The organism is Phenylobacterium sp. Root700 (assembly GCF_001429025.1).
Taxonomy (GTDB): domain Bacteria; phylum Pseudomonadota; class Alphaproteobacteria; order Caulobacterales; family Caulobacteraceae; genus Phenylobacterium.
In genome coordinates this window covers 82,916-137,563 of the sequence record NZ_LMHT01000034.1, presented here as the reverse complement: position 1 = coordinate 137,563, position 54,648 = coordinate 82,916, and the positions used below count along the sequence as shown (strand labels likewise).

The window sequence follows — 54,648 nt, the reverse complement described above, 5'->3', positions numbered from 1 at the left end:
GTCGGCGATGCCGAAGGGCGTGGTTGGGTCGGTCGGGGCGATCAGCGGGTTCTGGTTCTCGATGATGACCCAGGTCAGGGTCTGCAGCGCGACGGAGTACTGGCCGATGGCCGTCCACTCGTTCGCCAGGCTGGTCAGGGCCCCGTTGGCGGCGACGTAGGGTTCAGCAGCGGGAACGCGTTGGGGAACAGCGCGGTGAGCTGCGTGTCGCGGAAATCACCAAAGGCCGTGAGGCCCTCCGTCACAGTGTAGAACGGGGCCACGCCGTCGTGGTCGAACAGCTCCGCGCAAAGCTGGAAGAGCGCGCCCTGGCCCGAAACGTCCCAGTAGGAGCCGCCATAGGATCCGATGCTGCTGGCGGTGTTCCCGAAGCGGTAGTGCACATCCGTCCCGAGGATCTGATTGGCCGTGATGTCCGACCCGAGGACGGTGGACGCGACGGCTGGCGACGAGGCGGCGGTCAGGACGACCGCGCATGCGATAGCGCTGAGCAGTTTCATGGTGATGCTCCCCACAGGGCAATTGTAAAATTGTGATGCGGTTCGGATGTACTATTCGCCAAATTGGCGAGTGTATGATCTCCGAAAATCTCAGGTTTACTGGGAACTGTTAGAGGGAACTAAGCCAATAGATCTGAGATTGGCTTGTATTTATGCTTAATCAATATCTAATGATGCGGAGTCAATTGGCTAAGACAATTGTTTACATTCAAAATATCGTCTAGTTTGCACGCCGCCGGTGCGCTGTGGGGAGCTGAAGATAGCCGCCTTCACATCATCGGCGGCCAGGCGATGACGGGCGGAGAACATTATGAGGTTCGCGCCGCGCCCGCGCTGTTTCGATGGCGTGCGCCTAGGCGAGGGCGAAAGTAGGAGGGGGCGGAGCGGCCGGCTCCACCGCGTTGTTCCTATTCGACTTTTGTTTTGATCGGAGGCGTCAAAAAACGTGTTCCGCGTAACGGTGTTGCGATTTGAACGCAGTTCGGATTCATTGTTGCAGAGCTGCAAAATTTACGTAGCGCCTCGTCTCCGAACGAGCGTTTGATCCTCTCACCCACGGGCGACCATCGCGTCAGATCGAACTCGGCGCCCGCGAGGGGGAGGAAAAAAATGTTGAAAAGCAGATATTTCTGCGGCGGCTCCGCTATGGCCGTCGCCCTGGCCCTCAGCGGCCAGGCCTTGGCCCAGTCGGCCAGCACCGTCGAAGAAGTAGTGGTCACCGGGTCGTTCATTCGCGGCACGCCCGAGGATGCGGCCCTACCGGTCGACGTGATCAGTTCGGAAGATCTTGAGAAGCAGGGGTCGCCCTCGACGGTCGAGCTCCTGAAGGCTCTGCCGGTCTCCAGCGGCGTGCTCGGCGACACCAACCAGTTCGACCCCCGCGCCCAAGGTTCGGAAGGCTCCGGTTCGGTCAACCTGCGCGGCCTGGGCGCTCAGCGCACCCTGGTGCTGATCAACGGCCGGCGTATGGCGCACAACCCCTTCGGCCAGGCCGGAGCTGGGATCGTCGACACCAACATCATCCCCTCGGCGGCTGTCGGCCGGGTCGAGGTGCTGAAGGACGGCGCCGCCGCCATCTACGGTTCGGACGCCATCGCCGGCGTGGTGAACTTCATCACCCGTACCGATTTCGACGGCCTGGAGCTCAACGCCGGCTACCAGTATGTCGATGGATCGGACGGCAACTATACCGGCAGCGCGCTGTGGGGGCACACCTGGGAGAACGGCAACGTCCTCTTGAGCGCGGGCTACCAGCACCGCTCGGAAATGCCGACCACGGAACGCGATTGGGCCACCCAGCCGTTCTTCAACAACCCGGAAGGCGGCTGGTCCGCGGGCAACGCCATCGCGCCCTTCCTGCCGGTCACCAACACCCCCACAGGGGCCTTCGTCCCGGCCGCCGGGTTCCAGCTTGACGCCGGTTGCGTGCCCTTGGGCGGCGTGGCGCAGCCCGGCGCCCTGCCGGCCTGTCTCTTCGCCTACATCCCTTACGACAACCTGATCGAGAAGGAAGACCGCTTCCAGCTCTACGGGGAGGCCAACGCCGACCTCGGCGACAAGGCCACGCTGCACATCGAGGCCTTCTATTCCGAGACCGATGTGCCGGAGTGGAAGACCTCGCCGTCCTACCTAGCGCTGCAAACCCCCACGGCGACCACCAATCCGGCGACGGGCCTGCCGGCCTCGGTCCTGGCGGGCTACTTCGTTCCGGCCTCGAACCCGGGCTTCATCGCCTATCGCAACGCCAATCCTAGCCAGATTCCGGCCTTCGCCACCGGCGCCCATATCCCCGGGGTCCGCTATCGGCCGCTGTCGGTGGGCGGCAATCCGGCCTTCGACTACGGGCCGTCCGAAGGCCGCCGTCACTACGACGCATTCCGAGTGTCCGGCGGCATTCGCGGCCAGTTCACCGACACCATCGGCTACGACTTCGCCCTGACCTATGGTCAGGAGACCGGGGTGCGGACGGGTTACGACACCATCGTCTCGCGCTTCCAACTGGCGCTGCGCGGCTTTGGCGCGCTCAACAACGACAAGGGCGGCGGCTGCACCGCGGCCGAGACCAATAATTTCACCACCAACGCCGGCAACGCTGCGGTCGGCTGCCACTACTTCAACCCGTTCTCGAACGGCGTGCAGTCGAACTCGATCACCGGCGCGACCAATCCGGGCTTCAACTCGGCGCTCGCCAACAATCCCGAGTTGGTGCGGTGGTTCTTCCAGGAGGTCTCCACCAAGCAGACCCAGAAACTGTTCGTGGCCGACGCCGTGTTCAATGGCGAGTTCAACTGGGAACTCCCCGGCGGCAAGATCGGCTGGGCGGCCGGCGGGCAGTTCCGGCGTAACTTCTTCACCTCGATCTACAACGACCTCAGCAATATCGACGCGAACCCCTGCATCGACACCCCGGTCACCGGTTCGACCAGTTGCGCGGTGCGCAACGGCCCGCTGATGTTCCTGGGCACCGGCGAGCAGGCCGACCTGGAATCAGACGTCTACGCCGGGTTCGCCGAGCTGGCGGTGCCATTGACCGACGACATCCAGATCCAGCTCGCCGCGCGCTATGAGGACTATGGCGGGGAGACTGGCTCGACCTTCAATCCGAAGGCCTCGGTCCGTTGGCAGGCCACCGACTGGCTGGCGTTCCGCGGCTCGGCCAGCTCGACCTTCCGCGGCCCGCCGCTGACCCAGTTGACGACCAGCAGCGTGACCGCGCTCTCCTTCATCGCGGGCTCGTTCCGGGCCATCGACATCTTCGGCAACCCGGGCCTCGAACCCGAAACCGCCAAGACCTACAGCGCCGGCGCCATCGTCGACATCGGCGACTTCAAGGCTACGGTCGACTACTGGCGGTTCGATTTCGAGAACCCGATCGTCGCCGAGCCGTCTGGCTCGATGGTCAACACCATGTTCCCGGGCAACTCGTCGGTGAACTGCGGCAACCCGGCCTTCGCTGGGCTGCAAGAGCGCTTCGCCTTCCAGGGCGCCTGCGGGGTCAGCACGATCGCGCGGGTCCGCACCAGCTACGTCAACGGCCCTGCGGTGAAGACCTCGGGGATCGACGTGCTCGCCAACTACGACTTCGGCGATGTGTGGGGCGGTGATCTGCGGGTCGGCGGCTCGGTCACCTACACCTTGGAATACAAGGTCGACCCGTTCACGGTCGGCGGGGTCAAGGTCGAAAAGGCCTTCGATGCGGCCGGCTTCCTGAACTACCAGCTCTCGGCCACCTCGCTGCCCCAGCTGAAGGGCCAAGTGTTCGCCGAATACACCCACGGCGCGCACAACTTCCGTTGGACGGTGAACTACGTCGACTCCTACATCGACCAGCGGGCCTCGCTCTTCGCTCCGAACGCCGTGAACGGCGCGATCCAGCCCAAGGGCGCCAAGATCGACGAGAGCTGGATGCACGAGGTCGATTACCGGGTGTTCCTGCCCTGGGACGTCACGGTCAACGTGTCGATCGACAACGTCTTCGACACCGAGCCGTCCTTCGCGCGGCTTGACCTGAACTACGACCCCTTCACCGGCAACGCGCTGGGCCGGACCTACAAGCTGGGGGTCAAGAAGAAGTTCTAGACCATCGCCTAGGCTCGAAAGGGCCGGGGTTTCGCCTTCGGGGCGTCGCAGGGTTTCCCTTGCGGCGCCCTTTTTCATGGGCGTGGCCTGGGCGCCACACCGGGTCGGCCGGCGCTGCATTAGGCGACATGGCGCGCGCGGCGACTTTTCGAATGTGGGGCACGATCCGAACCATGTTTGGTTGAGTGTATCGGCGCGAAATTGCATCAAAACCAATAGCTTAAAATTCGTTCTGACAGTCCGGGCGATTTATCCTTGTGGCGGTATGCGGACTCTTTGAATATTGTTCATGAGCGTCAAAATTGTCCCGCGCGTACCCATGTATTTCAAGAATGCAACTCATAAAACATCGCTCTAGCGCGTCCGGCGAACTCCACGGATGATCGCCATACTCGAACACAGACAAGCGCCACATTTCAATCGTGACGCGGGTTCGAGGGGGAAAGGAAACACCTATGTTGAAGAGCAGATATTTCTGCGGCGGGTCAATTTTGGCCGTCGCCCTGGCGCTGGGCGTGTCCAGCGTTGCGGCCGCCCAGGACAATACGGTCGAGGAGGTGGTTATCACCGGCTCGTTCATCGCCGGAACACCTGAAGACGCGGCCCTGCCCGTGGACGTGATCAGCTCCAAGGAACTGGAGGCCCGCGGGTCGCCGACCATGGTGCAGTTCATCAAGACCATCCCCTCGTCGGGCGCGGTCATCGGTGAAAACAACCGCTTCGGCTCCGGCTCCGGCGCGGCCACGATCAACCTGCGCAATCTGAACTCGCCCTCGACGGGCTCGCGGACCCTGGTCCTGTTCAACGGCCGGCGGGTGCCTGTGTCGCCCCAGAGCCTGAACTCGGTGGACATCAACCTGCTGCCGACCGGCGCGATCGGCCGGGTCGAGGTGCTGAAGGACGGCGCGGCGGCCACCTACGGGTCGGACGCCATCGGCGGGGTGGTCAACTTCATCACCCGCACCGACCTCGACGGCTTCGAGGTCAGCGGCCAGTACCAGGCGATTCCGGGCTCGGACGGCGACTACGAGACCAACCTGGCCTGGGGCAAGAAGTGGGACAACGCCGACGCCTTGGTGGCGATCGGCTATCGCCATCGCTCGAAGCTGCCGATCCAGGAACGTGACTGGGCGCTGCGCACCAGCGACGCCGGCTTCAAGGAAAACCCGCTCGGCGGCTGGGCCAGCACCGGCAACCCGGGGCAGTACAACTACTTCGTGCCCGGCTCCTTGGTGCCCAGCCCGAACGGGGGCTATAGCGCCGCGACCATCGGCGGCGGCCTGCCGGATATCGGCTGCGCGGCCAATGGCGGCGCGCCCTACAACATCAGCGCCGTCATCGGCCTGAGGACGATCAATCCCGATCCGAACTCCTGCCAGTTCCAATACACGGTCTTCGACAATCTCATCGAGGACGAGGAGCACTTCCAGGCCTACGGCAAGTTCAACTTCGACATTTCCGACAAGCTCTCGGCGAACATCGAAGTGCTGTACGCCATGCACGACACGCCGGCCCAGAGCTGGGCGGTCACTGGGCCCAACCAGTTCCCGACCCCGATGTCGGCGGGCGGCGTCTCGCCGCTGCCGGCCGTGGCGCCGTCCGACCAGAGCCGCTTCTACATCCCGGCCAGCAACCCGGGCCTGCAGGCGCTGATCAGCCAGATCAACAGCGCCAACTGCAACGGCACGATCCTGCCCTACGGCGTCGACGCGGCGTCCTGCGCCACGGGCCTGGCCCAGGCGCGCGCGGGCCTGGCCAGCGCGGCGGTCAACGGGGTGGCGACCAGCCAGACCTCGTGGCGGCCGATCGGCTTCGGCGGCAATCCCTATACGGACGATAAGCACGCCCACTACAGCTACAAGGTCGACACTTTCCGCGTCGCCGGCGGCTTCAAGGGCGAGTTCGAGAACGGGATCGGCTGGGACGCGTCCCTGACCTATCAGCAGCAGGACTACACCCGCGTTCAGGAAGACCTCTCGGTCAACCGCCTGCAGCTCGGGATGCGGGGCTTCGGCAGCCGCGCTGGGGTTTCCGACCAGTGCACCGCGGCCGAAACCGCCAACTTCACGACCAACGCCGGCAATGCGGCCCTGGGGTGCTTCTACTTCAACCCCTTCACCAACGGGTTCTCGCAGAGCCTGTCGAATGTCGGGGCCAACCCCTACTACGTCGCCAACAGCGCCATTCCGGGCTTCAACGACGCGGTCGCCAACCGCGCCGCCTTGGTCGACTGGATGGACGAGCGCCTGGTCAACAAGACCTCGACCCGTCTGTTCGTCGCCGACCTAGTGGTGAACGGGGAACTGCCCTTCGAGCTGGGCGGCGGCGCGATCCGCTGGGCGGCCGGCGGCCAGTACCGCTACGACCAAGTCCGGCAGAACCCGCAGATCCTGCACGACGTCAACGCGACGCCTTGCGTGGACTCCGCGCCGTTCGGCGACGGCCAGCCCTACTGCCTGGTTCCGACCGGGCCGTACCTGTTCAACGCCAACCTGGCTCAGTACGACGTCTCGCGTGAGATCGGCTCGCTGTTCGCCGAAACCCTGCTGCCGATCACCGACGATCTGGAGCTGACCCTGGCGGCTCGCTACGAGTACTCCAAGGACTCCGGCGAGACCTTTAATCCGAAGGCTTCGGTCCGCTGGCAGGCTTTGGATTGGCTGGCGCTCCGCGGCTCGGTGGGCACCACCTACCGCGCTCCCTCGCCGGTCATCACCACGGACAACTTCACCCGCGGCCTGACCAACGCGAACGGCACCTGGCGCGCCAACGACCAGTACGGCAACCCCGACCTGGAACCGGAAACCGCCTTCACCTACAGCGTCGGCGCGATGGCCAAGATGGGCCGCTTCCGCGCCACGGTCGATTATTGGAGCTTCGACTTCGAGGATCAGCTGATCCTGGAATCGGCGACCGAGATGCTGGCCGCCTTCTTCCCGGCCAACTCACCGACCGGTTTCTGCGCCAGCACCGATCCGAAGTACGTGGCGCTGCGTGACCGCTTCACCTTCAGCGGCGCTTGCGGCCGGGCGAATGTGCAGTCCTATAGGACCCAGTACATCAACGGCGGCAAGGTGAAGACCTCGGGCCTCGACTTCCAGGCTAACCTGGACGTCGGCGACCTGTTCGGCGGCGCCCTGACCACGGGCTTCGACGGCACCTACCTGCTGCAGTACGACGAAGATCCCTACATGATCGAGGGTGTCGCGGCTCCGGCGGCGGGAACCCAGAAGCGGGCCGGTACGTACCGCGCCTCGATCTTCACGGGCTACAACCGCCTGCGGGCCAACGTCTATCTGAACTGGTCCGGCGGTCCGCATAACATCCGCTGGCAGGTTCGCCACACCAGTTCGGTCAACCAGACTGAGAGCAACTCGATCGGTCTGGCCCTGGCCACCAAGGGCACGACCAAGATCCCCGAGTACTGGCAGCATGACCTGACCTACCGGGTCGAACTGCCGTGGGACACGGTGGTGACGGCGAGCGTGCAGAACATCTTCGACGCCGATCCGCCCTTCGCCATCGGCACCCAGTACAACTACGACCCTTCGAGCGCCAACCCGCTCGGCCGGGTCTATGCGCTGGCCGTGAAGAAGCGCTTCTAGCTTCCGAGCACCGGCCGGAGCGGCTTGCCGTTCCGGCCGGACGTCGATCGGGCGTCGTCCTTCGGGGCGACGCCCTTTTCGATTCTAGGGCTTGGTCTTGGGCTTGAGCGCGGCGACCTCTTCAGGCGTCAGCTTGGTCACCATCCGCACCGGGCAGCGCTGCGGACCGATGGGGCCCTTGGTTATGATGGTCGCGTCCAGGCCCGAGCAGATCGACGAACCGCCGCGCGAAACCAGGGCGATCGACTGGTTCCAGTCGATGTCGGGGCAGCGGCCCATCAGGTCCAGGCGATAGATGTCCTTCACGCCGACGCGGATGTTGACGGTCTCCTCGTCGACGGCGGTGAAGCTGTTGACGCTGTTGGTGAAGAAGCAGTGGCGCTTGGGCGAGGCGACCTTCGCGGTCGTCGCCTCCGGGCCGGCGGCGCTCGGTGGATTGGCGCAGGCCGTTGTCAGGAGGATCGCGGTGGCGGCTGCGGCCCAAAGCGAAATCCGGATCATGGAAAAACTCCTTTGACGAGCTACGCAGTATGGCTCTCGTCATGGACGAAATTGCGGCCACGGCGTTCGGCGCGCAAGCGGAACCGGTCGGGGTCGACCAGGCTGGCCAATGCGGCGGGCAAGGGCGAGGGCGCACTCAGCGCCAGGGCCGCGACGTGCTCGGCCAGCAGCGGCGCCTGCGAGAAGCCGCGCGATCCGAAGCCGGTCAGCAGGAACAGTCCAGGCGCCTCATGGGCGGCCCCCGCGATGGGCAGGCGGTCGGGCGTGGTGGCGCGCACCGAGGCGCGGCCGGCCAGGGGCGCGGTCTCCAATTCGCTCGCCAGGCGGGGGAGGACGGCGGCCAGGGTGGCGCGGTTGCGCAGGTGATCGGCCTCGCGCAGGTCGGTTCCGACATCGCCGCGATCATGGGTGGCGCCGAACAGGGTCCCGTCGCGGGTGGGGAGAATGTAGCCGCCCCAGGCGAGCGCCTGGACGGCCGGGGGGCCTTGGGTCCAGCTCGCCTGGCCGCGGACCGGCGTAAGCGGCAGGGCCGGCCACAGGGCGGCGCTGGCCTGCCCTGCGGCGAGGATGACGGCGTCGACGACAAGGATCGGCTCGCCGGTCGCGTCTGACAGTCTCCAGCCGCCCGGCTCGCGGGTGATCGCGGCGACGGCGGCGCGGGCGACCTCGCCGCTCCAGGCGGCCAGGACAGGCGCGGGTTCGATCACCAGGGCTGTGGCGAGGTCGAGGGCGACGGGCGCGGTTTCGCCGAGGCGGGCGGTGGCGCTGCGCGCATCCAGCACCTCCACGGCGCCTGGTTCGAAGATGTCGGCGGCGGCGATCTTGGCGAACCGTTCAGGGTCCCGCTCGCCGGCGGCGAGTTGCAGGACGCCCCGGCTGAGGATCGCGGCCGGCAGGGCCTCGTAGAGCTGGACGGCCCGGTTGAAGGCCTGGGCGGCGAACTGGGCGACAGGCCCCAGTCCTGCGTCGAGCCTGGGCGTGACCAGCGCCGCGGGGTTTCCGGAGGCGCCTGCCCCGGCGCCCTCGGCGTCCAGCACCACCGGCTCGCAGCCGAGCGCGCGCAGGGCGCGGGCGGCCGAGGCGCCGGCGATCCCGGCCCCGATCACCGCGACCTTGATCGGGGCGGCAGGGGCTGGACGCTCGCCGGGCAGCTTCGCCTCCAGCCGTTCGCGCTTGCGGCCAAAGCCCGGCTGCTTCTCGACCTCGAAACCGGCGGCGGCGAGCCCGCGCCGCACGGCCCCGGCGACGGTGAAGGTCGCGGCTCGCGCGCCGGGCGCGGAGCGGGCGGCGACCAGGGCCATGATCTCCTCGCGCCACATGTCGGGATTGAGCGCCGGCGAGAAGCCGTCGAGGAACCAGGCGTCGGCCTGGCCGCTCCAGGCCTCGAGCGCGCTCTGCACGTCCATCACCGCCAGGTCGAGGGTGGCGCGGGCTTCGGGCAGGTCGACCCGGTGGAATCCGCGCGCCTGGCCGGGCCAGCGTTCGGCCAGCAGGCCTGCGAGGTCGGCCAATTCAGGCCAATGAGCCAGGGCGCGTCCAGCCTCGGCCGCGGTGATCGGGTGGGCCTCGATGCTGAAGATGTGGAGGTGGGCGCCGGGCTGGGAGGTGCGGCGCCAGAGGTCCAGCAGGGCCAGGATGTTGAGGCCGGTGCCGAAGCCGAGTTCGCCGACGGTGAAGCGCGAGCGGCCGTTCCAGGCGTCTGGCAGGCCGCAGCCTTGCAGGAAGACGGCGCGGGTCTCGGCCAGGCCGTCCTGCGCCGAGAAATAGACATCGCCATAGAGGCGCGAACGGGGCTGGCCGTCGTCGGTCCAGGTGAGGGGCGATTCAGCGCTCATCGGGGCCTTATAGCGCGCAAACGAAAAGGGCCGCCCCGAGGGACGGCCCTTCGCTCACGAACGCAAGAATGCGTTCGAAAGACTTACTTCGTGGCCGGAGCAGCGGCGGCAGCGTCGGCGGCCGGAGCAGCAGCGGCGGCAGCGGCGTCGGCGGCAGCGGCCGGAGCAGCGGCAGCGGCGTCGCCAGCGGCCTTCGAGGCGTCGGCGGCGGCGTCAGCGGCGGTGGCCGCAGCGTCGGTCGCGGTGTCGGCCGCGGCGGCCGCGGTCGTGGCTTCGGTGGTGGCTTCGGCGGCGGCGGCGTCGGCCTTTTCAGCCGGCTTGCCGCAGGCGGCGACGGAGAGGGCGGCGACGGCGGCGCCGGCGACGAGCAGCTTGCGGAGGATTTCGGTGGTCATGTTTCTGGGTCCCCTGGAAACGGAGTTAGAAGCCACATACGAGGACGACCCTGATGGCCAACTTCGCGTGCGCAAGTCAGGAATATGCCTCGGTTTGCTCCGAGGGCAAGGCTTTAATTCACGCCCTCGTGATCACTTTTCGGCCCCGGGCCTGCATCACCTGAAAAACCAAGGCCTTCGTGGGGGTTGGCTAACTGTGGGTGAATGTGATTTCGAGGGTTCGGGCCGTCATTTTGGGCGGGTCGACGGAGGATTTTGCATGGACTCGGCGTTAACGAATGCGCCCCGGGCGCGGCTGATCGAGCTTGAAGGTCGGGGCGGCGCGATGGCGGCGCTCGAGTTCGGCGACGCCGCGCGGCCGATCGACGTCGTTTTCGTCCATGCGAACGGCTTCAACGCCCGCACCTATCGCTCGATCCTGGCGCCCTTGGCCGAGGATTTCCGCATCCTGGCGGTCGATCAGCGCGGTCACGGCCGTTCAACCCTGCCAGCTGACACGGCGGGGCGGACCTCGTGGGACGGCCTGCGCGATGACCTTCTGGCGCTGCTGACGACCCTGGATCTTAGGGACGTGGTGCTGTCGGGCCACTCGATGGGCGGGACCGCCTGCGTGCTGGCTCAAGCCGAGGCCCCGGAGCGGGTGCGCAGCCTGGTGCTGTTCGACCCGGTCGTGGTCCCCTCGCCGTCCGACCACGGGATCGACCCGGAGGCCTTCACCAATTCGCCGCTGGTGCAGGGCGCCTTGCGCCGCCGCGCGGTGTTCGACAGCGAGGCCGCCGTGATCGGCGCCTATACCGGCCGTGGAGCCTTCAAGACCTGGACGGCGGAGATGCTGGCCGACTACGTCGCCGACGGCTTCCGCGAGCGTCCCGACGGTCAGGTCGAGCTGTCCTGCGCCCCGGAGTGGGAGGCGTCAAACTTCAGCTCCCACGCCCACGACACCTGGGGCGCCTTCGAGCGGGCCCAGGTCCCGATCCGCATCCTGAAGGCCGAGATTGCGTCCACCTGCCGCGAGGATCCGCGGTTCGACGCCCTGGTCGCCGCCGGCCGCATCGAGGCCGAGACGATCCCCGGAACCAGCCACTTCCTGCCGATGGAGCGCCCGGACCTGGTTCAGGCCGAATTGCGCAAGGCGCTGGCGTAGAGACTCTTCTCCGCTCCGCCTCCTTTTCCTCCCCCGCTGCGCAGGGGAGGAAAGCGAGGCTGAGGGAGAGGGACCTACAGCGTCAGGCCGGGGGCGCTCTTGGCCATGTAGGCGGCCTGGGCCTCTGGCGAGATGTCGATCACCTTGCGCTTGTCGAGGTCGAAGGAGACGACCACCGCCTCGGCGCTGCCCCAGGCGGCGCCGGTCTGCGGGTCGAGCATCCAGTGGAAGACCCGGCGGGTGCGGGCGTCGCAGCCGCCGAAGCCGGAGCGAAGTTCGACGCTGTCGCCGGCCCGCGGCCACCCCAGGTGCAGCACCCGGTATTCCAGCACCGCGCCGCCGATGCGCGCCGGCGTCTCGCCCGCCGCGGGCTCGGGGCGGGTGTCGCCGAACAACCGGCCGACCCCGTCGGAAACCCGGCCGATGAAGATCTCCGGCGCCATCCGCCCGAACACGTCGCATTCCGCCGGGCCGATCACGCCCAGGCCGATGCGGGTCAGGCCCAGCTCCAGCGCGCGGGGCAGGCTGGCGGTCGGCGCGACGGGGCCAAGGTCGATGCTGCGGGCGGCGGCGAACGGCGGGACCTCGATGCGCAGGGCCTCGGCCTTTTCCTGGATCCGCTGCGGCCAGGGGAAGGGGCGCATGTCACCGGTCGTGGCGTGCTCGACCACAAGCTGGAAGGTGGCGGCCGGTTCGCCGTGCAGGTGGCGGATCACCAGCAGCAGGCGCGCGTCGCTCTCGCCCATCCAGACCACGCCGCCGGTCATGTAGAGCGCCGCGCCGGGCTTGGCCTCGCGCAGGAAGCGGATGTGCGTTTCGCGAACGATCAGGGTGGATTCGCCATCGGCGGCGAAGGCTCTGGGCATGCCCAGTTGCGCCGCCAGCCCGGCCAGCCCCTCGTGCGCCTTGGCCACCCAGAACCTGACGTTCATGTGGCCCATCTCGTCGCATTCCCAGGTGTTGACGCCGCCGCTCCAGACCTCGACGTCAACATCAGACACGGCAATGCTCTCCCGAATTGAGCGGGGGACCTTAAGGACCCCCGCCCTCGGGCGCTAGGGCTCGTCGCGCTTGCCCTCGGCCGGGTCGCCGGCCGGTCCCAGCCGGCCCTCGGGCGGCGCCGGTTCAGTCGAGGTCGCAGGCGCGAAACTGCGCGGCTCGCTGGCGCGTTCGCGCTGTCCCGGTGTCTGACGACGAACGGGCTTTGTCCTGGGTTCGGTTTGGTCTTGGTGATGGGCGCTCATCGCTTGTCTCCTTTCCGACCCCCGACAATGAAAATCACTGAGCGTCGTGGCCGTTCCGACATCCGTCGGGCGATGGCCGCCGTATCCTGTTCGTGGCAAGCTCGCGCCGCGCGGCAAGGAACCCAGATGCCCCAAGTCCCCTCGGCTAGTGTGCTCGTCCAACGGCACAGCCTGGTCACCCGGCTGACGCACTGGATCAATGTTCTGGCGCTGCTGGTGCTGCTGACCAGCGGGCTGCAGATCTTCAACGCCCACCCGGCGCTCTATTGGGGGAACACCTCGACCTTCGCCAAGCCCTGGGTGGCGATGGTCGCCATGGAGCGCGGCGGCCAGCCGGTAGGGATCACCAAGATCGGCCCGGCGATGTTCGAGACCACCGGCGTGCTCGGCTTTTCCGGCGACCAGGTTCGCGGCTTTCCCGCCTGGACCACCCTGCCAACCTATCGCAGCCTGGCCGACGGGCGGCGCTGGCACTTCTTCTTCGCCTGGCTCTTCGTCCTGAACGGGCTGGTCTATCTCAGCGCCAATATCGCCGGCGGCCACGTGCGGCGCGACTTGCTGCCGGGCCGCGACCAGCTCAAGCCCAGCCACCTGCTGGCCGAGATCGCCGACCATGCGCGGCTGAAATTCGCCAAGGGCGAGGCCGCGCGGCGCTACAACGCCCTGCAGAAGCTGACCTATCTGGCGGTGATCTTCGTGCTGCTGCCGATGATGGTGGCGACCGGCCTCTCGATGTCGCCGGGCATGAACGCGGCCTGGCCTTGGTTGCCGGAGCTGTTCGGCGGCCGGCAGTCGGCGCGGACCTTCCACTTCCTGTCGGCCAGTCTGATCGTGCTGTTTGTGGTGGTGCATGTGCTGATGGTGCTGGTCTCCAGCCCGCTGAACAGCCTGCGCTCGATGATCACCGGCCGCTTCGCCATTCGTCAGGGAGAGGTCTGATGCCCGCCACCCGCCGCCGCTGGCTCTCGGGCCTGGCCGCCGCCACGGCCGGCGCGATGCTCTCGGCCTGCGACAAGCTCACCATGAACTCGGGCGTGCAGATGACGCTGGCCCGCGCCGAGGGGCTGACGCGCCGCGCCCAGCGGCTGGTCGCCAACCGCACAGCCCTGGCGACCGAGTTCGCCGAGCATCAGATCTCGCCCGACTTCCGCGCCAACGGCTCGACGGCGCCGGGCGACCTGGAATATCGGGCCCTGGTGGAGAGCGGCTTCGCCGACTGGCGGCTGGTGATCGACGGGCTGGTGGACCGGCCGCTGTCGCTCAGCCTGGCGGAACTGCGCGCCCAGCCGGCCCGCACCCAGATCACTCGCCACGACTGCGTCGAGGGCTGGTCGGCGATCGGCAAGTGGACCGGCGCGCGCCTGGGGCCGTTGCTGGACAAGGCCGGGCTGAAGGACGAGGCGCGCTACCTGGTCTTCCACTGCGCCGACACCCTGGACCCCAACGCGCCGGAGGGGCTGGCCCGTTACTATGAGAGCATCGATCTGATCGACGCCTTCCACCCGCAGACCATCCTGGCCTACGACATGAACGGCGCGCCGCTGGCCGTGAAGCACGGCGCCCCGACGCGGCTGCGGGTCGAGCGCCAGCTGGGCTACAAGCACGCCAAGTATGTGATGCGCATCGAGGCGGTGGCCGACTTCGCCCATCTCGGCGGCGGCAAGGGCGGGTTCTGGGAAGACCGCGGCTATGAGTGGTACGCTGGAATCTAATCCAGCGCAGAGGGACGGCGGACATGACAGTCGAGAGCGGCGCCAACGCCGACCAGATCGCCTATTGGAACAACAGCGCCGGGGCGACCTGGGCGGAGCTGCAGGACCGCCTGGACCGCCAGATCGAGCCGCTGGGCCTGCGGGCCATGGACGCGGCCGCGCCCATGGCCGGCGAGCGGGTGCTGGATATCGGCTGCGGCTGCGGCCAGACCAGTCTCGAACTGGCCCAGCGGGTCGGTCCCGCCGGCCAGGTGTCGGGTGTCGACATCTCCGAGCCGATGCTGGAGGTCGCGCGTCGTCGCGGCGGCGCGGCGGCGGCGAATGTTAGTTTCCTGGCGGCTGACGCCCAGACCCATGCCTTTGCGCCGGGTGGTCTCGACCTCGCCTTCTCGCGCTTTGGGGTGATGTTCTTCGATGATCCGACCGCGGCCTTCCGCAACATCGCCGCGGCGCTGACGCCGGGTGGACGCCTGGCCTTCGTCTGCTGGCGGCCGATGCTGGAGAACCCGTGGATGGGCGTGCCGATGTTCGCCGCCCTGCCGTTGCTGCCGCCGATGCCGCCGCCGGCCGATCCGACCGCGCCCGGCCCCTTCGCCTTCGCCGATCCGCAGCGCCTGCGCGCCATCCTGGCGGCGGCGGGCTTTGCGGATATCGACATCCAGCCGCATGACCAGCTGATCGGCGGCAACGACCTGGAACAGACCGTCGCCATGTCCCTACGGGTCGGGCCGTTGGGCGCGGTGCTGCGCGAGAAGCCCGAGCTTAAGGACGGCGTCGTGGGCGCCATCCGCGAAGCGTTGGCGCAGTACGTGACGCCTCAAGGCGTGATGCTCGCCTCGGCCACCTGGATCGTCACCGCCAAGCGGCCCTGAGGCGCCGGCCTAGTCGTAGGGCGACTTGGCGATCAGCGCGGCCTCGGCCGCGCAGGCCTTGGCGTCCAACGGCTTGGCGGTCTTGCGCAGCGTGGCGATCTCTTGGCGGGCGGCGTCCATGTCGGCGCGGAAGTCCGCCGAGCCGTGCAGGCCCGCGACCAGGGCCGAGGCGTTGGTGCGCCCCGATTCCACGGCGCTCATATTGTGCACGCCGCAGACCAGCCGGCTTTCGCCGAACGAGCGCGCGCGCGTCAGGATCTGGGTGGAGCGGTCGGGGACCAGTTCGGCCAGGATCAGGCCGACGCTCCAGCCCCAGGTGGTGTGGCCCGAGGGGTAGTCGGGGCTGGCGGCCAGGCTGTCGGTCTTGGCCACGCAGATCTCGCCCTGGTCGATCAGATAGGGGCGCTGGCGCTTGTAGATGTCCTTGGGGCGGTTCACCGCCCGGCGCACGTCGAAGCGCATCTTCATCAGCACGCTGGTCAGCTTGGGCGCAGCCTGGGGCGTCAGCTCCATGCCGATGGCGCAGCTCATGTCCTTGACGATGGCGGCCTCGTTGGCGTCGGCGACGGCCAGCGTCCAGCGCGGGCCGTCCTTGGCCAAGCGGGTCGCCAGGAAGGTCGCGCGGTCCGCCTCATAGCGGATCGAGCCGGGGACCGGGGCCGGGGGCAGGATCTTGTAGGTGTCGGGTCCGGCGTCGCCGAGATAGCCGGTGATGGTTGGCGCGGCGGGCGGAACGGGTTCCTTGGCGATGGCGATCGCCACCACGCTGGCGGCGATCGCGCCGCCCAGGGTCAAACTCATCAGCGCGCGGTTCATGGTCGCCTCCCACCTGCTCGGCGCGATCATGCGTGGGAGCCGGCGCGCCTCCAACCCCGGAAACGAAAACGGCCGGGGCGAACCCCGGCCGTCTGAAGTGCTTTAAGCCTTCTTGTCGAAGAGCTTGGCCCAGCGGGGCTTGGTGCGGTTCTTCCACGACCCGCGATGCCAGGCGTCGGAAGCGATCAGCGGAACCACGGTGGTGGCTTCGGCGAAGACCATCTGTTCCCAGGTCACGTCGACCTTGCCCCAGGAGCAGGCTTCCTTGAGCGTTGAGGACGAGCAGGCGCCGTCGCGCACGTCGGCCACGGTGATCTGGACGGCGTACTTATGCATCTCGGCTTCGTGGCCGAGGATCTCGGCGCAGACCACGGTGTCCTGGGCGAAGTTCTTCGGAACGCCGCCGCCGACCATGAACAGGCCGGTGGTGCCCGCGGCCAGCTTGATGTCGGTCAGTTCGCGGAAGTCGGCGACCGCGTCGATGGTCAGGTAGGGCTTGCCCTCCTTCATCTTCTCGACCTGGTGCTTCACCAGGCCAAAGCCGGCCGACGAGTCCACGAAGGCCGGGCAGAAGATCGGCACGCCTTCGCGATAGGCGACCTCGATCAGCGAGTCGGGCTTCTTGGCGTTGCCGGCCGCCAGCCACTTGCCCATCTCATAGATGAATTCGCGCGACGAATAGGGGCGGGGCTCCAGCAGATTGCAGATCTCGTAGATCGTGCCGTCGCAGTTCTGGAGTTCTTCCTCGTCGATATAGGTGTCGTAGATGCGGTCGATATAGAGATCGCGCAGGTCGCGGTCGTCGACGTTCGACTGGGCTTGGTAGTGCTTGAAGCCAAGCGCTTCGAAGAAGTCCATGTCGACGATCGAGGCGCCGGTCGCGACGATCGTGTCGATCATCCCGTACTTCACCATGTCGCGGTAGATGTGCATGCAGCCGCCGGCGCTGGTCGAACCGGCCAGGGTCAGCCAGGTCGAGCAGTCCTTGTCTTCCAGGGACATCGACAGGATGTCGGCGGCGCGCGCGGTGTCGCGGCTGGTGAAGCTCATCTTGCGCATGGCGTCGATGATCGGACGGGCGTCGTACTGGTCGATCGCCACGTGTTCGACAGTGTTGGCCAACAGTTCGGCCTTGCGGTTCGTCTTTTGAACGTCAGCGTTCATTCTCTGAGACCCTTAGAGTTTGAGCGCCCGTCCAAATGGAAGAAGCGCGGCCGGGACGGAGCGACCGGCCGCGCTTTAATAGCAGAGCAGTCGGCTTATTTCCGCCGACGCTTCTTCCCGCGCGCACGCGACAGCTTCACGACATTCTGGTTCTCCTGCCGAGGCAGGGGAATGGAACGTCGGGCCAGGCCGAACATCGAGGCCATGGGCGGGTCGCTCGCCACCACGGTCTCGGCGTCGCCGAAACCGTTGAAGCGGGTGTTCATCGCCACGCCATAGGCGCCGAGCATGCCGATCTCGACATAGTCGCCTTCGCGCACATCTTCCGGCAGCCAGAACGGGCCGGGCATGTGGTCGAGCGAATCGCAGGTCGGCCCCCAGAAGCGGTAGGGCTTCAGCGGCCCTTCGACTTCAAAGGCCTCGCCGCCTTCGCTGCGCAGCAGCTTCACCGGGAACGGCCACTTGGTGTGGGCCGCGTCGAACAGCGAGCCGTAGGACCCGTCGTTCAGGTAAAGCGCGTCGTTCTTGCGAAGTTCGACCTTGGTGAGGATCGACGAGCCTTCGGCCACCAGCGCCCGGCCGGGTTCGCACCACAGCTCGGTCGTCTCGTGAACCATCATCTCGGCGAAGCCGCGGTCGATGGAGTCGATGTAGTCGGCCAGGTCGGGCGGGATCATGCCCGGATAGACCGAGGGGAAGCCGCCGCCCACATCGACCACGTCGGCGAACACGCCGGCGCGGACCAGGGCGCGCGAAGCCTGCGTCATCGCCGCCTGATAGGCGGTCGGACGCATGCACTGGCTGCCCACGTGGAAGGAGACGCCCATCAGGTCCTGGGTCGCACGGCGCGCGGCGAGCAGCAGGCCGGGGGCCTGGTGCTGGTCGACGCCGAACTTGCCCGACAGCGAATAGGCCGCGCCCTCCGCCTCGACGCCGAGGCGGACGATCAGGTTCAGGTCCTTGGCGTCGCCCGTGGCGGCCAGGATCTTGGCCAGCTCTTCGTGCGTATCCAGCGCGAAGGTGCGAACCCCATGATCGAAGTAAGCCGACGCGATCGCCACGCGGCTCTTGACCGGGTGCATGAAAGCCATGCGCGAGCCGGGCGCGAACTGCGAGACAAGCTCGATCTCGGGGATCGAGGCCACATCGAAGGACGTCACGCCATTGGCGGCCAAAGCCTCAATGACCCATGGCGAAGGATTGGCCTTCACCGCGTAGAAGACGTCGCCCTTAAAATTTTCCTGGAACCAGCGCGCCGCCGTGGCCACCGCGTCCGGTCGCGCTATTGCGACAGGACGTTCCGGAGGCCGCTGACGGACCAGGTCCAGGGGCTTATGGTACGTGTGCAATTCACGTAACCCCCATTGGCAGTTGAACCTAGCCGGCGTTAGCAGCGCTTTTGAGGACATCGGGTCCGCCGGAGCGCTGCGAAATAGGGTCGATGGACCGCGATGTAAAGAGGTTTGTAAAAACATCGCCAAACCCTGGGCCCGTCAGGGGTTGCGTGGGGGCAATTGTGACATGGTTTCGAAGAGGTTTCAGGGGGCTTTGACCCCTTGATTTGCAAGCGGTCGGACCGCCCGCGAAAACCGGTCTTCCTGTCGGCTTGACCGTTGGTCTTTCACACCGCAATTCTAGGGTCATGGTTCTCCAGCGCGCCTTGCCCGCCCGACGCCGACGCCTTCTGGCGTTCGCCGCGGCGTGCGTGGAGATCCGACGAGGCTGATCGCCGGAGCCCTTGGGCTCAAGTCGTCCCGCAAACCGCTCGAACGCCAGCCCGCCCTCATCGGCGGGCTCTTTTGTCTGCGCCCTGATCCAAGGACATCCTCGTGACCGTCACGCCGAAACTCATCTTCCTGCCCGGTGCAGGCGCCGATCCCGATTTCTGGCGGCCGGTGGGCGAGCGTCTGCCTGCGTCCTGGGGCAAGGTCTATCTGGGATGGCCGGGCCTGGGACATCAGCCGAGCCACCCCGACGTGAACGGCCTGGAGGATCTGCTCGGACTGGTCGAGGCGCAGATGGGCGAGGGGCCGGTGGATCTGCTGGCCCAGTCGATGGGCGGGCTGGTCGCCATGCTGACCGCCCTGCGCCACCCGCGGAAGGTCCGGCGGCTGGTGCTGTCGGTCACCAGCGCCGGCCTGGACATGAAGCAGCTGGGCGCCGCCGACTGGCAGGCGACCTATCACCGCAACCATCCGAACGCCGCGCGGTGGCTCAGCGACGTGCATGTCGATCTTTCCGCGCAGCTGCCGGGGATCGCCCTGCCGGTGCTGCTGCTCTGGGGCGACGCCGATCCGATCAGCCCCGTCACGGTCGGCGAGCGTTTGGCCGACCTGCTGCCGAACGCGCGGCTGCATGTGCTCCCAGGCGGTGACCACGATCTCGTGCATCAACGCGCCGATGAGGTCGCGCCGCTGATCGCCGCCCACCTGGGCCGGGCCGATGACTGACATCCATCTGCGGGCGGCGACCTTGGCCGACGCGCCCGCCATCGCCCGGCTGCATGTGGCCTCGTGGCGGCGGGCCTATCGCGACCTGGCGCCGCCGGACGTGTTCGACGCGATGGACGAACCGCTTCGTCTGGCGCGATGGAGCGCGATGCTCGCCGAGCCCCAGGCGGAGCAGGCGGTGGTGCTGGCGCAGGTGGGTGGCCAACTGGCCGGTCTGGGCATGGCCGCCTCGCCCTCGCAGGCGGCGTTTGGGGCGCGGGGCGAGGTCCGCTCGCTCTATCTGGACCCGCAGTTTAAGCGGATGGGGCTGGGCCGGCGGCTGATGGGCGCCCTGGCCGAACAGATCGGGGCCTGGGGTTATGACGGCGCGGCGCTAGGCGTCGTGGTGGGCAACGATCCGGCGCTCGCCTTCTATGACGCGCTCGGGGGGCGAGCCGCCGGGCGCTACACCGACCCTGGACCCATGTGGCGTTCGCAGAACGTGATCCTTATCTGGGATCGGCTTTCGGACCTGATCGAACCCCGGTCTTCCTGACTTTCTGAGCACATTCGACGGCTTGTCGGCGCGGGCGTCGTCATCCGACGCTAGACCGCACGCAGCGCGACATGTCATGAAGCCGTGGCAGGGGTGGTCGATTACAGGTTGTTTCGCCCCGTGCGCGCACTGATCCGAGGAAGCCTCGCCATCTATGTCTGACGCCGCCGTTCTGTCCGTGCGGAACGCCTCGAAGAGCTTCGGTTCTCGGCGCGCCCTCGATTCCGTTTCCTTGAATGTGAGCAAGGGCGAGATGATCGCCCTGATCGGGCCGTCCGGCTCGGGCAAATCGACGCTGCTGCGATCGATCAGCGGCCTGCAGACCATTGACAACGGCCCGGGCCGTATCGACGCGTTTGGCGGGGTCGTGCAGTCCGACGGCAAGATCAACAGCAAGGTGCGCGACGCGCGCATCCGCATCGGCTTCATCTTCCAGCAGTTCAATCTGGTCGGCCGCCTCAGCCTGTTCTCGAACGTGGCGCTGGGGTCGCTCGGCCGCATCAACAAGACGCGCGGGCTGTTTGGCCTGTGGCCGGCTGAGACCAAGGCCGCGGTCATGGCGGCCCTGGCCCGGGTGGGCGTGGCCGACTACGCCGCTCAGCGCGCCAATACCCTGTCCGGCGGCCAGCAGCAGCGCGGCGCGATCGCCCGCGCCCTGGTGCAGCGGGCCAAGATCATCCTGGCCGACGAACCGGTCGCCTCGCTCGATCCGGTCTCGGCGCGCCGGGTGATGGACATCCTGCGCGACCTGAACAAGGACGACGGCCTGACGGTCGTGGTCACCCTGCATCAGGTCGACTACGCTCTTCGCTACTGCGACCGGGTGGTGGCCTTGAAGGCCGGCAAGGTCGTCTACGACGGACCCGCGAGCGGGCTCGAACGCAAGCAGCTCATCGACATCTACGGCCCGGAATTCGAAGACGTGTTCTGGGAAGGAGCCCCGAAATGATCCGTCGACACCTGCTGAGCGCGCTGGGCCTCGCCCTGGCCATGACGCTGTCGGCCTGCGGCGGGGAGCCCGAACAGAAGGCCGCCGGGGCGCCGAAGGAGATCACCTTCTCGATCCTGTCGGCCGAGAGCCAGCAATCGATGGCGCCGCTCTGGCAGCCGCTGCTGGACGACATGTCGGAATATACCGGCGTGAAGGTGAAGCCCTATTTCGCCTCCAACTACACCTCGCTGATCGAGGCGATGCGCTTCAACCAGGTGCAGGTGGGCTGGTTCTCGGCCCTGCCGGCGCTGGAGGCGACGCGCCGCGCCCAGGGCCAGGTGCTGGGCCGCGTGGTCGATTCCGGGGGCATCGCCTCCTATGAGTCGGTGCTGATCGTCCGCAAGGGCAGCGGCATCACGCTCGATGACGTGATGAAGTGCGACAAGCGCTACTCCTTCGGCCTGGGCGACGCCAAGTCGACCTCGGGCACGCTGGCGCCGATGGCCTATCTGTTCACGCCCAAGGACATCGAACCGGCCAAGTGCTTCAAGGCCGTCCGCTCGGCCAGCCACCAGGCCAACGTCTTCTCCGTGGCCAACGGCGTGCTGGACGTCGCCACCAACAACACCGTCGGCCTGGTCTTCGCCGCTCGCGAGAACCCGTCGGTCGCCGGCAAGATCGAAGTGATCTGGCGCTCGCCACCGCTGCCGGAATCCTCGATCGTCGCGCGCAAGGATCTCGATCCCGCGGTCCGCGAAAAGATCCGCCAGTTCTTCCTGACCTACGGCGTCGGCGACACCCCGCGCGCCGCCAAGCAGCGTGAAGTGCTCAAGGGCCTGGCCTATGGCGGCTTCAGGGCCGCCGACGACAGCTATCTCGACCCGATCCGCGAGATGGAGGCCGCCGAGGTCCTGGCCGACGCCAAGCGCGCCGGCGACGCCACCAAGATCGCGGCCGCGCAGAAGGCCTTTGACGACATCCGCGCGCAGGCCGCTCAGCGCCGCGCCATGAACCCGGACGCCTGATGCTCTCCAAGGAAGCCTCGCTGGCGGCGGTTCCGCCCGCCCCGACCCGGACGCTGACCCAGCGCCTGCCCGACCTGCTGGTCTGGGGCGCGGTGATTGCGCTGCTGATGCTCAGTTTCGGGCCGGTTGAGATCAAGCGCCTGCCGCTGCTGTTCGCCAATTCGGAGAACATGCGCGCCTTCGGCAAGGAGTTCCTCAATCCGGACTTCGGGCACTGGAAACTCTATGTCGCCCAGATGTGGCTCACCGTGCAGATCGCGCTGTGGGGCACGGGGCTGGCGGTGATCCTGGCCGTTCCGTTCGGCCTGGCCTGCGCCCGCAACATCTCGCCGCCCTGGATCCAGCAGCCGATGCGGATGCTGATGAACCTGCTGCGCTCGGTGCCCGACCTGGTCATCGGCACGCTGTTCATCGTCGCCGTCGGCCTTGGTCCGTTCGCCGGCGTCATGGCGCTGGCGCTGAACACCGGCGGCGTGCTGGCCAAGCTGTTCTCCGAGGCCGTCGAGGCCATCGACAAGGGTCCGGTCGAGGGCGTTCGCGCCACCGGCGCCACGCCGCTGCAGGAAGTGGTCTGGGGGGTGATCCCGCAGGTCGCGCCGCTGTGGACCTCGTATGCGCTCTACCGCTTCGAATCTAACGCCCGCTCGGCCACGGTGCTTGGCCTGATCGGCGCGGGCGGCATCGGCCAGCTGCTGTTCGACGCTCTGAACGGTTTCAACTACGCCCAGGTCTCGGCCATCGCGGTGGTGATCGTCGTCGCCGTCTCGCTGATCGACTTCCTGTCGCAGGCGATGCGCGCCCGGCTGCTGTAGAGCGCGCAGGGCGACCGCCTTCGCTAGAATTCGTCATCCCCGGGCTCTTGTCCCGGGGATCCATACGCGCGGCCCGTCCAGGCAAGTCTCCGACCGCGGAGTCCATGGATGGCCGGCTCAAGCGGCCGGCCATGACGAGCGTCGGAAGGGCGGGCGCCCAGGCCCAGGATGAAGGCTAATTCATCCGTATACAGACCATCAGTCACAAATCTGAATCCGAGGCGTCACGAAACGGACGGCGCACTGTCGTGAAAGATTGGCTGAAGCGTCACGGGACCTCGTTAAGCCGCCCCTAGCCTGAGAGGGCCAAGGGGATAGCTCTACAAGGATCCAAATAATGAAGATCAGAACCTCGCTCTGCGCCGGGGCGGCGTTGAGCGTTTTCGTGCTCGCCGCGGGCGCCGCGCAAGCTCAAGACACCACCGCCGCCTGGAAGGGCGCGCCGCAGTGGACCAATGACGACGTCCAATTCAAGGTTCGCGGCCGGGTGCTGCTGGACGCGGTGTTCGAAGACGTCGACCGCGAAACCGGCGCCGACCAGAACTTCCGCGCCTTCCGCGGCCGCCAAGTGTTCATCGGCGTCGAAGGCAAGCTGAACAACTACCTCGCCTACAAGGTCGAAGGCGGCTGGGTGAACGGCGGCACGCCGTCGTGGGATGACGTGGTCATCGAGGTGAAGCCGAACGACAGCACGTCGATCATGTTCGGTAACATCAAGGCCGCCGGCCTGGAGAACCTAACCTCGACCCGCTTCACCACCTTCATGGACCGCGGGCCGTACGGCGACTTCGGCGTCGACAGCTACCTGGTCAGCGCCGTGGCCAAGATGAACGGCATGAACTGGACCGTGACCGGGGCCGTGCAGGGCGACTCGCTCAACAGCGCCGACGTCACCACCGGCGAAGAGCGTCTCGGCTTCACCGGCCGCGCCTCCTATGCGCCGATCCTGACCGACAGCACCAAGGTCCACCTGGCGGCCTCGGCCCGCTGGCGCGACCATGGCGATGAAACCGCCTTCAACTACCAGAGCCGCCCGAACACCAACTTCGGCTCGCGCTACATCAACTCCGGCGCCATCGCCGACAAGGACACCACCTTCGCTGTCGAAGGCGCGGTGGTGCACAACCAGTTCTCGGTGCAGGCCGAGTACGCCAACATCAAGGTCGACCGTCTGAACGCCGGCGCCTCGGCGGGCGGCGATCCGGACCTCAATGTCGGCTACGTCTTCGCCAGCTTCTGGCCCACCGGCGAGATGCGCAACTACGACGCCACCAAGGGTGAGTTCGGTCGTCCGAAGATCCTCAACCCGATCACCGCCGGCGGCTTCGGCGGTGTGGAATTGGCGGTTCGTTACGACTGGGCCGACCTGAGCGACGCCTACTCGACGGCCAGCACCGCGGCCGCGCGCACACTCTCGCAGGACGCCGGCGAGTACAAGGCCTGGACGGTGGGCGTGAACTACTACCCGACCGCCTATGTCCGGTTCCAAGCCAACTACACCAAGGGCGAGAACGACAATCCGGTTCTCGGCCGCGACGTCGACGTCGACGTCTTCCAGATGCGCGCCCAGCTCGACTTCTAGGAACAAAGCCGGCCCCGCCATCTGCGCGGGGCCGACAGGAGACATCACATGAAAAAGCTTCTGCTCTGCGCCGCGGCTGCGGCCACCACCCTGGCGGCCGCCGCGCCGGCCTACGCCGCCCGCGACTACGTCTGGGCCGCCGGTTCGTCGACCGTCTTCCCGTTCGCCACCCGCGTGGCTGAAAACTACGCCAAGAAGACCGGCAAGAAGGCTCCGAAGATCGAGAGCCTGGGCACCGGCGGCGGCATCAAGCTGTTCTGCGGCGGCGTCGGCGACGCCTTCCCGGACATCGCCAACGCCTCGCGCCCGATGAAGAAGTCGGAGTTCGACGCCTGCGCCGCCAAGGGCGTGAAGGACATCGTCGCGATCAAGATCGGCTTCGACGGCATCGTCGTCGCCACCGACAAGGACGGCGCCGACTACAACTTCAAGACCGAGCACCTCTATCTCGGCCTGGCCGCCAACGTGCTGCGCCAGGGCAAGTTCGTGGCCAACCCCTACACGACCTGGGACGAGATCGGCTCGGGCCTGCCGGGCAACCGCATCAACGTCTACGGCCCGCCGCCCACCTCGGGCACGCGCGACGCCTTCGTGGAACTGGCCATCGAGGCCGGCGCCCGGAAGTACCCGACCGCCGACGAACTGCGCTCCAACAACGAAGCCAAGTTCAAGCAGATCGTCGATCCGCTGCGTAAGGACGGCTGGGTCGACGCCGGCGAAAACGACAACGCCATCGTCGGCACCCTGACCAAGACCCCGGGCTCGCTCGGCGTCTTCGGCTGGTCCTACCTCGAAGAGAACATGGACAAGATCAAGGGCGCCTCGGTCAACGGCGTGAAGCCCTCGGCCGGCTCGATCGCCGACGGCTCCTACCCGCTGGCCCGCAGCCTCTACATCTATGTGAAGAAGGCCAATATCGGGGTGACCCAGGGCCTGCAGGATTACCTGAACGAGTTCGTCTCCGACGCGGCGACGGGTCGGGGCGGCTACCTGCAAGGTCGCGGCCTGATCCCGCTGCCGGCCGGCCAGCACGCCGGTCAGCAAGGCGCGGCGCAGAAGCTGGCGCCGATGGCGCGTCCGGCGGCCTAAAACCTACACGGACTGGAGAGCGTTGCGCCGCGGGCCGAAAGGTCCGCGGCGTTTTCGTGTCAGCTCACCGCGTTGGCGCGCAGGGCCTCCATCGGATTGGCCCGCCCCTGGGCCTTTCGCTCGCTGTAGCGGTCGACCAGGTAGTCGGCCCGGTCGCGGGTCAGCAGGGTGAACTTCACCAGTTCCTCCATCACATCGACCACGCGGTCGTAATAGGCCGAGGGCTTCATCCGGTCGTCTTCGCCGAACTCCTTCCAGGCCATGGCCACCGACGACTGGTTGGGGATGGTGATCATCCGCATCCAGCGGCCCAGCAGGCGCAGCGTGTTCACCGCGTTGAACGACTGCGATCCGCCGCTCACCTGCATCACCGCCAGGGTCCGGCCCTGGGTCGGCCGCACGCTGCCGATCTCCAGAGGGATCCAGTCGATCTGGCTCTTCATGACGCCGGTGATCGCCCCGTGCCGTTCGGGGCTGCACCAGACCTGGCCCTCCGACCACAGCGACAGCTCGCGCAGTTCCTGGACCTTCGGATGGTCCGCGCTCGCGCTGTCGGGCAGGGGCAGGTCGCGCGGATCGAAGATGCGGGTCTCGGCGCCCAGCTCACGCAGGATGCGCGCGGCCTCCTCGGTCAGCAGGCGCGAGAACGAGCGTTCCCGCAGCGAGCCGTAGAGCAGCAGGATGCGCGGCGGATGGGCGGCGCGCTCGCCTGGCTCCAGGCTTCCGGGCGCGGGCTGTCGAAGGAACTGGGGCTGTAGGGCGGGCAGGTCGGTCACGGCGTTCTCACGGGATGGGTGTCTTTCAAACGTCTCATATTTCGAATATACTGGAAATATGGAAGTAAAATCCGCCGTCACAAGTCTCGCCGCCCTGGCTCACGAAGGCCGCCTGGCCGCGTTCCGGTTGCTGGTCCAGGCCGGCGGCGAGGGATTGGCCGCCGGCGAACTCGCCCGTCGGCTGGAGATGCTGCCCAATACGCTGTCGGCGAACCTGAACATCCTGGCCAACGCCGGGCTGGTGGTCTCGCAGCGCGACGGCCGCTCCATCGTCTACCGCGCCCAATACGACGCCATGCGCGATCTGCTGGGCTTCCTGGTCGAGGACTGCTGCGGCGGCTCCCCGGAGATCTGCGCGCCGCTTTTCAAGACCGTCAACGACTGCTGCTAGGGAGCGCCTTCGTGCCCAAGACCTACAACCTGCTGTTTCTCTGCACCGGCAATTCCGCCCGCTCGATCATCGCCGAAGCCGTGCTGAACAAGGAGGGCGGCGGCCGGTTCAGGGCCTATTCCGCAGGCTCCATGCCCAAGGGCCAGGTTAATCCGCACGCGCTCTCGCTGGTCGAGGCGCTCGGCTTCAGCGCCGCCGATTTTCGCTCCAAGTCGTGGGACGAGTTCGCCCGCCCCGGCGCGCCGCCCTTGGATTTCGTGATCACCGTCTGCGACAACGCCGCCGGCGAGGTCTGCCCGATCTGGCCCGGCCAGCCAATGAGCGCGCACTGGGGAATCCCCGATCCGGCCGCCGCCGAAGGCTCGGAGGCGGAGATCGCCGCGGCCTTCGCCGAAGCCGCCCGACAGCTGGGAACCCGCATCCGCCTGTTCCTGAGCCTGCCGCTGGCGACCATCGACCAACTGTCGCTGCAGACCCGGCTGCGGGAAATCCACGAGACGGCCGACGCGCCGGAACGCGCCTCGTGAGCGACGCCGCCCACGAGCCGCCGCCCATGTCGCGGTTCGAGCGCTACCTGACGCTCTGGGTGGCGCTCTGCATCGTGGTCGGGGTCGGCCTTGGTCAGCTGTTTCCCGCCGCCTTCCAGGTCATCGGGGCGGCGGAGGTCGCCCAGGTCAACCTGCCGATGGCGGTGCTGATCTGGCTGATGATCATCCCCATGCTGCTCAAGGTTGACTTCAGCGCCCTGCGCGCGGTCGGCCGTCACTGGCGCGGCATCGGCGTCACCCTGTTCATCAACTGGGCGGTGAAGCCGTTCTCGATGGCCGCGCTGGGCGCGGTCTTCATCGGCTATCTGTTCCGGCCCTACCTGCCGGCCGGCGAGATCGACGGCTACATCGCCGGCTTGATCATCCTGGCCGCCGCGCCCTGCACGGCCATGGTCTTCGTCTGGAGCAACCTGACGCGCGGCGAGCCGAACTTCACCCTCAGCCAGGTGGCGCTCAACGACGCGATCATGGTGGTGGCCTTCGCCCCGATCGTCGGCCTGCTGCTGGGGCTCTCGGCGATCACCGTGCCCTGGGAGACGCTGCTGCTCTCGGTTGGGCTCTACATCCTGGTCCCTGTGATCGTGGCCCAGGGCTTGCGCGCCCTGATCATCCGGCGCGGCGGCGAGGCGGGGTTGCAGCGGGTGCTGGACGCGGTCTCGCCGCTGGCCCTGGCGGCGCTGCTGGCCACCCTGGTCTTGCTGTTCGGTTTCCAGGGCGAGCAGATCGTCGGCCAGCCGGCGATCATCGCCATGCTGGCGGTCCCGATCCTGATCCAGGTCTATTTCAACTCGGGCCTGGCCTATCTGTTGAACCGCATGACCGGCGAAGCCCACTGTGTGGCCGGACCCTCGGCGCTGATCGGGGCCAGCAATTTCTTCGAGCTGGCCGTGGCCGCCGCCATCAGCCTGTTCGGCCTCAAGTCCGGCGCGGCCCTGGCCACCGTGGTCGGGGTGCTGATCGAGGTGCCGGTGATGCTGTCGGTGGTGGCGATCGTGAACCGCAGCAAGGCCTGGTACGAGCAAGGTCCGGCGGTGCGAAGGGCGCGCGGCTAGGCCGGGTCGAACGACCGGACCTGCGTCTCGACCTTTGAGCGGGCTTCCAGCGTGCGGTGCACCGGGCACTTGCCGGCGATCTCGACAAGCTTGGCGCGCATCTCCTGCGGCATGTCCGCGTCCACCGAGATCACCCGGTTGAAGCAGTCGATTTTGCCGTCCTCGCCGCCCGCGGCGCCGTCCTGCACGTGCAGCTTCTTGTGCGAGACCTCGACCTGGATGCGGCCCAGGTCCAGCTGCTTGCGCTCGGCGTAGAGCCGCAGGGTCATCGAGGTGCAGGCCCCCAGCGCGATCGACAGGAAGTCGTAGGGCGAGGGGCCGGTGTCCGAGCCGCCGACGCTTTCGGGTTCGTCGGCGAACAGCCGGTGGCGGCCGGCCTGGACCATGTTCTGGAACCGGCCGACCCCGGTCTCCATCACCCGCACATGCTCGACCGGCTCTTCGCCCTGCGGCGCGTCGGCCGTCAGGTAGCGCGGCAGCCATCCGGCGATGACCTGGGCGGCGAAGGCGGCATCCTTGGGATCGCTCAGGAAGTGGTCGGCGTGGTCGAGCGAGACGAAGCTCTTCGGATGCTTGGCGGCCAGGAAGATCCGGGTGGCGTTGTCGACGCCCACTAGCTGGTCGAGCGGCGAATGCAGGATCAGCAGCGGCTTCTTCATGCTCGCCACCGCCTCGCGCAGCGAACGGCGGCGGACATCCTCGACGAACTGGCGCCGGATCGTGAAGGTCTTGAGCCCGAGCACGACCTGGGCCTGTCCCTTCTCCTCGATCTCCTGCAGGCTGGAGCCGAGGTTGTGCAGGACGTGGCTGGGGTCGAACGGCGCGCCGATGGTCACCACCGCGCGGACCTCGGCGATGTCCTTGGCGACGGCCAGCACCGCCGCGCCGCCCAGCGAATGGCCGATCAGCACGCTGGGCGCCTGATAGTGGCCCCGCAGATAGTCGGCGGCGGCGATCAGGTCGGCGACATTGGAGGTGAAGTTCGTCGAGGCGAACTCCCCCTCGCTCGATCCCAGGCCGGTGAAGTCGAAGCGCAGGACGGCGACCCCCTCGCGCGCCAGGTCGGCGGCGATGCGCCGCGCCGCCATCAGGTCCTTGGAACAGGTGAAACAGTGGGCGAACAGGGCGAAGGCCCGCACCGGCCCGTTTGGCAGATCTAGCCGCGCGGCCAGGGTCGCGCCGGAGTGGCCGGGAAATTCAACGCGTAGAGCGCCTGCGGACATCATCGTCCTCCGCCGTGTCCAGGCGCCGAAGCGCCGTTGGTCAGGCCGCCTCCGGCCTGCGTCGCCGCACCCGGGCCAGCCGGCGCAGCTTACGCCAGAAGCGGGTCTTCTCCGGCTCCGGATAGGGCTGGAGGTTTTTCACGAAGTCCTCGGCGCAGGCGCGCCAGGAGAAACCCTCGGCGAAGGCGCGCACGACCTTGCGGTCCAGCTTCAGGCACTCCAGGCAGGCCTCGCGCAGGCCCTCGGTGGCGCTGTGGGCCAGGACCCCGGCGCCGGAGCCCGGCAGGATGTCGATAGGGCCGGGGGCGGGATAGGCGGCCACCGGGATCCCCGCGGCCATAGCCTCCAGGATCACCAGGCCGAAGGTGTCGGTGAGCGAGGGGAAGACGAAGACGTCGGCGCAGGAGAAGTGCGCGGCCAGGTCGTCGCCGAACTTAGCGCCGGTGAAGACCACATTCGGATAGCGCTCCTTCAGCTCGTCTCGCTGCGGACCGTCCCCGACCACGACCTTGGTGCCGGGCAGGTCGAGGCCCAGGAACGCCTCGATGTTCTTCTCCACCGCCACCCGGCCGACCGACAGGAAGATCGGCCGGGCCAGGCCCTCGAAGATGTCCGGTTCGTCGTCGCGCTTGGGGTGGAACATCACGGTGTCGACGCCGCGCGACCAGACCGAGATGTTGCCAAAGCCGTGGTGTTCCAGCTCGGTGCGCATGGTCGGCGTGGTGACCATCATTCGGCCCGACGGCTTGTGGAACCACTTCATGTAGGCGTAGCCGGCGGCTAGCGGCAAAGGCAGTCGGGCCGAGACGTATTCCGGGAAGCGCGTGTGATAGCTGGTGGTGAAGGGCAGCTTCCACTCCACGCAGATGCGCCGGGCCGCCAGACCCAGCGGTCCCTCGGTGGCGATGTGGATGGCTTCGGGCTCGAAGGCCTTGAAGCGTTCCTGCACCGGTTCGTGGGCGGCGAGCGCCACTTTGATTTCCGGGTATGTCGGTAGGGGGAAGGTCTTGAACTGATCGGGGCTGATCACCTCGACCGAATGACCCAGTTCCCGCAGCTCGGCGACCACGCGGGTCAGGGTGCGGACCACGCCGTTGACCTGCGGCTCCCAGGCGTCGGTGACCAGCAGGATGCGCATCGGCCGATGGCCGTTCTCGCGCGGGGCGGTGATGGCGTCGCGGATGCGGCTGGCCGGGCGGGCGGGGCTGAGGGCCTGGGCCTGCAGCCAGGCCCAGAAGGCGCCCAGCAAGGCTTCCTTGGTTGGGAAGTGGCGATAGACGGTGCGCTCGCCGACCTCGGCCTCGGCGGCGATCTCGGCGAAGCTGAGATCCTCCAGCGGTCCGGATTCCAGCTTGCGGGCCACCGCATGCATGATCTGGTCCTGGGTCGCCTGCTTCTGGCGGTCCCGCAGGCTCGAGGTGTAGCGTGTCGGTGGGATCATGACAGTGGAGCTGTCAGCAAATCAGTTCGACTGTCAATGAGATCGATCCGGAGGCGCTCAGGCCGCGACCGGCCGGGCCACCACGTCGATCGGCAGCTCCAGCAGCGGTTCGGGCGCGCCGATCGTCCGGTCGATGGCCGACCAGGACCGCAGCTTGGCCCACTCCAGGATCTCCAGCCGGCCGTCGTCGTGCTCGACCAGGGCCGAGCAGCTCTCCACCCAGTCACCATCGTTGATATAGGCGATGCCGTCGATGTCGCGCATCTCAGCCTTGTGGATATGTCCGCAGATCACCCCGTCCACGCCGCGCCGGCGGGCCTCGTCGGCGACCGCGGCCTCGAAGTTCTCGACGAACTGCAGGGCGTTCTTCACCCGGGTCTTCATGAAGGCCGAGAGGCTCCAGTAGCCGAAGCCCATCCGCCGGCGAACGCGATTGAACAAGGTGTTGGCGGCGATCAGCGCCCGGTAGGCGTAGTCGCCGACGAAGGCCAGCCACTTGGCGTGCTGCACCACCCCGTCGAACTCGTCGCCGTGCAGGACCAGGAAGCGGCGGCCGTCGGCGGTCTCGTGGATGGCGTCGCGCGCCACCACCACGCCGCCGAAGTGGACGCCGATGAAGTCGCGGATCCGGTCGTCGTGATTGCCGGGCACATAGACGACCCGCACGCCCTTGCGGGCCATGCGCAGGATCTTCTGCACCACGTCGTTGTGGGCCTGAGGCCAATGCCAGCCCGAGCGCAGCTTCCACCCGTCGACGATGTCGCCGACCAAATACAGCGTATCGCACTCAATATGCCGGATGAAATCCAGCAGCAGCTCCGCCTGACATCCCTTCGTGCCCAGATGCACGTCGGAGATGAACACCGTCCGGTACTTGCGAACGTTCAGATCAGTCATTCCGTGCCCCCTCGGCTGCGGAGAACTGCTCATCGGTTAGGCTGTTTGCATGTCATTCTCATGAAAGCGCATGCAGCCCTTTTGTCGCCCCACCTTTTGACTTAAGGGTTTGGACAGGCCGACCCTCCCCAGGTCTCCTGAAAACAAGGTCCAATGGACGCCCGAACCTATCCCGCCAAGGAGACGCCGAAGTCTCGGCGCACCCGTGCGCGAATTCTCGACGCCGCCATGCGGCTGTTCGCCGAGGTCGGCTATCACGCCGCCACCAACGCCATGATCGCGGACGCCGCGAACCTGACGCGCGGCGCCATGCTCTATCACTTCTCCAGCCGCGAGGAGTTGGTTGAGGCCGCCGTGACCCATATCGAGGTCGAGCGCGCACGCCTGTTCGAGCAGGCCGCCTCCGGTCCGGTGGCGCCTGGCGTCGACGCGTCCGAGCAGGCGATCGACGCCTATTGGGCTCTGCTGCACGAAATCCCGTTCATCGCCTTCGCCGAGCTGGAGGCCGCCGCCCGCACCGACGCCATGCTGCGCAACCGGCTGGCCAACGCCCAGAGCGCCTTTGACCGCAATCAGGTTGGCGACCGCTTCCTAGCGCTCGCCCAGGCCGGCGAGGACCCCCGCTTCCAGACCAGCCGCGATCTCGGCCGTTTCCTGCTTGAGGGGCTGGCGCGCGGCGCCATGACCTTCGAGGAGCAGGCCCGCAAGGAGCGTCTGCTGACCGTGGTCAAGCGCGCCGTCCGGGTGTTGAACCGCAAGGGCGACGTCCAGGAACTCTGGCCGGACTAGGCCCTTTAGATCCTCCCCCGCTGGGGGAGGTGGCGCGCGGAGCGCGACGGAGGGGGCTTGCGGCGGCAGTTAAAGTCCCCCTCAGTCAGCTTTGCTGACAGCTCCCCCAGAGGGGGGCATCTACCTTTCAGGTGCGGGCCTTCTCCGCGGCGATCCAGGCGTCGATGCGGCGCTCCAGCATGTCCAGCGGCATCGGGCCCTCTAGCAGCATGGCGTCGTGGAAGCGGCGGATGTCGAACCGCTCGCCCAACTCGGTCTTGGCCTTCTCCCGCAGCGCCACGATCCGCATCTCGCCGGTCTTGTAGGCCAGGGCCTGGCCCGGCCATGAGACGTAGCGGGCCAGTTCGATCTCGATGTTCAGCGGCGACAGCGCGGTGTTTTGCGTGAAGCAGGCGCGGGCCTGGTCCAGGCTCCAGCCCTTCCAGTGCAGGCCGGTGTCGGCGACCAGGCGGCAGGCGCGCCACATCTCGTAGCTCAACCGCCCGAACCGCTCATAGGCGTTGCGATAGATGCCCATCTCGCCGCCGAGCTTCTCGGCGTAGAGGCCCCAGCCTTCGATGAAGGCGGTGACGTCGGCGTCGCGGCGGAACTGCGGCACGCCGTCGGCCTCCTGGCTGAGCGCGATCTGCAGGTGATGGCCCGGGACCGCCTCGTGCAGGGTCAAGGCCGGCAGTTCGTAAAGCCCGCGCTGGTCGAGCTTGTAGGTGTTGACCATGTAGCCGCCGGCGATCCCCAGCTTGGGGTTGCCGCTGAAATAGCGCCCGGTGGTGTAGTTGGCCTCGATGTCGGCTGGCACCGGCCGCACGCCGTAGGTCAGGCGCGGCAGGGTGGCGAACCAGGCCGGCAGCTGGTCGTCGATCCGCTTGGCGATCTCCGAGGCCTTCTCCAGCAGGTCCTCGCGCGAGGTCGCGTAGAACTGCGGATCGGTGCGCAGGAAGGTCTGGAAGGCGGCGAAGTCGCCCTTGAACCCGGTCTCGCCCATCACCGCGTCCATCTCGCGGCGGATGCGAGCGACCTCGCTGAGGCCGTTCTGATGGATCTGGTCGGGCGTCAGCTTGGTGGTCGTGTGGTCCTGAACCAGCCAGGCGTAGTAGCGCTCGCCGCCCGGCAGGCTCCGCGCGCCCAGGCTCTTGCGGCTGGCGGGCAGGTATTCGCGCTCCAGGAAGGTCACGAACTGCGCCTGGACCGGCCGGACCTGGCCGGCCAGCGCGGCGAGGGCCTGGCCTCGCAGCGCGTCGCGCTCGGCCGCTGGGATCGCGGCGGGCAGTCTACCGAGCGGCGCCAGCAGCGGATCGGTGTCGAGCGGCGCGGCGGCCTGGACCCTGGCGCGGGCCAGCACCTGCTCGGTGGTGGAGCGCGGCTGGGTGAAGCCGTTCCTGGCCCCGCGCCGGGCGTTGGCGATCTCGGCGCGGTAATAGGCCGGCATGGCGTTCAGGCGATCGATCCAGGCCTGCGCTTCGGCCGTTGTCCGCATGGGGATCGAGGCGGCGAGATAGCTCATCGTCCAGTCAAAGCCGCCGTCCGAACTGAACGGCATGCGCGCCTCGTCGAAGGCCAGACTCTGGAGCTGGCGATCGATGGTCCAGGCCAGGAATTCGCGGTTCAGCCGCGCCTCGTCGGACAGCTCGGCGGCGCTGATCGCGGCCAGCCGACCTTGGAAGGCTGTCAGCGACTTGGCGCGGGCGGCGTCGGCCTGGGGGCTCGGATCGGGCAGCCGCGACAGGGCCGCGCGATCGCCCTGGTTTCCGGCCTCGATCGGGTCCTGGGCGAGGCGATAGTCCTGGTACTCGGCCACCAGCCGGTTCACCGCCGCGTCGTCGGCCAGCGCGGGCGTGGCGCCCAGGGCGAGGATGAGGGCGAGGGGCGCCAGCCGCATGATCGGTCCGTCTTTCTGAGGTCGCGGCCAAGCTGGCGCCCCATCACTTGGGCGCCAAGGGCATTTTCAGCTCCTCACCTGGGCGTCTGCGAAGAATTACTCCACTTCCAGTCCAGCGCGGGACGCGCCATGGTTCCGCAAAATCATCCGGGGGGTCCCATGAGCTTCATGACGCGCCGCAAGCCGGTCGAGCCGCCGCCCAGCCACGGCGATCACCAGCTGATCCGAACCCTCGGATGGCCGCATCTGATGGCGCTGGGCGTCGGCGCGATCATCGGCACGGGCATCTACACCCTGACCGGCGTGGCCGCGGGCCTGGCCGGACCCGGCGTGATCCTGTCCTTCGCCCTGGCCGGCGCGGTCTGCGCCTTCGCCGCGCTCTGCTACGCCGAGATGTCGACGATGATGCCGCAGGCCGGCAGCGCCTACGCCTATTCCTATGTCGGCATGGGCGAGATGATCGCCTGGGTGGTCGGTTGGAGCCTGATCCTGGAATACACCGTGGTCTGCTCCACCGTCGCGGTCGGCTGGTCGGGCTACGCCGGCGGGCTGATGCAGCAGGCGGGCTGGCATATTCCGCCGCAGTTGCTGGCTGGGCCGCACGCCGAGGGGATCATCAACCTGCCGGCCGTCTTCATCACCCTGGTGGTCACCGGCATGCTGCTGGTCGGCACCCGCGAGAGCGCGACGGTCAACTTCATCCTGGTGCTGGTGAAACTGGTCGCCCTGACCGCCTTCGTCGCCTTGACCTTGCCGAGCTTTGATCCTGCGCACTTCCATCCGTTCGCGCCCTTCGGGTTCGGGGCCCAGATCAGCCCGGACGGGGTCAAGCGTGGGGTCGCCGCCGCGGCGGGCATCATCTTCTTCGCCTTCTACGGTTTCGACGCCATCTCCACGGCGGCGGAAGAGGCCAAGGACCCCGGCAAGGACCTGACCATCGGCATCATCGGGTCGATGTTCGTCTGCACGGCCATCTACATGATCGTCGCCACCGCCGCGCTCGGCGCCTCGCCCTTCAAGGTGTTCTCGGCCAGCCCCGAGCCGCTGGCCTTTATCCTGCGCAGCCTGGGCCATCCGCAGGTGGCGGCCGTCGTCGCCGGCGCCGCGGTCGTGGCCCTGCCGACCGTGATCATGGTCTTCATGTTCGGCCAGAGCCGGATCTTCTTCGCCATGGCGCGCGACGGCCTGCTGCCGCGCCGGCTGTCGGCGGTCGGCGCGCGCGGGGTCCCGGCTCCGGTCGTCATCCTCACCGGCGTCGTCGCCTCGGTGATCGCGGGCCTGCTGCCGCTGGACGAGATCGCGGCCCTGGCCAACGCCGGGACCCTGCTGGCCTTCATCGCCACGGCTGTCGCCATGATGGTGATGCGCCGCCGCTCGCCCAACCTCGCGCGCCCGTTCCGCACGCCGCTCTGGTGGTTCGTCGGGCCGATGGCGGTGCTGGGCTGCCTCTACCTGTTCTCGACCCTGCCGGTTTCGACCATCGTCAACTTCCTGATCTGGAACACGATCGGGGTCGTGGTCTACCTGCTCTACGGCCGGGTGAAGAGCCGGCTGGCGAGCGCCTAGGCGCCGGTTCCCGAGAGGACGGATGACAGCCATCGGCGCCGCGCCTAGAGTCGGCCTCGCCTACTCCCCTGGCGATCCTGCCAAGTAAGAGCCTCGCCCGTATTCAAGGGCGACGCCGGGCGTGGGGCGGCGCGCATTCATCGCGCTTGGGGAGCGATTGTGAGTTTGAAGGCGAAAGCGGCTGCGGGCGGCCCCTCGGGTATGCAGGACCTGACGACCGGCCCGATCGCCAAGACCCTGATCCTGTTCGCCCTGCCGGTGATGGGCTCGAACATCCTGCAGTCGCTGAACGGCTCGGCCAACGCCATCTGGGTCAGCCATGTGCTGGGCGAGGCGGCCCTGACCGCCACCGTCAACGCCAACAACATCTTCTTCCTGATGTTGGGCACGGTGTTCGGCATCAGCATGGCGGCGAACCTGCTGATCTCCCAGTCGGTGGGCGGCGGCGACCTGGCGATGGTCAAGCGGGTGGTCGGCTCGGCGACCAGCTTCTTCCTGGTGCTGTCGCTGGCGGTCGGCGTCGCGGGCTATCTGCTGACGCCCTCGATCCTGCGGATCATGCAGACCCCGCCTGACGCCACGCGCGATGCGATCATCTATCTGCGGGTGATCTTCGTCGCCATGCCGTTCATGTACTTCTTCTCGTTCGTCATGATGGCGCAGCGCGGGGCCGGCGATTCCAAGACTCCGTTCTGGTTCTCGGTCTTCGCCGTCGGCCTGGACGTGATCCTCAATCCGCTGCTGATCATCGGGGTGGGACCGTTCCCCAAGCTGGGGATCGCGGGGTCGGCGACCGCCACCCTGATCAGCCAGACGCTCACCCTGGCGGCGATGGTCGTCTATCTCTACCGCACCGACAGCGTCCTGATCCTCAAGCGCCAGGAGTGGCGGCTGCTGCTGCCCGAACTGACGATCATCAAGACCCTGGTGATGAAGGGGTTTCCGATGGCCCTTCAGATGCTGGTCATCTCCGGCGCGGCGGTGGTGATGATCCGCTTCGTCAACGCCTATGGCTCGGCGACGGCGGCCGGCTACGGCGCGGCGATCCAGCTTTGGACCTATATCCAGATGCCGGCCATGGCGCTGGGGGCGGCGGTGTCGTCGATGGCGGCCCAGAACGTCGGCGCGGGCAAGATGGACCGGGTGGGCGCGGTGGCCAGGCAAGGCGTGCTGATCGCCGCGGTGATGACCGCCACGCCGGTGCTGCTGATCTACCTGGTCGAGCCGTGGGTGCTGTTGCTGTTCCTGCCGGCTTCCAGCCCGTCCACCGCCATCGCCATGCACATCAACAGCTTCGTGCTGTGGGGCTTCATTCCGTTCGGCATGGCCTTCGTGCTGAACGGCATCATCCGGGCGACCGGGGCGGTCTGGCCGCCGTTGCTGGGCCTGCTGGTCTCCATGTGGATCGTGCGGATCCCGTTCGCCCAGTTCATGGAGCCCTATCTGGGCCAGGACGCCATCTGGTGGAGCTTCCCGCTGGGGTCGATGATCTCACTGGTGCTGGCGGCGGCCTATTACCGCTGGGGCGGCTGGCGCAAGGCGCGGCTGATGGAAGGCTTGCCGCGCGGTTCGGCTCCCGACACCGGCCTTGGCACGCCGATGCTGGCCGAGGAGACCGAGGCCGTCGAGGAAGCCGCGCGCGCCCAGGACCGGGCGAGCCCCGCCAAGGCGCCCGCCGAGTAGAGCGGGCCGTAGAAAAAGCGCCGGCGCCCCTCAGGGCGACGTTGCGTCGCGCGAACAAGCGTTTGATAATGGCCGGGAGACCGGAGGCCTAAGCGGCTGTCTGGACGCCATATTTTCTTCAGGCGGCGCTATCCGCCATACCGTTTTTTGGAAAAAGTACCCGCGCGCGGCGGGGTTGTGGGAGATGCTAGATGGCTTGGGATTTCGAAACCGATCCGGAATTTCAGAAGAAGCTCGACTGGATCGAGGACTTCATGCGCGAGGAGGTCGAGCCGCTTTCGCACCTCGGCATGGCGGTCCACGGCTCGCTCGGCCGCGAGAAGTTCATCAAGCCGCTGCAGCAGAAGGTGAAGGACCAGGGCCTCTGGGCCTGCCACCTTGGTCCGGAGCTCGGCGGCCAGGGGTTCGGCCAGCTCAAGCTCGGCCTGATGAACGAGAAGCTGGGCCGCAACGGCCTGGCCCCGACGGTCTTCGGCTGCCAGGCGCCTGACACCGGCAACGCCGAGATCATCGCCCACTACGGCACCGACAAGCAGAAGGAGCAGTACCTCTGGCCGCTGCTGAACGGCGACATCCGCTCGGCCTTCTCGATGTCCGAGCCGACCGGGGGCTCCGACCCGCTGACCTTCAAGACCCGCGCCGTGCTGGACGGGAACGAGTGGGTGATCAACGGCGAGAAGTGGTTCTCGACCAACGCCCGCTATTCCAAGGTGCTGGTGCTCTATGCGGTCACCGATCCGGACGCCAAGGACCAGTACCGCCGCACCTCGATCTTCCTGGTGCCCACCGACACCCCCGGCGTCGAGATCGTCCGCAATGTCGGCGTCGGCAGCGGTGAGATCGGCGCGGGCAGCGAAGGCTATGTCCGCTACACCAATGTCCGCGTCCCCTATGACGCCCTGCTGGGCGAGCGCGGCGCGGCCTTCGTCATCGCCCAGGTCCGCCTGGGCGGCGGCCGGGTCCACCACGCCATGCGCACGGTCGGCGCCTGCAAGCACGCGCTCGACCTGATGTGCCGCCGCGCGGTCTCGCGCACCACCCGCGACGGCAAGCTGGCCGACCTGCAGATGGTGCAGGAGCAGATCGCCGATAGCTGGATCGCGTTGGAACAGTTCCGCCTGCTGGTGCTGCGCACCGCCTGGCTGATCGACAAGCACAAGGACTACAACCTGGTGCGCAAGGACATCGCGGCCATCAAGGTCGCCATGCCCAAGGTCTATAACGACATCGCCACCAAGGCCGCCCACCTGCACGGCGCGCTCGGCGTCTCCAACGAGATGCCGTTCATGCACATGGTGACCTCGTCGCTGGTCATGGGCATCGCCGACGGTCCGACCGAGGTCCACAAGGTGACGGTCGCCAAGCAGGTGCTGAAGGACTACCGGCCCGACAACGACCTCTTCCCCAGCTACCACATCCCGCGCCTGCGCGAGGCTTCGGAGGAGAAGTACGCCAAGGAGCTGGGTGAACTGAAGGAAGCCTACAAGGCCGCCGGCCGGGGCAAGGCGCCGGCCTAGCCAGCTGGTCCCGAGGCGCGTCTCAGGGCGCGCCTCGGACGGCCAGATCATCCAGCCTTCCTTGCAGGAACCGGCGCTCGGCCGGCTGGCGCGCCAGATCCAGGGCGCGTCTGTAGGAGGCCTGCGCCGCTTCGGTCAGGCCCAGCCTGCGCTGCATGTCGGCGCGGGCGGCGTGCGCCAGGTGGTAGCCGCCCAGCCCGCCCTCTCCGATCACCGCCTCGATGGCGACGAGCCCGGCCTGCGGTCCGTCGCGCATGCCCAGCGCGACGGCGCGGTTCAGGCCGATCACCGGCGAGGGCGCGATGCGCAGCAGCACGTCATAGAGCCCGGTGATCTGGGCCCAATCGGTTTCATCGGTGCTCGGCGCCTGGGCGTGGACCGCGGCGATGGCGGCTTGCAGGCCGTAGGGTCCGATGCGCCGCGATCCCATGGACTGTCCGATCAGGGCGCGGGCCTCGGCGATCCGCGCGCGATCCCATAGCAATCGGTCCTGGTTCTCCAGCAGGACCAGATCACCCGCCGCGTCGACGCGGGTGGCGCGCCGCGCCTCGTGCAGCAGCATCAGGGCCAGCAGGCCAAGCGCCTCGGGTTCGTCCAGCAGATCGACCAGCAACCGGCCCAGCCGGACCGCCTCGGCGCAGAGGTCGCCGCGCGTCAGGCTCGGCCCCTGCGTCGCGGCGTAGCCCTCGTTGAAGATCAGATAGACTACGCGCAGCGCGCTATCGATCCGGTCCGGCAGGTCGGCGCGGCCGGGGATTTCGTAGGGGATCGCCTCGTCGCGGATCTTCGCCTTGGCCCGCACGATGCGCTGGGCGATGGTCGGGGCGGGCGACAGATAGGCGCGGGCGATCTCCTCGGTGGTCAATCCGCCCACCTCGCGCAGGGTCAGGGCGATGCGGGCGTCCGGCGCCAGGGCCGGGTGGCAGCAGGTGAAGATCAGTCGCAGTTCGTCGTCCTGGACAGCCTCGGGCATGGCGGGTTCCGGCGCCGGCTCGGCCAGGACCGCCAGCTGCGGCAAGGCGCCGGCCAGCCGGGCCTGACGACGCCAGCGATCGATGGTTCTGAAGCGCCCGGCGGAGACCAGCCAGGCATAGGGATTGGTGGGGACGCCCTCGCGCGGCCACTGCTCGGCCGCGGCGGCGAAGGCCTCGTGAAGGGCCTCCTCCGCCGCGTCGAAACCGCCTAGCAGCCGGATCAGCGTCGCCAGCACGCGCCGCGCCTCGGTGCGGTAGACCGCCTCCAGGCTGACGCGTGCGCCGGCCTGGCTCACAGTTCCGGGCGAGGCTGGCTGAAGTCCACGATGGGCCGGACCTCGATCGTGCCGATCCTGGCCTGCGGGATCCCGGCGGCGACCTGAACGGCTTCATTGAGGTCGCGCGCCTCGATGATGATGAAGCCGCCCAGCATCTCCTTGGTCTCCATGAACGGGCCGTCGACGGCCGACATCTTCCCGTCGCGCATCCGCACGGTCATGGCCTCGTCGGGCATGGTCAGCGCTTCGCCGGCGACGAAGTGGCCGCTGGCCTTGAGGACCTCGTCATGCGTCTCGCACTGGGCGAGGACGCCGTTGGCCTCCGGGCTTCCACCGAACAGGACGCTGGGGTCGTAATAGATGATGCAGGCGTAGCGCATATCGACTCCTTGCTTCAGGCGTCGAGGATGGGGGCGAAACCGCCGTGGACCCAGCGTTGGGCGTCATAGGGGGTGTCGGAATGCATGCGCGGGTCGGCGAACACCTTGCCCCAGGCCTGGTCGCGGACCGCCTTCGAGGGCCATTCGATCCAGCTGAACACGACGGTCTCGTCGCTCGTGGCCTTCACGGCGCCCTTGAAGTCGGTGACCTTGCCGTCGGGGACGTCATCGCCCCAGCCGTCGACGACGCGGGTCGCGCCGTATTCCATCAGGATCGCGGCCTGCCGGATGGTGAGGTCGCGATAGGCGTCCTTGTTGGCCTCCGGGACCGCGAGCAGCGAGCCGTCGAGATAGCCCATCGCTCCAACCGCGCCCGCCTCGATGATCGGGACGAAGCCGCCATAGATCATGCGCTGGGCGTCGAAGGGCATGTTCGTCCCCATGTCCTCCATGCGCGGGTCGCTCATCATTTTCTCAAAGGCCGCCAGCGCCGCCGCCTTGCTGGCGTATTCGTGCCAGGCGAAGACGATGACCTCTCCGGGCTGGGCTTTCACCGCGCCCTTAAAGTCGGTGACCTTGCCGTCGGGCACGTCGTCGCCCCAGGCCTCGACCATCCGGATCACGCCGAACTCTCTGAACAGCGCCGTGGCGCCGGCGGCGTGCTGGCGATAGGCTTCCTTATTCGCGGCGGGAACCGCGGCGACGAACCCCTGCACATAGGCCATGGCTTCTTCCTTTCGGTCTGAGCTGTCTCGGCGAGTGTTTCGCCGTGAATGCGCCTAGTCGTTCGGCGTCGCCGGAATTCGACATCGCCCCGAAACTTTTTCTAATCCTCGAAACGGCGCGCCAGTTGCTCCAGCGACAGTCGCGATCCGATCTCGTTGTCCTGCGGCCGGGCCCCTGGGCGCCTCACGATGTAACCGGCGCAATCTGAATCCAAGGGTGTACCGCCCGCGAAGCCTGGCGCTAGTGTGCGGGGGCTCCGTTTTTGGATGCCCCCTCTCTGCATTTTTAGCCGTTTCATTCTCGAGGACATTGCGTGACCGACGTGCAGACCCAGACTCCATCCCCCTCGGCGCCCACCTGGCCGGTCATGACGCTGGCCGAAGCTCACGCGCGGCTGACCGCGCCGGGCCAGCGTTTCGAGATCGAGGAAATGGACATCCGCGGGGTCACGACCCGGACCTGGAAGAACGCCCCGCCGACCCTGCGCGACATCTTCCTGAACGGCCGCACCTTCAAGGACCGCGAGTTCCTGGTCTACGAGAACGACCGCGCCACCTTCGAGGCCTTCGCCCGCGCGACCATCACCCTGGCGCGTCAGCTGCAGGCCGATGGCGTGAAGAAGGGCGACCGTGTCGCCGTCGTCATGCGCAACATCCCCGAATGGCCGGTGGCGTTCTGGGCCGGCATCCTGGCCGGGGCCATCGTCACCCCGCTGAACGCCTGGTGGACCGGGCCGGAGCTGGAATACGGCCTGGCCGATTCTGGAACCAAGATCGCCATCGTCGACGATGAACGGCTGGAGCGCATCGCCGCCTCGTTCGGCGCTCTACCGAACCTGGAGAAGGTCTATGCGCCGCGCTTGGCGACCGATCCGACCGATCCGAAGGTGCGACGCCTGGAGGACGTGATCGGCAAGGTGGCTGATTGGGGCCTGCTGGCCGACCAACCCTTGCCGGACGTGCCGCTCGGCCCCGAGGACGACGCCACCATTCTCTATACGTCGGGAACCACCGGTAAGCCGAAGGGCGCGCTGGGCACCCACCGCAACATGACCTCGAACATCATGGCCAGCGGCATCTCGGCGACGCGTAATTTCCTGCGCGCCGGCCAGCCGCTGCCGGAGTCCGATCCGCATAAGCTGCCCCAGCGGGTCAATCTGCTGGTGGTGCCGATGTTCCACGCCACCGGGCTCAGCGCCAACCTGGCGCCGGCCATGAACGCGGGCGGCAAGATCGTGCTGATGCGCCGTTGGGAGACCGAGCCGGCCATGGCCTTGATCGAGCGCGAGAAGGTCAACTCCACCGGCGGGGTGCCGACCATCGCCTGGCAGCTGATCGAGCATCCGGCCCGCGACAAGTACGACCTCTCCAGCCTGATGTCGGTGGCCTATGGCGGCGCGCCCTCGGCGCCGGAACTGGTGCGCAAGATCATCGAGGTGTTCCCGGCCTCCCAGCCCGGCAACGGCTGGGGCATGACCGAGACTACGGCCACCTTCACCTCGCACCTGGGCAAGGATTACGAGAACCGTCCCGACAGCGCCGGCCCGGCCGCGCCGGTCGGCGAGATGCAGATCCGCGACCCGGCCGACGGCAAGACGCTGCTGGGGGCGAACGTGGTCGGCGAGCTGTGGGTCAAGGGACCGCAGGTCGTGAAGGGCTATTGGAACAAGCCGGAGGCCACGGCCGAAACCTTCGTCGACGGCTGGCTGCGGACGGGCGATCTGGCGCGGCTGGACGACGAGGGTTTCCTGTTCATCGTCGATCGGGCCAAGGACATGCTGATCCGCGGCGGTGAAAACATCTACTGCGTTGAGGTGGAGAATGTGCTGTACGACCACCCCGACGTGATGGACGCCGCCCTGGTGGGCGTCCCGCACAAGACGCTGGGCGAGGAACCGGCCGCCGTGGTTCACCTGAAACCAGGCGGCAAGGCCGACGAGGCGGAGCTGAAGGCCTTCGTTCGCGAGCGGCTGGCGGCGTTCAAGGTTCCGGTGAAGGTCGTGTTCTGGCCCGAAACCCTGCCGCGCAACGCCAACGGCAAGATCGTGAAGACGGAGCTGAAGAAGGTGTTCGAGGGTGAGGCATGAGTTCGCGTAAGCCGCTGATCGTCGGCATCGGCGGCACGACCCGGCCGGGGTCCTCCAGCGAATGCGCGTTGCAATGTGCCTTGCGAGCCGTGGAAGCCGCGGGCGGGGAGACCCGCCTGCTGGGCGGCGAGTTCCTGTCGCACCTGCCGATCTTCAATCCGGCCAACGCCGACCAGACCGACGAGCAGAAGCTGCTGGCCGACACCGTGCGGCAGGCCGACGGCGTGATCGTCGCCAGCCCGGGCTATCACGGCTCGATCTCCGGGGTGATCAAGAACGCGCTCGACACGCTGGAGGTGCTGCGCACCGACGCGCGGCCCTATCTGACCGACCGCGCGGTCGGCTGCATCATCACCGCAGACGGCTGGCAGGCCGCCGGCACCACTTTGACAACGCTGCGCTCGATCATACATGCGCTGCGAGGCTGGCCGACTCCGTTCGGCGCAGCCCTCAACTCGACGTCCCCCCTGTTCGACGCCGCCGGCGCCTGCAACGAGGCCAAGGACGCCTGGCAACTTACCACCGTCGGCGAGCAGGTCCTGGACTTCGCCAAGATGAAGGCCCGCACATGACCGCCCACACTGTTTCCGATGCGCCGCATGAATCGGCGATCTCGCCGATCGAGGACATCATCGAGGACGCCCGCAACGGGCGGCCCTACATCCTGGTCGACGCCGAGGACCGCGAGAACGAGGGCGATGTCATCATCCCCGCCCAGTTCGCCACCCCCGACCAGATCAACTTCATGGCCAAGCACGCGCGCGGCCTGATCTGCCTGTCGATCACCGCCGAGCGCGCCCGGGCCCTGCGCCTGCCGCCGATGGCGATCGACAACCAGTCGGGCCACGGCACCGCCTTCACGGTTTCGGTCGAGGCCCGCGAGGGCGTGACCACCGGCATCTCGGCCCATGACCGCGCCCACACCATCGCTGTGGCCGTCGACCCCACCAAGGGCGCCGACGAGATCGTCTCGCCCGGCCACGTCTTCCCGCTGGTCGCCAAGGACGGCGGCGTGCTGGTCCGCGCCGGCCACACCGAGGCCGCCGTCGACATCAGCCGCATGGCCGGCCTCAACCCGGCCGGGGTGATCTGCGAGATCATGAAGGACGACGGGTCGATGGCCCGTCTGCCGGACCTGATTTCCTTCGCCCAGCTGCACGGCCTCAAGATCGGCACCATCGCCGACCTGATCGCCTATCGCCGCCGCACCGAGCGGCAGGTGGAGCGGGTGCTGGAGACGCCGTTCGACAGCACCTATGGCGGCCGCTTCCGGATGGTCATCTACCGCAACATCCTCGACAAGACCGAGCATGTGGTCCTGACCAAGGGCAAGATCGACGCCGACAAGCCGACCCTGGTGCGCATGCACCGCGTCGACTTCGCCGCCGACATGCTGGGCCACAAGGAGAGCCGCCGGGACTATGTGCCCAAGGCGCTGCAGGCCATCGCCGACTACGACGGCGCGGGCGTGGCGGTGTTCATCCGCGACTCCAACCCGGCCTGGCTGTCGGAGCGTTACGGCGCGGATCCGGGAACCGATCACGGCGCCAACGTGCTGCGCGACTACGGCGTCGGCGCCCAGATTCTGCTGGATCTCGGGGTGCGTGACATGGAGCTGCTCTCCAACAGCGCCACGGTGCTGCCGGGGTCGGGCGGTTACGGCCTGCGGATCGTCGGCCGCCGTCCGCTGGACGCGTAGGGGCCGCTTCCCCCTCCGTCGCGCTACGCGCGCCACCTCCCCCAGCGGGGGAGGATTTGGTTGTCTGAGATGCTCCCCCTCTGGGGGAGCTGTCGCCGCAGGCGACTGAGGGGGCCTAAAGCCCCGCCCGGAACACCCAGTGCGGCCAGACCTGCTCTGAGTGCAGCCGGCGTTCCATGACCAGTTGCTCGACCGCCTCGGTGGCGCCAATGCAGGAGGGGGCGTCGGCGTCGTCATAGACCACGTAGCCGCCGCTCGCCATGAACGGCCAGACCTCGTCCTGGGCGTACTTCACCCCGGAATAGATATCGCAGTCGATGTGGGCCAAGCCGAACTTCGGCTTCTTGCGGGCGATGGCGGGGAAGGTGTCCTGGAACAGGCCCTTCACGATCTCCAGGTTCTTCAGCTTGAGCTTGTCGCGTCGCTTGACCAGCGCCTCATAGGACGCCTCGGCGAAGTCGCCGGCCCCGTGCAGGTCGCGCGAGGCGTCGGTGACCGGCATGCCGGCATAGGTGTCGCAGGCGTAGACCTTGGCCTTGGGCCGCAGCGCCTTCATCACATGGGCCATGAACAGCGCATTGCCGCCCCGGAACGAGCCGAACTCGATGACGTCACGGCCGTCGAGTTGGTCGGAGAAGAGGGTCAGGATGAGGAACAGGTTCATCCGCTTGGCCTCGACCATCAGCGACCAGCCGCCACTCGCCTCGACCGCGGCCTGATAGAGCGGGTCGGCGGCGACCTTTTCCGCCAGGCCGGCATGCATCAGCCCCCAGCCGCGCTGGTAGCCGTCGCGGGCCGAGCGGCCGCCGATGATGGTGTCGGGTGTGCCGATCGCCGGCAGTTCGATGCGCGCCATGGATGAGTTGCTATGGCCGCTCGCGCCATCTGACAACCCCGTTCGGAGAGCTTGGTTACGCTGTGGCGGTCCGAAGGATGACGCTGGTGCAGCGTTTGGCCCGCGAGGCGCGCCGCAGGTCGTCCAGGCGGGCCAGCAGTTTGGTGCTGGCGGCCGGAGGCGCGGCGCCCAGCGAGGCCGGGAAGAGGAAGGCCTGGGCGGTCTGTCCCGTTTGCGGCTGGCGTTCGCGTTTGCTGGCGGACGCATAGGCCCGCTGGGTCAGGGCCAGTTCGGCGGCCAGTTGACGGCAGGACAGGTTGCTGTAGTCGACCTGCTGCGTCTGGATCGAGGTCAGCGGCCTGGGTGTTGTCGCACACGCCGTCAGCATCGCGGCGGCGGCGATCGGAAGGATCACGCCCTTCATTCCTGGAGCCCTCCCAAGGGGTCGTTGTTGGGAATGAGTTTGGCACGTCCGCGGCGATTGTCTTGCGCGAACACGCGGCGCATGGACTTTGCCGCGGAGGTCGCCCGAGGATTGTCGTTTTCTTGGGCGCTGAACCCGCCTATATGACAGGCTGCTTCATTGCACCGCCCGGCCGAAAGGCCGGGCGCCGTCATTTTGGGGAAGACCGTCATGACCGACATCCTGATGCCGAAGGCGACCGCAGTCTGGTTGGTCGACAACACTTCGCTGACCTTCGATCAGGTCGCTGACTTCTGCGGGCTGCATCCGTTGGAAGTGAAGGGCATCGCCGACGGCGAAGTGGCGCGCGACATCCGCGGCGCCGATCCGATCGCCAACGGCCAGCTCTCGCGTGAAGAACTGGATCGGGCGCAAGCCAATGCGAAGTACCGGATGACGGCTCAGAAGAGCCGCCACGCCGAACTGCTGAAGCCGGTGAAGAAGGCTCCGCGCTACACCCCGGTGTCGCGCCGCCAGGACCGTCCGGACGCCATCGCCTGGTTCATCCGCAACCACCCGGAAGTGGCCGACAGCCAGATCGCCCGCCTGTTGGGCACCACCAAGGCCACCATCGACCAGGTGCGCACCCGCAGCCACTGGAACTCGGCTCAGATCAAGCCGGTCGACCCGGTGACGCTGGGTCTCTCGACCCAGATGGAGCTGGACGCGGTGGTGAAGAAGGCGGCCGAGAAGAAGGCCAAGGACGACGCCAAGCGCGGCATCGTCGACGGCCCGACGCTGGAGCCGGCCTCCGAAACTGGCGTGGCCAAGGCCGCACCGGAAGTTCACGAAGCCGAGCAGCCGCATTACGACGACGAGGACGGCGACGAAGACTAGGCGGGTCGCCTGGGGAAGGGCGCGGCCCTTCCCTGACGCACACGCTCAGACGACCCTGCCGACCGTCTCCGGGGACCGGGGAGGCGGTCAATCAGAGTCGTCTGGCGTCCGGCCCCTCCCGCGGACAAGGAAGACGCCTTGGCTCTAGTGCGCTTGCGCGCCGAGGGCCTCGATCTCTTCCTTGAGCTTGAGCTTCTGTAACTTCAGCTCCTTCAACTTGATGGCGTCTGAGGCCGGCCTCTTCGTCTCCTCCTGGATCGCCGTGTCCAGCTTTTGATGGCGGGACCCAAGTTCGCGAATACGGGCTTCAACGGCCATGACGTGTCATCTCCTTGTTGAACCTAACATCGAGAGTGAACACCCGCTGGTCTGGCCTGTCAGATCACATATGTTTGCAGTTGGGCGTCGGGCGTCGACGCCTTGAAACCTGCGGTGGAGACCCAAAGGCATGACCAAACCTGAGCGGCCACGCCTGGTTGTCGGCGTCTCCGGCGCGAGCGGCGTAGCCTATGGCCTGCGGGTGTTGGACGCTTGCCGCGAGCTCTCCGTCGAGAGCCACCTGATCTTCTCCAAGGCCGCGGCCCTGACGCTGGCCCAGGAGACCGATCTGTCGATCGCGCAGGCGCAGGCTCGCGCCGATGTGATCCACAAGGTCGGCGATGTCGGCGCCTCGGTGGCCTCGGGATCGTTTCCCACGCTTGGCATGATCATCGCGCCGTGCTCGGTCCGCACCATGAGCGAGATCGCCACCGGCGTGACCTCGTCCCTGCTGACCCGCGCCGCCGACGTCACCTTGAAGGAGCGCCGGCCGCTGGTGCTGATGGTGCGCGAGACGCCGCTGCACCTGGGCCATCTGCGCACCATGGTCCGGCTGGCCGAGATGGGCGCGATCATCGCCCCGCCGCTGCCGGCCTTCTACGCCAAGCCCGCGACCCTTGAGGAGATGGTCGACCAGTCGGTCGGCCGCGCCCTCGATCTGTTCGGTCTTTCCTGGCGGCCGGTGAAGCGCTGGGGCCAGGACGTCGGCCCGCTGACGGGAGACGCCTGAGATGTCGCTATGGGATTGGACGCTGGAGGCCTATTCGCGGCCCGGCGTGCCGGAGGCCTGCCTGACGCTGCAGGACGACCACGGCCTGAACACCTCGTTCCTGCTCTGGGCGGTGTGGGCCGAGGGGCCGGACGCCGCCGTGCTGGCCGCCGCGGCCAATGCGGGCAAGGTCTGGGACGCCCGGGTCCTGGCGCCGGTCCGCGAGATCCGCCGTACCCTGAAGCCGCCGTTCGCGGCGATCGACGACGGGGCCCGCGAAAGCTTGCGCGAGGATGTGAAAGCCGTCGAGCTGCGCGCCGAACGGGTGCTGATGGAAACCTTCGAGGCGCTCACCGAGCAGCGTCGCGGTGGGACCCCGGCGCTCGCCGCGCTACAAGCGGCTTCGCGCGCCTGGGGAGTTCGCGCGCCGGACGACGCCCTGGCTCGCCTGGCGAGCGCACTGAGCTAGACCATGGCCCGGGCCATGGCATCATCGCAGTTGGAGCTTGAGCTCGTCAGCCGAAAGTGGAATCCGGTTTCGGCGGTCGGCAAGCTTGGTTTCTTTGGGTTTGAGCCCTCTTCGCGGGCTCCGGGGCGGTAAGCGTATGAACGACGACGAGAGGGACGATCCCGAGGCGACGCTTGGCGCGCGCCTGCGGGTCCTGGTGCAGGAACACTCCGATCTGGACGTCGCGGTCCAGGCCATCGCCGTGGCCCCGGTCCCCGACATGATGGTCATCGCGCGGCTGAAGCGGAAGAAGCTCGCCCTGAAGGACGAGATCGAGCGCCTGAAAGATCAGCAGACCCCCGACATCATCGCCTGAAGCGCCTGATCCCCAGATGCTCCCCCGCTGGGGGAGCCGTCAGCCGAAGGCTGACTGAGGGGGACTTACGACTATTCCCCCCGTCGCGCGTGCCGCGCGCCACCTCCCCCAGCGGGGGAGGATCTAGGTTCATCGCGCCAGCTTAGCGGGGATCGAAGCCGCGCTGCTCGCGCTTGCGGATGAACATCGCCGCGTCGGCCTCGGCGACCAGGGCCTCGGGATCGATCTCCGAGGAGATCTCCCGCACCCCGAACGAGATGTGCAGCGGGGCGCTCCATTCGCCGAAGCGGATCGGCGTGCGCTCGATGGCCTCGGCCAGCACCTGGGCCTTGGCCTCGGCGGTCGGGCGGTCGGCCTGGACCAGGATCACCGCGAACTCGTCGCCGCCCATGCGCCCGACGATATCGCTCTCGCGGATGTTGGAGACCAAGCGCTCGGCCACCGCGCAGAGGCAGGCGTCGCCGGCGGCGTGGCCATAGCGGTCGTTGACGCTCTTGAAGCCGTCGACGTCGAAATAGACCAGGCTGGCGGGCGAGCCGTAGCGCTGGGAGAAGGTGCGGATGCGTCCCAGCTCACGGACGAAGGCGCGGCGGTTGAGCAGCGGGGTGAGCGGATCGCGGTCGGCCAGGCTCTCGACCTCGGTCAGCTTGGCCTTCAGGCGCGACACCTCGCCGCGCAGTTCATCGATCTCGGTCAGCAGGGTCTTCACCGCGCCTTGAACGGCCGGGGTCAGATCGGTCTCGTCGAGGCCTAGAAAGGCGGTCTTGTCGACCGAGGTCGCGATATGGGCGGTGGCTTGAGCGCCCGCCTGGACCAGCGCGCGCTTGCGGATCGCCGAGAAGGCTTCGGAGCGGGCGCTGGTGATTTTCATGGAGCCATTCTTCCGTTGGGAATCACAGATTTCCAAGTCAGTTAAGAATCCTGAACGTCCTTGGTTGCGGGCGCAAGGCCGGCGCCTATACTCCGCGCCTTTCCGAAGAAGGGGCACGTCGGAATGAGCGCAACGAAAGCGTTGGTCGCCATCATCATGGGCAGTCGGTCAGACTGGCCCACAATGAAGGCTGCGGCGGACAGTCTGGACGCGCTCGGCGTGGCCTACGAAGCCAAGGTCGTTTCGGCGCACCGTACGCCTGATCGCATGTACGCCTTCGCCAAGGGCGCCAAGGCGGCCGGCTTCAAGGTGATCATCGCCGGGGCCGGCGGCGCGGCGCACCTGCCGGGCATGACCGCCTCGCTCACCGAGCTGCCCGTGCTGGGCGTGCCGGTGGAGTCCAAGGCCCTGAAGGGCATGGACAGTCTGCTCTCCATCGTCCAGATGCCCGGCGGCATTCCGGTCGCGACCCTGGCCATCGGCGAGGCGGGCGCGAAGAACGCCGGCCTTCTCGCCGCCCAAATCCTGGCGCTTTCAGATGAAGCGCTTGCCGAACGCCTGGCGCAGTACCGGGCTCGCCATACCGACAGCGTCGCCGAGACGGTCGAGGACTGAGAGACTTTAATGCCTAAACTGCCTCTGCCCCCCGGCTCCACGATCGGGATTCTCGGCGGGGGGCAGCTTGGCCGGATGCTGGCGCTCGCCGCCGGCCGGCTGGGCTTCGACGTGGCCATCCTCGAGCCGGAACCCGGCGCGCCGGCCACTCGCGTAGCCGCCCACACCGTGGTCGGGGCCTATGACGATCCCAAGGCGCTGGAGGCGCTTTCCAAGCTCGCCCGCGTGGTCACGTTCGAGTTCGAGAACGTGCCGGCCGCCTCGGTCGAACACCTGACCTCGCTCGGTGTGGCGGTCGCGCCCGGGGCGCGCGCCTTGGCGGTCGCCCAGGACCGGGTCGAGGAGAAGACCTTCCTGAACGACGCCGGGGTCGCCACGGTGGCCTTCGCCGCCGCCGACAGCGCCCAGGCCGCTCAGGCGGCGATGGTGGGTCTCGGCGCGCCGGCCCTGATGAAGACTCGCCGCGAGGGCTATGACGGCAAGGGCCAGCGCTGGGTCGAGCACGCCGCCGACGCGGCGGCCGCCTTCGAGGCCGTCGGCGCCAAGCCGGTGATCCTGGAAGCGCCCGCCAATTTCGTGCGCGAACTGTCGGTGATCGCCGCGCGCGGCCGCAATGGCGAGATCGCGGTCTATCCGCTGGCCGAGAACCACCACGAGAAGGGCGTCCTGCGCCGCACCTATGCGCCGGCCAAGGTGTCGGCGGACACCGCGGACCAGGCCGAGCGGATCGCCGCCAAGATCCTTAGCGCCCTGGACTATGTCGGGGTGATCGGCATCGAGCTGTTCGAACTCGCCGACGGCAAGCTGCTGGTCAATGAGATCGCGCCGCGGGTTCACAACACCGGCCACTGGACGATGGACGGCTGCGAGGTCGATCAGTTCGAACAGCATATCCGTGCGGTGGCCGGTTGGCCGCTGGGGCCCACCCACGCCCATTCCCAGGTCGAGATGCTGAATCTGCTGGGCAAGGAAGCCGACGCCTGGGCCAAGCTGGCCGGCGAGCCGGAGACCCGCGTGCACCTTTATGGCAAGCGCGACGCCAAGCCGGGCCGCAAGATGGGCCACGTGAACCGGCTGCGGCCGCTGTAGGTTTTAGAGACACTAGATCCTCCCCCGCTGGGGGAGATGGATCGCCGAAGGCGAGGCGGAGGGGCAGGACTTGAAGTCCCCCTCAGTCAGCCAAGCGGCTGACAGCTCCCCCAGCGGGGGAGCATCTGGGTCGTACTACGCCTCGGCCGGGATGGCCGACAGCGCTTCTTCCAGTTCCAGGAAGCTCGGTTGCGCGCCCGAAGGCACGCTGCCGCGGCCGATCTCGACCGAGATCTGAGCGGCGTTGCCATGCAGGTGGGCGACCAGCACCGACTGGATGATCTTGTAGAAGGAGCCTTCCTCCTCGACCACTTCCTTCAGGCGCGTGGCCATCGGCCCGACCAGGCCATAGGCCAGNTCGGTGATCGCGCCCATGGTCTTGATGATCCCGAGCACGGCCGCGACGATGCCGAGCGCGGGCAGGGCGTCGGCGAGGTTCTGCAACGCGCCGGCGGGCGCCAGCGCCTCGTGGTGGTGCTTCTCCAGCTGGGTTTCCATGGCGTCCTCGACCTGGTGCGGGTCTTCGAGGTTCATGGTCATCATCCGCAGCGTGTCGCAGATGAAGTCGACGGCGAAGTGGTCCTTCATCACCCGCGGGAAGCGCGAGAAGATCGTGCTCTCCTTCGGGTTCTCGATGTGGCTTTCCAGGGCGATCACGCCCTTGGACTTCATGGTCTTGGTCAGCAGGAACAGCAGCGACAGCAGGTCACGGTAGTCCGAAGCCTTCCACTTGGGGCCGGCGAACACCTTGCCAAAGCCGCTCAGCGTGCCCTTGATGACCGGGACGGAGTTGCCGATCAGGAAGGCCGCGACGCCCGCGCCCAGGATCGCCATCAACTCGTGCGGGGCGGCGTGCATGATCACGCCCAGATTGCCGCCGGAGATCAGGAAGCTGCCGAACACCAGGGCGAACAGCAGCACGATGCCGATAATCTGAAACATTGGAAAAGGCTGCCCCCGCGACGTCCAGCCCCAACCATCGCGATTAATGCTTAATTCCACGTGTGCATTTCCGTGTTTGCACAAGGGTTCGGTGCGGCTTAACAGCGATCACATGCCCAAGCCCGCATCTGCGCCGGAAGGCCTCCCCAAGAAGACGTTCGCCATCATCTTCGGCGTATCCCTGGTGACCGCCATGGGAAACACCGGGATGATCTCGGTGCTCCCGGCCATCGGCCGGTCGATCGGCATTCCCGATCCGATGGTGGCGGCGATCTTTTCGCTCTCGGCTCTGCTGTGGGCGTTTTCGTCGCCCTGGTGGGCCCGAGCCTCCGACCGTCATGGCCGCAAGCCTTTGATGCTGATCGGGCTCTCGGGCTTCATGTTCTCGATGATCGCCTGCGCCCTGGTGGTGATGGCCGGCCTGCATCACATGGCCACGCCGATGATCATCTTCATCTGCTTCCTGTTCGCGCGGGCGCTGTTTGGCCTGTTCGGCTCGGCCTCCAACCCCGCGACCCAGGCCTATGTGGCCGAGCACACCCCGCCGGAACTGCGGACCCAGTCGATGTCGAGCCTGGCCGGCGCCTTTGGTCTGGGTACGGTCATCGGGCCGTTCCTGGCGCCGCTGTTCGTCCTGCCGTTCGTCGGCCTGGCCGGGCCGATGCTCGGCTTCGCGGCCATGGCCGGGGTGATGCTGTTCATTGTCTGGAAGCTGCTGCCGGAAAGTCAGCAAATGCCGGTCGCGCCGGTTCGCGCCGAGATCGCCAAGGATGCCGCCGGCGGCGACGCGATCAAGGAAAAGCCCATGTGGCGCGATCCGCGCGTCACGCCGTTCCTGGTCTACGGCTTCATCGTCGCGGTCTGCCAGACCGCCCAGGCCCAGACCCTGGGCTTCCTGATCATCGACAAGCTCGGCCTCGATCCGATGAAGGCCCAGGGCTTCATCGCCATCGCCATGATGTTCGGCGCCATGGCCGGCCTGCTGGCCCAGTGGGGCATCATCCGGATGTTCGAGATGACCCCGCGCCAGCTCCTGCGCTGGGGCGTGGGCGTGGCGGCGCTGGGCAATGTCATCGTCGCCCTGCAGCCGACCTACGCCGCGGTGGTGGCGGGTTTTGCGATCTCCAGCCTGGGGTTCGGCCTGGCCCGTCCCGGCTTCACGGCCGGCGCGTCGCTGGCCGTGGGCATGCATGAGCAGGCGCGCGTCGCTGGCGCCATCGCCGCCGTGAACGGCGTCAACGTGGTGCTCGCTCCGTTCTTCGTCTGGCTCTACGAGCGCGTCGCGCCGGCGCCCTTCGTGCTGTGCGGCCTGCTGATGGTCGCCATGCTGATCTACGCCCTGCGCAATTCGCAGCTGAAGAACGCCGACCCGCAGCCGGCCACCCGGGCCGACGCCGCGATGGCGACGCTGGAGAAGAGCGACGAGGGCGGGCTGTAGGAACTCATAGATCC

52 protein-coding genes and 2 pseudogenes are annotated in these 54,648 nt (G+C 67.5%); 30 read left to right on the top strand and 24 right to left on the bottom strand.

The window, feature by feature from the left end:
* Window positions 1-134: 134 nt before the first annotated feature.
* On the bottom strand, window positions 135-500 hold the full coding sequence (locus tag ASE02_RS18380; protein ID WP_056736093.1) for a hypothetical protein: 366 nt from the start codon (window positions 498-500) through the stop codon (window positions 135-137).
* Between the two features lie 609 nt (window positions 501-1,109).
* Here ASE02_RS18380 and ASE02_RS18375 point away from each other — a divergent pair.
* Together ASE02_RS18375 and ASE02_RS18370 are read left to right on the top strand one after the other, a co-directional pair.
* Window positions 1,110-4,079 carry a TonB-dependent receptor gene (locus ASE02_RS18375; RefSeq protein WP_056736091.1) on the top strand — a complete coding sequence of 990 codons (2,970 nt, stop codon included), beginning with the start codon at window positions 1,110-1,112 and terminating at the stop codon, window positions 4,077-4,079.
* Window positions 4,080-4,534: 455 nt separating this feature from the next.
* Window positions 4,535-7,684 (top strand): TonB-dependent receptor domain-containing protein, encoded by a 3,150-nt coding sequence (locus ASE02_RS18370; RefSeq protein ID WP_082602200.1) that lies wholly within the window; start codon window positions 4,535-4,537, stop codon window positions 7,682-7,684.
* A gap of 84 nt (window positions 7,685-7,768) precedes the next feature.
* On the opposite strand, the gene ASE02_RS18365 is transcribed toward ASE02_RS18370, so the two are convergent.
* The 3 genes from ASE02_RS18365 to ASE02_RS18355 all read right to left on the bottom strand — a co-directional run bounded on the left by ASE02_RS18365 (window position 7,769) and on the right by ASE02_RS18355 (window position 10,415).
* A complete protein-coding gene (locus ASE02_RS18365) occupies window positions 7,769-8,185 on the bottom strand; it encodes a DUF6491 family protein (protein WP_056736088.1) in 417 nt (138 codons plus the stop codon).
* 20 nt (window positions 8,186-8,205) lie between these two features.
* Window positions 8,206-10,020 (bottom strand): tRNA (5-methylaminomethyl-2-thiouridine)(34)-methyltransferase MnmD, encoded by a 1,815-nt coding sequence (mnmD, locus tag ASE02_RS18360; RefSeq protein ID WP_056736086.1) that lies wholly within the window; start codon window positions 10,018-10,020, stop codon window positions 8,206-8,208.
* Between the two features lie 83 nt (window positions 10,021-10,103).
* A complete protein-coding gene (locus ASE02_RS18355) occupies window positions 10,104-10,415 on the bottom strand; it encodes a hypothetical protein (protein ID WP_056736083.1) in 312 nt (103 codons plus the stop codon).
* Between the two features lie 259 nt (window positions 10,416-10,674).
* Here ASE02_RS18355 and ASE02_RS18350 point away from each other — a divergent pair, with 259 nt between their 5' ends.
* A complete protein-coding gene (locus ASE02_RS18350; RefSeq protein ID WP_056736081.1) occupies window positions 10,675-11,559 on the top strand; it encodes an alpha/beta fold hydrolase in 885 nt (294 codons plus the stop codon).
* A gap of 74 nt (window positions 11,560-11,633) precedes the next feature.
* Here ASE02_RS18350 and ASE02_RS18345 read toward each other — a convergent pair whose 3' ends face one another.
* Together ASE02_RS18345 and ASE02_RS18340 are read right to left on the bottom strand one after the other, a co-directional pair.
* Entirely contained in the window at window positions 11,634-12,560 is a 927-nt protein-coding gene (locus tag ASE02_RS18345) for a thioesterase family protein (protein WP_366932451.1), read from the bottom strand.
* Between the two features lie 54 nt (window positions 12,561-12,614).
* Window positions 12,615-12,803, bottom strand: a complete 189-nt coding sequence (locus ASE02_RS18340; RefSeq protein WP_056736076.1) for a hypothetical protein — start codon at window positions 12,801-12,803, stop codon at window positions 12,615-12,617.
* Window positions 12,804-12,929: 126 nt separating this feature from the next.
* Between ASE02_RS18340 and ASE02_RS18335 the strand changes: the two genes are divergently transcribed.
* The 3 genes from ASE02_RS18335 to ASE02_RS18325 are packed head-to-tail and all read left to right on the top strand — an operon-like array spanning window position 12,930 to window position 15,387.
* Window positions 12,930-13,742 (top strand): cytochrome b/b6 domain-containing protein, encoded by an 813-nt coding sequence (locus ASE02_RS18335; RefSeq protein WP_056736074.1) that lies wholly within the window; start codon window positions 12,930-12,932, stop codon window positions 13,740-13,742.
* Window positions 13,742-14,515: a molybdopterin-binding protein gene (locus ASE02_RS18330; RefSeq protein WP_056736071.1), complete on the top strand. Its 774-nt coding sequence runs from the start codon at window positions 13,742-13,744 to the stop codon at window positions 14,513-14,515. Before ASE02_RS18335 ends, ASE02_RS18330 begins: the two co-directional genes overlap by 1 nt.
* 23 nt (window positions 14,516-14,538) lie before the next feature.
* Window positions 14,539-15,387: a class I SAM-dependent methyltransferase gene (locus ASE02_RS18325; protein WP_056736069.1), complete on the top strand. Its 849-nt coding sequence runs from the start codon at window positions 14,539-14,541 to the stop codon at window positions 15,385-15,387.
* Between the two features lie 9 nt (window positions 15,388-15,396).
* On the opposite strand, the gene ASE02_RS18320 is transcribed toward ASE02_RS18325, so the two are convergent.
* The 3 genes from ASE02_RS18320 to ASE02_RS18310 form a co-directional block, all read right to left on the bottom strand.
* Window positions 15,397-16,203, bottom strand: coding sequence for a phosphatase PAP2 family protein (locus ASE02_RS18320; RefSeq protein ID WP_235536753.1), 807 nt, complete (start codon window positions 16,201-16,203; stop codon window positions 15,397-15,399).
* Between the two features lie 102 nt (window positions 16,204-16,305).
* The gene (locus ASE02_RS18315) at window positions 16,306-17,367 is read right to left on the bottom strand and encodes a deoxyhypusine synthase (RefSeq protein ID WP_056736067.1); all 1,062 of its coding nucleotides are present in this window, start codon (window positions 17,365-17,367) and stop codon (window positions 16,306-16,308) included.
* 95 nt (window positions 17,368-17,462) lie between these two features.
* Window positions 17,463-18,716: a type III PLP-dependent enzyme gene (locus tag ASE02_RS18310; protein ID WP_056736065.1), complete on the bottom strand. Its 1,254-nt coding sequence runs from the start codon at window positions 18,714-18,716 to the stop codon at window positions 17,463-17,465.
* 480 nt (window positions 18,717-19,196) lie between these two features.
* Between ASE02_RS18310 and ASE02_RS18305 the strand changes: the two genes are divergently transcribed.
* The 7 genes from ASE02_RS18305 (at window position 19,197) to ASE02_RS18275 (ending at window position 25,791) form a co-directional block, all read left to right on the top strand.
* Window positions 19,197-19,817 (top strand): alpha/beta fold hydrolase, encoded by a 621-nt coding sequence (locus ASE02_RS18305; protein WP_056736063.1) that lies wholly within the window; start codon window positions 19,197-19,199, stop codon window positions 19,815-19,817.
* The gene (locus ASE02_RS18300) at window positions 19,810-20,352 is read left to right on the top strand and encodes a GNAT family N-acetyltransferase (RefSeq protein WP_056736061.1); all 543 of its coding nucleotides are present in this window, start codon (window positions 19,810-19,812) and stop codon (window positions 20,350-20,352) included. The genes ASE02_RS18305 and ASE02_RS18300 overlap by 8 nt, the downstream gene beginning before the upstream one ends.
* Window positions 20,353-20,506: 154 nt before the next feature.
* Window positions 20,507-21,301, top strand: coding sequence for a phosphonate ABC transporter ATP-binding protein (gene phnC, locus ASE02_RS18295; RefSeq protein ID WP_056736059.1), 795 nt, complete (start codon window positions 20,507-20,509; stop codon window positions 21,299-21,301).
* Entirely contained in the window at window positions 21,298-22,308 is a 1,011-nt protein-coding gene (gene phnD, locus ASE02_RS18290; protein ID WP_056736057.1) for a phosphate/phosphite/phosphonate ABC transporter substrate-binding protein, read from the top strand. The genes phnC and phnD overlap by 4 nt, the downstream gene beginning before the upstream one ends.
* Window positions 22,308-23,120: a phosphonate ABC transporter, permease protein PhnE gene (gene phnE / locus ASE02_RS18285; RefSeq protein WP_056736054.1), complete on the top strand. Its 813-nt coding sequence runs from the start codon at window positions 22,308-22,310 to the stop codon at window positions 23,118-23,120. Before phnD ends, phnE begins: the two co-directional genes overlap by 1 nt.
* A 337-nt stretch (window positions 23,121-23,457) precedes the next feature.
* Window positions 23,458-24,702 carry an OprO/OprP family phosphate-selective porin gene (locus ASE02_RS18280; RefSeq protein WP_056736053.1) on the top strand — a complete coding sequence of 415 codons (1,245 nt, stop codon included), beginning with the start codon at window positions 23,458-23,460 and terminating at the stop codon, window positions 24,700-24,702.
* 48 nt (window positions 24,703-24,750) lie between these two features.
* Window positions 24,751-25,791, top strand: coding sequence for a substrate-binding domain-containing protein (locus ASE02_RS18275; protein ID WP_056736051.1), 1,041 nt, complete (start codon window positions 24,751-24,753; stop codon window positions 25,789-25,791).
* Window positions 25,792-25,850: 59 nt separating this feature from the next.
* Here ASE02_RS18275 and arsH read toward each other — a convergent pair whose 3' ends face one another.
* Window positions 25,851-26,567: an arsenical resistance protein ArsH gene (gene arsH / locus ASE02_RS18270; RefSeq protein ID WP_056736049.1), complete on the bottom strand. Its 717-nt coding sequence runs from the start codon at window positions 26,565-26,567 to the stop codon at window positions 25,851-25,853.
* 58 nt (window positions 26,568-26,625) lie between these two features.
* Between arsH and ASE02_RS18265 the strand changes: the two genes are divergently transcribed.
* The 3 genes from ASE02_RS18265 to arsB are packed head-to-tail and all read left to right on the top strand — an operon-like array spanning window position 26,626 to window position 28,558.
* Window positions 26,626-26,958, top strand: a complete 333-nt coding sequence (locus ASE02_RS18265) for a helix-turn-helix transcriptional regulator (protein ID WP_056736047.1) — start codon at window positions 26,626-26,628, stop codon at window positions 26,956-26,958.
* Window positions 26,959-26,969: 11 nt separating this feature from the next.
* Complete coding sequence (locus ASE02_RS18260) at window positions 26,970-27,485, top strand: arsenate reductase ArsC (RefSeq protein WP_056736045.1); 516 nt, start codon at window positions 26,970-26,972, stop codon at window positions 27,483-27,485.
* Between the two features lie 26 nt (window positions 27,486-27,511).
* Window positions 27,512-28,558, top strand: coding sequence for an ACR3 family arsenite efflux transporter (gene arsB / locus ASE02_RS18255; protein ID WP_056736579.1), 1,047 nt, complete (start codon window positions 27,512-27,514; stop codon window positions 28,556-28,558).
* Here the strand turns inward: arsB and ASE02_RS18250 are convergent.
* The 4 genes and pseudogenes from ASE02_RS18250 to ASE02_RS18240 form a co-directional block, all read right to left on the bottom strand.
* Complete coding sequence (locus tag ASE02_RS18250; protein WP_056736043.1) at window positions 28,555-29,781, bottom strand: bifunctional alpha/beta hydrolase/OsmC family protein; 1,227 nt, start codon at window positions 29,779-29,781, stop codon at window positions 28,555-28,557. The two genes, arsB and ASE02_RS18250, sit on opposite strands and share 4 nt — an antisense overlap.
* Window positions 29,782-29,821: 40 nt before the next feature.
* Entirely contained in the window at window positions 29,822-30,919 is a 1,098-nt protein-coding gene (locus tag ASE02_RS18245) for a glycosyltransferase family 1 protein (protein WP_056736577.1), read from the bottom strand.
* Between the two features lie 111 nt (window positions 30,920-31,030).
* A pseudogene (locus ASE02_RS23210) lies at window positions 31,031-31,153 on the bottom strand (TetR family transcriptional regulator); the annotation flags it as partial.
* 126 nt (window positions 31,154-31,279) lie between these two features.
* Window positions 31,280-32,119 carry a UDP-2,3-diacylglucosamine diphosphatase gene (locus ASE02_RS18240; RefSeq protein ID WP_056736041.1) on the bottom strand — a complete coding sequence of 280 codons (840 nt, stop codon included), beginning with the start codon at window positions 32,117-32,119 and terminating at the stop codon, window positions 31,280-31,282.
* A gap of 153 nt (window positions 32,120-32,272) precedes the next feature.
* Here ASE02_RS18240 and ASE02_RS18235 point away from each other — a divergent pair, with 153 nt between their 5' ends.
* A complete protein-coding gene (locus ASE02_RS18235; protein WP_056736039.1) occupies window positions 32,273-32,908 on the top strand; it encodes a TetR/AcrR family transcriptional regulator in 636 nt (211 codons plus the stop codon).
* A gap of 127 nt (window positions 32,909-33,035) precedes the next feature.
* Here the strand turns inward: ASE02_RS18235 and ASE02_RS18230 are convergent, their stop codons facing one another.
* A complete protein-coding gene (locus tag ASE02_RS18230; protein ID WP_056736037.1) occupies window positions 33,036-34,784 on the bottom strand; it encodes a DUF885 family protein in 1,749 nt (582 codons plus the stop codon).
* A 159-nt stretch (window positions 34,785-34,943) separates the two neighbouring features.
* On the opposite strand from ASE02_RS18230, the gene ASE02_RS18225 reads away from it, so the two are divergent.
* From ASE02_RS18225 to ASE02_RS18215, 3 genes are all read left to right on the top strand, one after another.
* Window positions 34,944-36,350, top strand: coding sequence for an amino acid permease (locus ASE02_RS18225; RefSeq protein WP_056736575.1), 1,407 nt, complete (start codon window positions 34,944-34,946; stop codon window positions 36,348-36,350).
* 201 nt (window positions 36,351-36,551) lie between these two features.
* The gene (locus tag ASE02_RS18220; protein ID WP_056736035.1) at window positions 36,552-38,033 is read left to right on the top strand and encodes an MATE family efflux transporter; all 1,482 of its coding nucleotides are present in this window, start codon (window positions 36,552-36,554) and stop codon (window positions 38,031-38,033) included.
* A gap of 191 nt (window positions 38,034-38,224) precedes the next feature.
* Complete coding sequence (locus ASE02_RS18215; protein ID WP_056736033.1) at window positions 38,225-39,550, top strand: acyl-CoA dehydrogenase family protein; 1,326 nt, start codon at window positions 38,225-38,227, stop codon at window positions 39,548-39,550.
* 22 nt (window positions 39,551-39,572) lie between these two features.
* Here ASE02_RS18215 and ASE02_RS18210 read toward each other — a convergent pair whose 3' ends face one another.
* The 3 genes from ASE02_RS18210 to ASE02_RS23080 are packed head-to-tail and all read right to left on the bottom strand — an operon-like array spanning window position 39,573 to window position 41,907.
* A complete protein-coding gene (locus tag ASE02_RS18210) occupies window positions 39,573-40,820 on the bottom strand; it encodes an RNA polymerase sigma factor (RefSeq protein WP_056736030.1) in 1,248 nt (415 codons plus the stop codon).
* The gene (locus ASE02_RS18205) at window positions 40,817-41,182 is read right to left on the bottom strand and encodes a YciI family protein (RefSeq protein ID WP_056736028.1); all 366 of its coding nucleotides are present in this window, start codon (window positions 41,180-41,182) and stop codon (window positions 40,817-40,819) included. Before ASE02_RS18205 ends, ASE02_RS18210 begins: the two co-directional genes overlap by 4 nt.
* 14 nt (window positions 41,183-41,196) lie before the next feature.
* A complete protein-coding gene (locus ASE02_RS23080; RefSeq protein ID WP_056736026.1) occupies window positions 41,197-41,907 on the bottom strand; it encodes a DUF1428 domain-containing protein in 711 nt (236 codons plus the stop codon).
* A 368-nt stretch (window positions 41,908-42,275) separates the two neighbouring features.
* On the opposite strand from ASE02_RS23080, the gene ASE02_RS18195 reads away from it, so the two are divergent.
* Genes ASE02_RS18195 through ribB form a run of 3 tightly spaced genes read left to right on the top strand, consistent with a single transcriptional unit; the run spans window position 42,276 to window position 45,693 of the window.
* The gene (locus ASE02_RS18195; protein ID WP_056736573.1) at window positions 42,276-43,994 is read left to right on the top strand and encodes a class I adenylate-forming enzyme family protein; all 1,719 of its coding nucleotides are present in this window, start codon (window positions 42,276-42,278) and stop codon (window positions 43,992-43,994) included.
* On the top strand, window positions 43,991-44,566 hold the full coding sequence (locus tag ASE02_RS18190; RefSeq protein WP_056736024.1) for an NADPH-dependent FMN reductase: 576 nt from the start codon (window positions 43,991-43,993) through the stop codon (window positions 44,564-44,566). The genes ASE02_RS18195 and ASE02_RS18190 overlap by 4 nt, the downstream gene beginning before the upstream one ends.
* A complete protein-coding gene (ribB, locus tag ASE02_RS18185; RefSeq protein ID WP_056736022.1) occupies window positions 44,563-45,693 on the top strand; it encodes a 3,4-dihydroxy-2-butanone-4-phosphate synthase in 1,131 nt (376 codons plus the stop codon). The genes ASE02_RS18190 and ribB overlap by 4 nt, the downstream gene beginning before the upstream one ends.
* Window positions 45,694-45,808: 115 nt before the next feature.
* On the opposite strand, the gene ASE02_RS18180 is transcribed toward ribB, so the two are convergent.
* Together ASE02_RS18180 and ASE02_RS22585 are read right to left on the bottom strand one after the other, a co-directional pair.
* Entirely contained in the window at window positions 45,809-46,549 is a 741-nt protein-coding gene (locus ASE02_RS18180) for a TylF/MycF/NovP-related O-methyltransferase (RefSeq protein ID WP_056736020.1), read from the bottom strand.
* A gap of 55 nt (window positions 46,550-46,604) precedes the next feature.
* A complete protein-coding gene (locus ASE02_RS22585) occupies window positions 46,605-46,943 on the bottom strand; it encodes a hypothetical protein (protein WP_162257199.1) in 339 nt (112 codons plus the stop codon).
* Between the two features lie 219 nt (window positions 46,944-47,162).
* On the opposite strand from ASE02_RS22585, the gene ASE02_RS18170 reads away from it, so the two are divergent.
* On the top strand, window positions 47,163-47,828 hold the full coding sequence (locus tag ASE02_RS18170; protein WP_056736016.1) for a DUF1013 domain-containing protein: 666 nt from the start codon (window positions 47,163-47,165) through the stop codon (window positions 47,826-47,828).
* A 144-nt stretch (window positions 47,829-47,972) separates the two neighbouring features.
* Here the strand turns inward: ASE02_RS18170 and ASE02_RS18165 are convergent, their stop codons facing one another.
* A complete protein-coding gene (locus ASE02_RS18165; protein ID WP_056736014.1) occupies window positions 47,973-48,146 on the bottom strand; it encodes a DUF465 domain-containing protein in 174 nt (57 codons plus the stop codon).
* 130 nt (window positions 48,147-48,276) lie between these two features.
* Between ASE02_RS18165 and ASE02_RS18160 the strand changes: the two genes are divergently transcribed.
* The 3 genes from ASE02_RS18160 (at window position 48,277) to ASE02_RS18150 (ending at window position 49,679) form a co-directional block, all read left to right on the top strand.
* The gene (locus tag ASE02_RS18160) at window positions 48,277-48,876 is read left to right on the top strand and encodes a UbiX family flavin prenyltransferase (protein WP_056736012.1); all 600 of its coding nucleotides are present in this window, start codon (window positions 48,277-48,279) and stop codon (window positions 48,874-48,876) included.
* A 1-nt stretch (window position 48,877) separates the two neighbouring features.
* A complete protein-coding gene (locus tag ASE02_RS18155; protein ID WP_056736010.1) occupies window positions 48,878-49,324 on the top strand; it encodes a TIGR02444 family protein in 447 nt (148 codons plus the stop codon).
* Window positions 49,325-49,460: 136 nt separating this feature from the next.
* Window positions 49,461-49,679, top strand: a complete 219-nt coding sequence (locus tag ASE02_RS18150) for a YdcH family protein (protein WP_056736008.1) — start codon at window positions 49,461-49,463, stop codon at window positions 49,677-49,679.
* Between the two features lie 142 nt (window positions 49,680-49,821).
* On the opposite strand, the gene ASE02_RS18145 is transcribed toward ASE02_RS18150, so the two are convergent.
* The gene (locus ASE02_RS18145) at window positions 49,822-50,550 is read right to left on the bottom strand and encodes a GGDEF domain-containing protein (RefSeq protein ID WP_056736006.1); all 729 of its coding nucleotides are present in this window, start codon (window positions 50,548-50,550) and stop codon (window positions 49,822-49,824) included.
* Window positions 50,551-50,673: 123 nt separating this feature from the next.
* On the opposite strand from ASE02_RS18145, the gene purE reads away from it, so the two are divergent.
* Together purE and ASE02_RS18135 are read left to right on the top strand one after the other, a co-directional pair.
* A complete protein-coding gene (purE, locus tag ASE02_RS18140; RefSeq protein ID WP_056736005.1) occupies window positions 50,674-51,165 on the top strand; it encodes a 5-(carboxyamino)imidazole ribonucleotide mutase in 492 nt (163 codons plus the stop codon).
* Between the two features lie 9 nt (window positions 51,166-51,174).
* Window positions 51,175-52,254 (top strand): 5-(carboxyamino)imidazole ribonucleotide synthase, encoded by a 1,080-nt coding sequence (locus tag ASE02_RS18135; protein ID WP_056736002.1) that lies wholly within the window; start codon window positions 51,175-51,177, stop codon window positions 52,252-52,254.
* 135 nt (window positions 52,255-52,389) lie between these two features.
* Here the strand turns inward: ASE02_RS18135 and ASE02_RS23075 are convergent.
* Together ASE02_RS23075 and ASE02_RS18130 are read right to left on the bottom strand one after the other, a co-directional pair.
* Window positions 52,390-52,611 (bottom strand): annotated as a pseudogene (locus tag ASE02_RS23075) (flagellar motor stator protein MotA); the annotation flags it as partial.
* A 1-nt stretch (window position 52,612) separates the two neighbouring features.
* Window positions 52,613-53,196 (bottom strand): motility-associated protein (locus ASE02_RS18130; protein WP_235536752.1); only part of this gene is annotated, 584 nt, incomplete at its 3' end.
* Window positions 53,197-53,287: 91 nt separating this feature from the next.
* On the opposite strand from ASE02_RS18130, the gene ASE02_RS18125 reads away from it, so the two are divergent.
* Window positions 53,288-54,634, top strand: a complete 1,347-nt coding sequence (locus ASE02_RS18125; RefSeq protein ID WP_235536751.1) for an MFS transporter — start codon at window positions 53,288-53,290, stop codon at window positions 54,632-54,634.
* Window positions 54,635-54,648: the final 14 nt, after the last annotated feature.

Coding starts and splice junctions, on each gene's coding strand:
- ASE02_RS18370 (WP_082602200.1), top strand. CDS start 4,535: ATGTTGAAGAGCAGATATTTCTGCGGCGGGTCAATTTTGGCCGTCGCC.
- ASE02_RS23080 (WP_056736026.1), bottom strand. CDS start 41,907: ATGGCCTATGTGCAGGGGTTCGTCGCCGCGGTTCCCGCCGCGAATAAG.
- ASE02_RS18315 (WP_056736067.1), bottom strand. CDS start 17,367: ATGAACGCTGACGTTCAAAAGACGAACCGCAAGGCCGAACTGTTGGCC.
- ASE02_RS18325 (WP_056736069.1), top strand. CDS start 14,539: ATGACAGTCGAGAGCGGCGCCAACGCCGACCAGATCGCCTATTGGAAC.
- ASE02_RS18235 (WP_056736039.1), top strand. CDS start 32,273: ATGGACGCCCGAACCTATCCCGCCAAGGAGACGCCGAAGTCTCGGCGC.
- ASE02_RS18160 (WP_056736012.1), top strand. CDS start 48,277: ATGACCAAACCTGAGCGGCCACGCCTGGTTGTCGGCGTCTCCGGCGCG.
- ASE02_RS18190 (WP_056736024.1), top strand. CDS start 43,991: ATGAGTTCGCGTAAGCCGCTGATCGTCGGCATCGGCGGCACGACCCGG.
- ASE02_RS18195 (WP_056736573.1), top strand. CDS start 42,276: ATGACGCTGGCCGAAGCTCACGCGCGGCTGACCGCGCCGGGCCAGCGT.
- ASE02_RS18220 (WP_056736035.1), top strand. CDS start 36,552: ATGCAGGACCTGACGACCGGCCCGATCGCCAAGACCCTGATCCTGTTC.
- ASE02_RS18350 (WP_056736081.1), top strand. CDS start 10,675: ATGGACTCGGCGTTAACGAATGCGCCCCGGGCGCGGCTGATCGAGCTT.
- ASE02_RS18245 (WP_056736577.1), bottom strand. CDS start 30,919: ATGCGCATCCTGCTGGTCACCGACGCCTGGGAGCCGCAGGTCAACGGC.
- phnE (WP_056736054.1), top strand. CDS start 22,308: ATGCTCTCCAAGGAAGCCTCGCTGGCGGCGGTTCCGCCCGCCCCGACC.
- ASE02_RS18275 (WP_056736051.1), top strand. CDS start 24,751: ATGAAAAAGCTTCTGCTCTGCGCCGCGGCTGCGGCCACCACCCTGGCG.
- ASE02_RS18240 (WP_056736041.1), bottom strand. CDS start 32,119: ATGACTGATCTGAACGTTCGCAAGTACCGGACGGTGTTCATCTCCGAC.
- ASE02_RS18145 (WP_056736006.1), bottom strand. CDS start 50,550: ATGAAAATCACCAGCGCCCGCTCCGAAGCCTTCTCGGCGATCCGCAAG.
- ASE02_RS18250 (WP_056736043.1), bottom strand. CDS start 29,781: ATGTCCGCAGGCGCTCTACGCGTTGAATTTCCCGGCCACTCCGGCGCG.
- ASE02_RS18180 (WP_056736020.1), bottom strand. CDS start 46,549: ATGGCGCGCATCGAACTGCCGGCGATCGGCACACCCGACACCATCATC.
- phnD (WP_056736057.1), top strand. CDS start 21,298: ATGATCCGTCGACACCTGCTGAGCGCGCTGGGCCTCGCCCTGGCCATG.
- ASE02_RS18375 (WP_056736091.1), top strand. CDS start 1,110: ATGTTGAAAAGCAGATATTTCTGCGGCGGCTCCGCTATGGCCGTCGCC.
- mnmD (WP_056736086.1), bottom strand. CDS start 10,020: ATGAGCGCTGAATCGCCCCTCACCTGGACCGACGACGGCCAGCCCCGT.
- ASE02_RS18265 (WP_056736047.1), top strand. CDS start 26,626: ATGGAAGTAAAATCCGCCGTCACAAGTCTCGCCGCCCTGGCTCACGAA.
- ASE02_RS18230 (WP_056736037.1), bottom strand. CDS start 34,784: ATGCGGCTGGCGCCCCTCGCCCTCATCCTCGCCCTGGGCGCCACGCCC.
- ASE02_RS18340 (WP_056736076.1), bottom strand. CDS start 12,803: ATGAGCGCCCATCACCAAGACCAAACCGAACCCAGGACAAAGCCCGTT.
- ASE02_RS18355 (WP_056736083.1), bottom strand. CDS start 10,415: ATGACCACCGAAATCCTCCGCAAGCTGCTCGTCGCCGGCGCCGCCGTC.
- ASE02_RS18135 (WP_056736002.1), top strand. CDS start 51,175: ATGCCTAAACTGCCTCTGCCCCCCGGCTCCACGATCGGGATTCTCGGC.
- ASE02_RS18225 (WP_056736575.1), top strand. CDS start 34,944: ATGAGCTTCATGACGCGCCGCAAGCCGGTCGAGCCGCCGCCCAGCCAC.
- ASE02_RS18300 (WP_056736061.1), top strand. CDS start 19,810: ATGACTGACATCCATCTGCGGGCGGCGACCTTGGCCGACGCGCCCGCC.
- arsB (WP_056736579.1), top strand. CDS start 27,512: ATGTCGCGGTTCGAGCGCTACCTGACGCTCTGGGTGGCGCTCTGCATC.
- ribB (WP_056736022.1), top strand. CDS start 44,563: ATGACCGCCCACACTGTTTCCGATGCGCCGCATGAATCGGCGATCTCG.
- ASE02_RS18165 (WP_056736014.1), bottom strand. CDS start 48,146: ATGGCCGTTGAAGCCCGTATTCGCGAACTTGGGTCCCGCCATCAAAAG.
- ASE02_RS18170 (WP_056736016.1), top strand. CDS start 47,163: ATGACCGACATCCTGATGCCGAAGGCGACCGCAGTCTGGTTGGTCGAC.
- ASE02_RS18330 (WP_056736071.1), top strand. CDS start 13,742: ATGCCCGCCACCCGCCGCCGCTGGCTCTCGGGCCTGGCCGCCGCCACG.
- ASE02_RS18150 (WP_056736008.1), top strand. CDS start 49,461: ATGAACGACGACGAGAGGGACGATCCCGAGGCGACGCTTGGCGCGCGC.
- ASE02_RS18205 (WP_056736028.1), bottom strand. CDS start 41,182: ATGCGCTACGCCTGCATCATCTATTACGACCCCAGCGTCCTGTTCGGT.
- purE (WP_056736005.1), top strand. CDS start 50,674: ATGAGCGCAACGAAAGCGTTGGTCGCCATCATCATGGGCAGTCGGTCA.
- ASE02_RS18155 (WP_056736010.1), top strand. CDS start 48,878: ATGTCGCTATGGGATTGGACGCTGGAGGCCTATTCGCGGCCCGGCGTG.
- ASE02_RS18365 (WP_056736088.1), bottom strand. CDS start 8,185: ATGATCCGGATTTCGCTTTGGGCCGCAGCCGCCACCGCGATCCTCCTG.
- ASE02_RS18335 (WP_056736074.1), top strand. CDS start 12,930: ATGCCCCAAGTCCCCTCGGCTAGTGTGCTCGTCCAACGGCACAGCCTG.
- ASE02_RS18380 (WP_056736093.1), bottom strand. CDS start 500: ATGAAACTGCTCAGCGCTATCGCATGCGCGGTCGTCCTGACCGCCGCC.
- ASE02_RS18320 (WP_235536753.1), bottom strand. CDS start 16,203: ATGAACCGCGCGCTGATGAGTTTGACCCTGGGCGGCGCGATCGCCGCC.
- ASE02_RS18215 (WP_056736033.1), top strand. CDS start 38,225: ATGGCTTGGGATTTCGAAACCGATCCGGAATTTCAGAAGAAGCTCGAC.
- ASE02_RS18280 (WP_056736053.1), top strand. CDS start 23,458: ATGAAGATCAGAACCTCGCTCTGCGCCGGGGCGGCGTTGAGCGTTTTC.
- phnC (WP_056736059.1), top strand. CDS start 20,507: ATGTCTGACGCCGCCGTTCTGTCCGTGCGGAACGCCTCGAAGAGCTTC.